Below are 57,671 nucleotides of genomic sequence, written 5' to 3'. Positions count from 1 at the left end.
TGGGCGTCAACTTCCAGCTCGTCGTAGACAGCCTCGATCTCGGCCACAAGCGCCTCGAGGTCCTCGTCGGAGTAGCCCTCGCCGGCCAGAATAGTGCAGGTGTCGGCGTCCTCGGCGTCCATCTTGCCGAGCAGCGTCAGCACCGCGCCGTCGATGGAGTCGTCCACCGCCTCGATGGAGCCGTCGGCGATGCCGATGACGTCGCCCTCGGCGATGGGATTGCCCTCGGCGTCTTTGGAATCGCGCGTGGCCCAGGTGACCTCGCCGGTCTTCACGGCAGCGGCGGCCTCGGTCATCTCCTCGACGTTCGTTTCCAGAGACGCGTTCACATCCACCGCGAACAGAGCCGAGAAGGCCTGGGGCACCGACTTGGTGGGCACCACGGCGCACGGCGACTCGGAAAGCTCGGCGGCGGAGTTGGCGGCCATGACGATGTTGGAGTTGTTCGGCAGGATGATGACCGCGTCAGCTCTCACCGAGGCGGCGGCATCGAGCAAATCCTTCGTAGAGGGATTCATGGTCTGGCCGCCGGAAACGACCACGTCCACGCCCAGGCTCTTCAAGATATCGGCCTGGCCGGAGCCGGCCGCGACGGCCACGAAGCCCAGAGGCTTGCGCTCGGCCTCCTCCTCGGCGGCGAGCTTCTCGTTGCGCTCGGCGGACTGGATCTGCATGTTATGGATGAACACCTCGGAGACCTGACCCTGGTCGAGGAAGTACTTCAGCACCTGGTCGGGATGGTCGGAGTGCACGTGCACCTTGAACTTCGGCACCTCGCCCACGCACAGCTCGCAGTCGCCCATGGTGGAGAGGAACTCCAGCGCCGCGTCCTTGTCGAGGGTGTCGGAATCGACCAGAAACTCGTTGCAGTAGCGGTACTGAGAGCCCTCCCAGTCGTTCACCTGCTCGATTTCCACCTTCGGATGGCTGCCGCGCACAAACGACATCTCGTCGACCATGGTGCCGGAACGTCCCAGCAAGGCCGCCGTGAAGGCGTCGAACAGAATCGCCAGGCCGAAACCGCCGGCGTCCACCACGCCGTGCTCCTTGAGCACCGGCAGAAGATCGGGAGTGCGCTGCACCGAAGCGTAGGCCTCGGCCACGATGGCATCCAGGGCCGCCGGCGTGTCGAGCCCCTCGTCCGCCGCGGTCTTGGCAGCGGCAGCCGCATCGCGCAGCACTGTGAGGATCGTGCCCTCCACGGGCTTGCGCACCGCCTGGAAGGCCACTTCGCGGGCGCGGTCGAAGGCGGTGGCCACCGATTCGGTGTCGAACTCCTCGAAATGATGGCTGCCCTCGCAGAGCCCTCGCAGGATCTGGGAGGTGATCACGCCGGAGTTGCCGCGGGCGCCCATGAGCGCGCCGGTGGTAACGGCCTTGCGAATCTCGGCCCCCGAGGCGCCGATAGGAAGATTCGCCACATTGCTCACCACCGACTGGATGGTCAGCGACATGTTCGTACCTGTGTCGCCATCCGGCACGGGGAACACGTTCAGGCGGTTCACTTCCTCTTTGCGCTCGTCGAGGACCTTGGCGGCGGCGGCCACGGCGTTCAGGATGTTGCTGGAAGAAAAGGTCGTAGTAGACATATGGGATAAATTCTCCTTCAGGGGCGATGCAGCCGCATACTGCGGCCTGCGCCTATCGCTCGATGGGCCTTAGCGGCGCACCTTGACATCCATGACGTGCACATCCACACCGGCCAGGGGCACGCGAGCGTACTCTTTCAACGCGAAGCTGACCTGGTCGATGAGGTTGCGGGAGACCGTGGCGATATTGGTGCCGTACTCCACGACGATGTAGAGGTCGACGTGCACGCCCTCCTCCAGGGAGTTGACCACCACGCCGCGGCGCAGGCGGGAGGCGGGCAGAATCTTGGCGATGCCGTCAGCGGCGTTAGGGGCGCACACCCCGACCACGCCGTAGCATTCCATGGCGGCGTTGCCGACCAAGTCGGCTAGCACGTCGTTGGCAACGTGAAGGTTGCCGGGTATCGTTGAACTCATGGGAGATTCCTTTCCGCTGAGCTTTGCAAACACAATCGAGAGAAGTATAGCGCAAGCGCGCACGCGGAGCCCTTACCCCGAGTTGACAGTCTGGCATATTCCATAAACGCCTGGGGCGGATGGCGGAGTGCGGCGGGACGACCCGTGCTCAAGCAATGGCTCGCTCGGCGGAACAGTCCAGTGGACTGTTCCGTTCGCTGCGCAACCTGCGCGCGGGCACGCCCCGTCGCCATCCGCGACATCTTGTTTAGAAGCCTAATGCGAAAAAGCCCGCTTTGCGGGCTTTCAAATTACCTGGTTGGTAAAGTCAGCGAGAAGCCCTCTCGTCGTTCAGATGCCGTGAAAAGTTTTTGTAGCGTACTTCGGTACGTGAAAAAACTTTGGAACGAGCAGCTGGGCGACGAGAGGGCTTCGCAGCGTCGGCAGATTCGCTTGTCCGTCAGGACGAGCGAAACACTAAGCGCGCTCGACCTTGCCGGCCTTCATGCAGGAGGTGCACACGTTGGCGCGACGGACATGGCCCTTCGCGTCGCGGATGGTGATCTTCTGGATGTTGGGACGGAACACGCGGTTGGACACGCGGTGGGAGTGGCTGATGCTACGACCGGCAACCGGGTGCTTACCGCAAACTTCGCAAACCTTCGACATTGATATCAACTCCGTAGTGCTTGTTGTTTCGTTTTGGACACAGCTCGCCAACTATAGCACAGCGCGCGCCGGCGGGGCAACAAAAATTATGCGATCACCAGCAAACGCTTGCACGAGGGGCACATTCCCAGCGGCGCCTGGCTGCGCAGGTCGATGAGGCGGCCGCCGTCGATGGCCGTGCGGCACGCACCGCAACGGTTGCCGTCGAGCACGGCGATGGCCACGCCGGAGCGAGCGGCCGTGCGGCCGTAAATCTTCGCAAGCTCGGGGCTCACCTTCGCCTCTACCTGGCCGCGGCCCGCCTCCAGCTTCGCGATGGCGAGCTTCAAGTCGCCCCCTTGCTTCTGGAACGAGTCGATGGCCTGCTGCTCTTTGGCCTCGACTTCCTCCAGAGCGAGCCCGATCTGGGCCTCCATGGCACCGATCTTGTCCAGCTCGGCGGCCACGGCGGCGCGGTCCTCGGCAATGGTGGCGCGGCGGCGCACGATGCCGGCGAGCTCCTTGGTGCGGGCCTCCACGTTGCGGAAGTCGCCGTGAGCGGCATCGATGGCGGCCTGGACGCCGGCCTCCTTCTTGGCAAGCGAGGCGTCCTCGTCATCGATGCGGGTGATTTTCTTGGAGGTGGCGCGCTTGAGCTCGGCGACCTTCTCGGCCTTGGCCTCGATGGCAGCCTTCTTCTCGCGGGCGGCCACGATGATGCCGCGCTGGGGCAGCTCATCGAGCTCCTTGGTCAGACGCTTGACCTCGAGATCGATGCGCTGCAGCTCGAACAGGCCTTCGATGTCTTCGCGCGTAGCTTCCATGAAACCTCACTTTCGATCTCTGTTTTCTCCCTGACAATAATAGGCGAAAACGCAGACCATGTGGGGGACATTGGGAAAAAACTACGGGGCTAGACGCGGACGGCCTCCGGCGTCCACCAGTTGTCGGACTGGTCGATCAGCGTGACAGCCTCGGCGGGAACGCCGACGCGGGCAAGGGCCTCGGCGAGAACGGCGGTCAGCGGCAGCTCGCTCACGTCATGGCCCAGCTCGATGACGGCGACGCCGGCCGCAGCAAGCTCGAGGGCGATGTGGTACTTCATCTCGCCGCAAATTACGGCGTCGGCGCCGGCGGCCACGAGCGCCGGGGCGAGGCTCGACGCGGAGCCGGTGGCGCACACCACGCGGCGCACAGGCGCATCGGGGGCGCCCCACACGCGCGGCGCGCGACCGAACACGGCCAGGCAGCGGGCGGCCAGACGCGCGAGGGTCTCGGGCTCGCCGTCGTTGTCGGGCACGTCGCAAATTTGGCCATAGCCCTTGCGACGCGATCCCGCGAGCGGCTCGGCGAAGCGCAAGGCGAACTTGAGGCCGAGCATGCCGGGAAGCACGCGAGCCGCCGCCGGGCTCACATCGAGGGCCGTGTGGAAATCCATGAGCGCCACCTGGTGGCGGACGGCCGCCCACACGACGGCCCCGGAGCTTTGGAGGGCGCTCGCCTCGGGGGCGAAGGCGTCGGGGGCATCGAGGAAGGCGGGATGGTGCGTGAGCAGCACGTTGGCGCCGGCCTCAGCGGCACGGGCCACGGCTTCCGGCGTGGCATCCAGCGCCACAGCCACCCGCTTCACCGGCAGCGAGCGCTCCCCCACCGTTATGCCGGTGCGGTCCCAGGCTTCGGCATCTTCAGCCGGAAATTCCTTGAACAGCGCCTTTTCCAAAGCGCCGATGGTCATATTGAACGCACGCGGCGCGAGATGCGACTCGCCCCGCTTGGAAAGGGCCTCCGTCTTGGCCTTGTCGCCCTTGTTGAAAAGTCCCATGAGATCAGCTTCTTTCTTCGAACGAATCGGCGCGTCCGGCGCGGGCGCGCCCTACTCGATGGTAATGCTTCGACGGTCGCCCGAGGCTGTCGGTACGGTAACGCTTCTGTAGCCCGCCTCGTACATGAGCCGGTAGGCGCGCTCGATATCGCGGGCGACGTTGGCCGGGTCGTGGGAATCGCAGCCCACCGTGCAGGGGACGCCGGCGCGGCAGAACGCGGAAAGCAGGGCCGGGGCCGGGAACATCTCGGCGCAGGCGTAGTAGCCCCCCGACGTGTTCACCTCCACCATGCGGCCGCCGGCGCGCGCCGCCTCGGCCATCTCGTCGTAGAGCCTCTGCACCTTGAAACTCGGGTAGTAGCCGAACTTCTTCGCGAGGTCGGGGTGGCTCATGGCGTCGTAGGGCGCGTGCGCATTCGAGGCCGCCTCGCACCACAGCTCGCCGTAGCGCCGCCAGATGGCGTCAGGAGCGCCGGGCTCCTCCCACCGGTCGCGCTGGGCCGGGTCGTCGAAGGCCCAGCCGTCGATGAAGTGCACCGAGAGCAGCCGGAAGCGGAAGGGAGCCAACGCCTCGTCGGTGATGGCGCGGTCTTCCAAAGAGCCGAGATAATCCATCTCCGTTCCCGTGACGAACTCGATCTGTGGGTGCCTGGCGCGCGCCGCCTCGATCTCGGCCAGATAGGCGTCCACATTCGCCGGCGTCATGGAAAGGTACTCGTCCGGGTCGAAGACCGGCGAGAGCGGGAAGTGCTCGGTGAAGGCGAGGGTGGAAAGGCCGGCGGCCGCAGCGGCGTCGGCATACTCGGCGATCGTACCGATGCCGTGGCCGGAATAGACGCAGTGGCAGTGGGTGTTGACAAGCTCCATAGCTTCCTACCAATTCAGTACGTTGTTAAGGGCCTCTTTGAAGGCCTCGATGTCGGCCTCGGTCGTGTAGCGGCCCATGGAGACGCGCAGGGCGTTATAGGCTTCATCCCCCGAGATGCCCATGGCCCTTAGCACATGGCTCGGCTCCAGGGAGTGGCTCGAGCAGGCGCTGCCGCCGGCGACGCAGACGCCCAGCTTGTCGAAGCGCAAAACCATGGTCTCGCTTTCCCACTCATCGGCCAGGACGTGGACGATGTTGGGGAGGAAGTCCTCGCTGCCGGGCTCCACCGCAACCGTAGCGCTCACGCCGTCGGCCGCGGCCAGGGCCGCATAGAGCCCATCGCGCAGGGCGCGCAGGCGGGCGGACTCGTCGGGCTCGGCGGCCACGGCGGCCTCGCAGGCGGCGGCGAAGCCCATGATGCCGGCGACGTTCTGGGTGCCGCTGCGGCGCCCCGACTCCTGGCCGCCGCCGAGCAGATAGGGCTCGAAGGTCGTGCGGGCGCGCAGGTACAGGGCGCCCACGCCCTTGGGGCCGCCGACCTTGTGGGCCGAGAACGAGGCGGCGTCCACATCAAGATCTGCCAGGTTTACGGGCATCTTTCCCAAAGCCTGCACGGCGTCGGTGTGGAACAGGGCGCCAACACCGTGGGCTGCGGCGACCAGCTCGCGAATGGGCTGGATGGATCCCACCTCGGAGTTGGCCATCTGCACGGAGACGAGCACCGTGTCCTCGGTAAGCGCCGCTTTCAAGGCATCCACTTCGATGAAGCCCTGGCGATTGGGGCGCAGGTAGGTGACGCGCACGCCCTCGGCCTCGAGGCGCTTGCAGGGGGCGAGCACTGCATCGTGCTCGATGGCGGAGGTGACCACGTGCAAAGGCCGGCTCCCCTGCCCTGCCAGGCGGCGGGCCTGGGCGGCGCCGTGCACAAGGCCGATGAGGGCCGCATCGTCGGCCTCGGTGGCGCCGGACGTGAAGATGATCTCGTCGGGGCGACGGGCGCCGAGGGCCCGGGCCACCCGACGGCGAGCGCCCTCCATGAAGTCGAAGGCGGCCCGCCCCAGCCCGTACAGCGCGTTGGCGTTGGCGTTGCAGGCGAGGCTCTCGGGCCCAGGCACCTGGAAGGGCTCCATGGCTAGAGCCGCCTCCTCGCACAGCGGGGCCGTGGCGGCGTAGTCGAGGTAGATAAACGCCGGCACGGGTTTCGGCAGGCGCGCCTCTTCGGCATTGGGCGCGCCTTCGGCCATGGCGACATCGGCGGCAAGCTCGCGCTCGATCGCCTTCAGATTATCGGAAGAACTAGTCATCGCATTCCTTCTTGAAGCTCGCGCGGCAATCTCGCGCCGCGCCGTTTCGAAACCAATCGCGGCGCCGGCCGCGAACCTTTAGCCTTACGCCCGCTCGCCGGCGGCCAGAGCGGCCAGACGCGCCTCGTCGGCCGCGCCGCGCACGGCCGTGATGGCCGAGGCCGGGTCCTCTGCCTTGAACACCGCGTTGCCGCACACGAGCACATCGGCCCCGGCAGCGGCCACGAGCGGGGCGGTGGCCACGCCGATGCCGCCGTCTACCTGGATGAGCATCTCATCGTTTCCCGCCGCACGGGCGCGGGCCGCCACCTCGGCCACCTTCAAGTCCGATCCGACGATGTAGCTCTGGCCGGAAAATCCCGGCTCCACGGACATGACGAGCGCCATATCCAAATCGGCGATGACCGGTGCCAAGGCGCTTGCCGGCGTCTTCGGCTTCAAGGCCACGGCCGCAAGGCAGCCCGCCTCGTGGATCATGGCCACGGCGCGCACAAGCTCCTCGTCGGTGAGCGCTTCGGCGTGCACGTTCAAAAGGTCGGCGCCGGCATCGATGAACCAGGGCAGCTCGATAAGCGGGTTGTCGATCATGAGATGCACGTCGCACACCATGTCCGTCGCAGGCGCCAGCTGCTTCAAGAGCGGCACGCCCATAGTGAGGTTCGGCACGAAATGGCCGTCCATGACATCGATGTGCACGAAGTTCGCGCCGCCTTCCTCAATCAGCGCGATGCTGTCGGAGAGGTGCATGAAATCGGCGGACAGGATGGAGGGGGCGATCTTAACCGGTTGGTACATGGTGCTTCCTCATCTCGCGAGTTTCCTTTTGCCCCTATTCTACCGCGCCAGCGCGCCCGCAACCCCCTATAATGGTCATCAGCGGCAAACCTGCACGTGAGACCGAGAGCGAGGCCCCGCATGCCCACCGATGCCCGCACGTTCTACACTTATCCGACGAAATTCGGCCCCATCACGGTGGCCGCAGACGGCGACGCGGTCACCGCCGTCGTTTTGGGAGAGGCGCCCCTTGCGGGCCGCCGCCAGCCCGCCGCCGTCACCACCGATGCCGCCAATCAGATCATGGAGTATTTGGCCGGGCGTCGCACCGTTTTCACCGTGCCGCTCAAGCCCGACGGCAGCGCGTTTCAGATAAGCGTATGGAGGGCCGTGGCGAACATCCCCTATGGGCACACCGCCACCGCCCGGGCCGTAGCCGAGACCCTGGGATCTCCCGCGTCGTTTCGCGCCGTGGGGGCCGCCGTGCGCCGCTGCCCCGCGCCTCTGCTCGTGCCCACCCATCGCATCGTCACCGCCACCGGAGCCCCCCTCGGCACCGGACGAGCGGGCGACATCGCCCGGGCCCTGCTCGCTCTGGAACAGAAAGGGGGCGCCTGAGCGCCCCCTCAACCCGCGACGGCGTCCCGCGTGCGACGCGGGGCTGCGCAAGCCGCTATTGTGCCGAGAGCGCGTCCTCCTGAAGCTTGTCCAGCGCCTCCATGCATGCCTCCACGCTGGCGCCGCCGAGCAAATCGCGCACGATAAGGCACACGTTGCCCCACTGCTCCACGTCCATCCCTGCGTTCGAGGCAAGCACGAACTTGCCCTCTTCCACCAGCGCGTTAAGCGGCTTGAGGGCGTCGATGCACTCCACCTTGACGTTCTCCGAGGGCGAGATAACGCGGTTTATCTCGGAATAAAGCTCGAGCGCCTCATCGGAGACGATGACGTTCAGCACCTCCAGGGCCTCGTCGCGGTGACGCGCCTGCTCGAGGACACCGTAGCCCGTCACGGAGAGCACCGGCATCTGGCCCAAGTCGGACGGGAAGCCGACGACCTCCATGGCAAAGGGCGGCTTGCCGTAGGCGGTCTCGGTGTTGGCGGCGCCCCAGTAGGCCATGACGATGGGGCACTCGCCGTCCAGGAAGGCCTGGCCCTCGCCCGGCCCCTCGAACGCCTCGCTCGTAGAGGCGCCCTCGGCATCCACATAGCCCTCGTCGATGAGCTCCTTGAGAAACTCGAAGCCGGGGCGCAGGTAGTCGCTGTAGCGGGTCTGGCCGGCGTTCAAGGCGGCCACCTCGGCCTCCACGTCTCCCCCGTTGTACATCTCGGCGTAGGCCTGGGCGAACACGAAGGTCTCGAGCCACCAGCGGTTCGCTCCCACCGGCGCCTCGTAGCCGGCCTCGCGCAGGGCCTTGCAGCAGGCGATGAACTCCTCGGGGGTGTTCGGCACCGCAAGCTGGCATTCCTTGAAGATGTCCATATTCAGGAACAGTCCGTAGGCCACTACCTCCTGGGGAATGGCGACGAGCCGGCCATCGATGGTGTTCGCGGCGCGCACCACCTCGCGCAGATTCGCCGCCGCGGGCAAACCGGACAGGTCGGCTAGAAGTCCCTCGCGGCCCAAGGCCACCGTCACGTCCGGGTTCAGCAGGTACAAGTCGTCCTGACTGGCGCGAGCGCGCTCGAGGCAGACGTCATCGTAGGTCTTGTCCTGGTAGTTCTCGGCGGTATAGGTGTTGTAGACCACCGAGATGCCCGTCTGCTCCTCGGCCATGTCGATGGTCATGCCGCCGGCCTCGCGGGCGGTGTTCAAAGCATCGGGGTCGATCTTCTCCATGGGACTGAAAAAATCGATGCTCGGCGCTTCCTGGCTGTTCTGCTCGGCGAGGTTCACCGGCTCCCGGGACCCTCCGCAGGCGGACAGGGTCGCGGGGACGGCAAAGGCCAGGGCGGCCAGGGTCGTGCAGGCGGACCTGCGGGTGTAGAGTCTCATGATTGTCCTTTCTCGACGAAGCGGTCGACGGCGCACCGCAGGTCGCCAATCTCCAAGGGCTTCGCCACATGGGCGTTCATGCCCGCGGCAAGAGCCGCCTTCTCGTCCTCCACGAAAGCGTCGGCGGTCATGGCGAAAATGGGGATGGTGGCCGCGTCGGCGCGGGCGAGGGCGCGAATGGCCCGCGTGGCGTCATGGCCGTTCATGACCGGCATCTGCACGTCCATGAGGATGGCGTCGAACTCGCCGGGCGCACAGCGCTCGAAGCGCTCCACGGCCAGCTGCCCGTTCTCCACGATCTCCACCGTGGCCCCCTCCATCTCCAGAAGGTCGGTGAGGATGCCGGCGTTCAAGAAGTTGTCCTCGGCGGCGAGGAAGTGCTTGCCGACGAGCACCTGCTCCAGCGCGTCGGCCGCCTCCTCGTCGCTGCCGCGCAAATCTTCGATGCGCTGCTTGACCATGGACGGGAAGAACGGCTTGGTGAGCGTGCCTGCGCCAGCCGGAAGATTCAGGCCATCCTCCAAATCGAAGGCGTGGTCGAGCATGAACAGCAGCGGTACCTCGGGATTGCCCCCTCGCAGCGACTCGCCGGCGGCAACGGTGGCGCCGTCGAGCTTCTTGCAGCCGTACAGCACCAGATCGGGCGCGCCGGCAGGACCGGCCGCGGCAAGGCGCTCCCGGGCTTCGTCCACCGTGGCCGCTGCCGCAACGGCAACGCCCGTGCCCTCCATAAAGCCCTCGATGGTGGCGCGGGCGGCAGGATGGGCGTCCACCACGAGCATGCGCTCAATGCCGGCCCGCTGCCAGAAGTAGGTCGCCGCCTGCTCTTCGGGAATGCGCAGCTCCAGATCGACCCGGAACAGCGAGCCTTTCCCCACTTCGCTTTCCACCTCGATGGTGCCGCCCATCAGCTCAACGAGGCTTTTCGTGATGGACATGCCCAGACCAGTTCCCTGCACCTTATTGGTCGTGGAATTCTCGGCGCGGGTGAACGAGTCGAAGATGGTCTCGAGGAACTCGGGCGTCATGCCGAAGCCCGTGTCCTCCACCTCGATGCGCAAACGCTCGAACGGGCCCGAGTGCTGCGGCAGCCCGATGAAGCGCAGCCAAATGTCGCCGCCCTCGGGGGTGTACTTCACGGCGTTGGACAGCAGGTTGATGAGAATCTGGTTGAGGTGCGTCTCGTCGCCGATGAGCCGCTCGTGGCGCACGGCGGAGATTTCCGTGCGGAAGGTTTGCCCCTTGTCCCGGGCCATGGGGGCGATGATGGACTCGGCGGCCGCCAGAGAATCGCCCAAATCGAATTCCGCAAGATTCAGCGTGGCCTTGCCCGACTCGATCTTGGAGATATCGAGCACGTCGTTGATCAGATCGAGCAGATGGCGCCCCGAGGCCATGATCTTCGCCGCGCAGTCGCGCACCTTGGCGGGGTTGTCGGCCTCCTTGGCGATGATGGTGGTGAACCCGAGCACCGCGTTCATGGGCGTGCGGATATCGTGGGACATGTTGGCAAGGAACGCCGACTTCGACTCGTTGGCCACCTGGGCCGCCTGCAGCGCCTGGGCGAGCTGCTCGGCATGAAGGGCGCGCTCGGCCTCCTGGGCGCGCTGGGCCACTGCCTGGCGGCGACGGTTGAAGGCGTAGAGCACCACGCACAGGCAGAAGGCCGCAATCGTGATGGCCGCCACTAAAACGAGGGCGGCGTTCACGGCCCCGGCCTCGCGCTGGATGGCGGTCATGGGAACATAGCCCACCAGATAGGCGGAGCCGCCGTTGAGGGCCCACAGGTAGCACAGCGACTCTTTGCCCTTCACCTCGTGGATGAACATGACGTTCTCACGGGAGGCGATGCCCGCATCTACCATGGCGAGCGTGGCCTCATCGTCGATGTTGTTGGCGTGGTAGAAATCCTCGAGGTTCATGTGCCCCGCGTTCAAATCCTCCATGCCCTCGGGCTTCAGCACGAAGCGCTCGGTCGCAGTGTCCATGACGTAGAGCACGGCCTGCTTGTCGTAGAAGCCCGCGGGCAGGTAGCGGTCGATGACGTCGAAGGGGTACTCCGCATAGAGCGCGGCCACTTCCTCGCCGTCGCGCTCGATGGGGCACTTGATGACGTAGGCCCAGATGCCCGCGTCGTTCACGTAGGCCTGGGACACCGCAAGGCCGGCAACGGTGCCGCCCCCGGCGAAATTGAGCTCCTCAGTGCTGAACGGCGCGCCCTGATTCGTGACGCCCTCGCTCTTTCCCGCGGGGACGACGGCGAGAAGCGAGGTCATCTCGCTGACCGGCAGGCGGGTCACGGCCGCCTCGGGATTATCGGCCTCCGCGAGCTCGGCCGCCGTGGACTTCTGGAACTCGGCCTCGCTTTCCATGACCGCCTCGACGGTGCTGCGCATAAGGCCGAGGTTCTCATTGAGGTTCTGGATGGCCGCCTGGGACATGTCGTCGTAGGTTCTCTGGGAGATGCCCCCGATGCCGATGCCCATGAGCACGAAGATGGCGACGATAATTACCGTGAGGCGCGCATAGCTCCCCTTGCGTTGGGTCTCGTGTTTCGTCGTGGCCATAAGCGTCGACGCCCTCCGTATCCATCGCCAGCATTGCCTGTTGGTTCCACCTTACGTGACCAGCGGCGAAACTGCAATCAAAAAGCGGCGATGACCCGCTTCTTCCCGTCCTTTGGCGCGTGAATTCCCCACGAAAAAGGCCCCTTCGGCAGGGGAACCGAAGGGGCCTTCGCTCAGTACGCACGGAGGAGAAGGGGAAACGTGCGCATGGAGGTCGTTTCCGCCGCGAGGGTTTTGAGAGAGGAGAGAGGAGGGTTCACGCAGGAGACGGTGCGACGGAAAACTCGAGTTGGTTGTCAAGGACCGATCGGCCGGGCGCCTCGCGCTTTCGCTTGCGCTTGCCGCCTTCCGTTCGGCTGATGACCACAATACCCCTTCCCCCTCGAAAGAAAAGAGGGGCCCGCCGTTGGTTTAACGGGCGTATGCGCTTCGTTGACCTGGCGAAACCTTATCGAATAAGTGAGCGATAGCGATAAGCTTAGTAGAACTCGCTCTTCAGGGGCCGTTCGATGAGGGTTGAGGCGGCCTCTTTGGGAGCCACGCCGCCCCACACGACGGCGCGCACCGTGTCGGTGAGGGGAAGGTCGACCCCGTAGCGCTCCTCCAACGTGGCGAGGGTCTTGCAGGCGATGGCGCCCTCCACCACCATGTGGGTCTGGGCCGTGAAGTCGGCCAGCGTGAGCCCGCGGGCCACGTACTGCTCGCCGAAGCGGCGGTTGCGCGAGTGCTGCGACATGCAGGTGACCACCATGTCACCGGCGCCGCCCAGGCCCATGCAGGTAATGGCCTCGCCCCCAGCAGCCACCACCATGCGGCTCATCTCGGCCAGACCGCGGGTGATGAGCATGGCCGCGGTGTTGTCGCCGAATCCCATGCCGTAGGAGATGCCCACGGCGATGGCAATGACGTTCTTGAAGGCGGCGCACAGCTCCACGCCCACCGGGTCGTCGGAAGTGTAGGTGCGGAAGAAGCGCGTGGCGAACAGGTCGCGGAAGAGCAGCGCCGTAGCCGGGTCGGACGAGGCCACCACGGCGGCCGAGGGCTTGCGGCAGATGACCTCCTCGGCGTGGGTGGGACCCGACAGCACGGCGAAGCGCGCCGGGTTGCCCAACTCGTCGGCGAAGGTGTCGATGGGAAGCAGGCCCGTGGCCTCTTCCACGCCCTTCGAGCAGATGACGACGGGCGTGTCAGCTCCGATGAGGGCGGACAGGTCGCGGGCCACGCTGCGCAGGGCCGCCGAAGGCGTCACGATGACCACGGCCTCGGCGCCCTCGCACGCCTCGGCATAGGAGTCGGTGGCGCGGATGGCAGAGGGCAGCAGGTAGTCGGCCAGGTAGCGGGGGTTGCGGTGCTCGGCGTTGATAGCGCGCGCCACTTCCGCCGTGCGGGCCCAGAGCATCACCTCGTGTCCCGCTTCCGCCAGCACGAGCGCCAGCGCCGTCCCCCAGCTGCCGGCTCCAATCACTGCTACTCTCATGGTTGTCCTCCCACTATCTCCTTGAAACTCTCTCGGGGCGAAACCACGCGGTATTCCGATTCGCTCAGACAGTCCTCGCTTTGGAGAGCAGGACATTTAGTCCTGTTCTCGTCGCTGCGGAACTCGCTCGGTCAGAACACCCCGTGTTTTCGCTTCGCTCAACCTTGGCTGAGCACTAGGCGGCTTCCCTCTTCTTGCTTCCGATCTTGTTCTCGGTGCCGGCGCGCAGACGGGCGATGTTGGCGCGGTGGGCCCAGATGACGACGCCGGCCGTGATGGCGATGATGAGCCAGGGCACCCATTCGCCCCAGTAGAAGTACAGGCCGAGCACGGGGCAAACGGCAGCGGCAGCGATGGAGCCTACCGACACGCAGCGCGTCACGACGATACCGATAACGAAGCAAGACACCTCGATGATGAAGCCCAGCGGCCCGAAGACGAAGACAAGGCACGCGGCGGCTACGGCGATGCCCTTGCCGCCCTTCCAGCCGAGCCAGGGACTGAAGATGTGGCCCAAGGTGCAGCCGGCAAAGGATACCGCCAGGGCGAGCCCCGTTAAGGACAGCGCGCCGTTCCAGTACAGCGGATCTATAGCTGCGCCCGTCTCAGAGGCGGCGGCCATCATCGTCGTGGCCAGATGGGCCGCAACCAGCGTACCAATCCAGCCGGCAACAAGGCCCTTGCCGAAATCGAGCACGAACACCGCCGCTCCCCCGGCCTTGCCCAGGGTGCGCATGGCGTTCGTGGTGCCGATGTTGCCGCTTCCCTCGTCACGCAGGTCCTTCTTGAAGGCCAGCTTCGAGATGATTACGCCCCAGGGGATGGAGCCGAGCAGGAAGGTGGCTAAAAACAACGCGACGTACAGGCCGACGATGGCGAGCATGGGCTAGTCCTTCTTCTTGAACTTGAGGCGGATGGGGGTTCCCGTGAGCGGGAAGTTCTGGCGCATGCGGTTTTCCAGATAGCGCTCGTAGTTGTCGTCCACCACATCCGGACGGTTCACGAAGAAGGTGAAGTGCGGCGGGCAGGTACCCGTTTGCGTGAGGTACTTCATGCGCAGGATGGCCTTGCCCTTCGACACGGTGTGTCCCGTCTCGCGAATGCCGGCGAGCCACGTGTTCAGCTGGTTGGTGGGAATGGTGCGGCTGTAGTTCTCGTACGCCTCGTCGATGGCGCCCCAGATGCGGTCGACGCGCTTGCCGGTGAGCGCCGAGATGGCCACCACCGGCGCGTAGCCCACGAACGTCATGCGGTCCTCGATGCGCTCGCGGATCTTCTCCTTGGCCTCGGGGCCCTCCACGATGTCCCACTTGTTCAGCACGATTACCATGGCACACCCACGCTCGGCGGCGTATCCCGCCACGCGCTGGTCCTCGTTGGTAAGGCCCAGGGTGCCGTCGATGACGAGCAGAGCCACATCGGCTCGGTCGATGGCACGCATGGCCCGCACGAAGCCGTAGTACTCCACGTCCTCGTCGATCTGGCTTTTGCGGCGCAGGCCCGCCGTGTCCACGATGCGGTACATCTGGCCCTCGTGCTCCACGAGCGTGTCGATGGCGTCGCGGGTAGTACCGGCCACGTCGCTCACGATGGAGCGGTCGTTGTTGGTGAGCTTGTTGGTAAGCGAGCTTTTCCCCGCGTTCGGGCGGCCGATGATGGCCACGTTGATGGCCTCGACCTCCTCCTCGGGCTCGCATTCCACCTTGCGCAGCTCGTTTACCACCTCGTCGAGCAAGTCGCCCGTGCCGTTGCCGTGCTGGGCGCTCACCGGCCACGGGTCGCCCAGGCCCAGCGCGTAGAACTCCCACACCTCGTCCATGCGGGCGGGATTGTCCATCTTGTTCACGGCAAGGAATACCGGCTTGCCCGCCTTCTGCAGAATGCGGGCCACCTCCTCGTCGTCGGTGTTGATGCCGGTCTTGCCATCCACGAGGAAGATGATGACGTCCGCCTCCCGGGCGCCTTCGAAGGCCTGGGAGCGGATGGAGCCCTGGAAGGCGTCGTCGCCGCCCATCTCGATGCCGCCGGTGTCGATGAGCATGAACTCCACGCCGTTCCAGTCGGCCTTGTGGTAGCTGCGGTCGCGGGTGACGCCGCGCATCTCGTGGACGATGGCATCGCCGGTCTGCGCGATGCGGTTGACCAAGGTGGACTTGCCCACGTTGGGGCGGCCCACGATGGCGACGATGGGTTGGGCCATGGTGTGTTCCTCGCGTTTCTAGAACGAATCTTTCGCAAGCTCGATAATTTCGGGCAGGTAATCTAGGGGATTACAGGATACCACGTGAACGGGCACATCCGCCGCCTTTTCGATATCCTGCACGGTCATGTCATCAAGCGTTACGCCGTCATCATTGAAGATGACTTTGGGGAGGAGGAAAAGTTGGCGGCTCCCCGCGTCGCGAGGGCGGGGCGGGGGCACGTGCTCAAGCAATGGCTCGCTCGGCGAAACAGTCCACTGGACTGTTTCGTTCGCTGCGCAACCTGCGCGCGAGCCCCCGCCCCGCCCTCGCGTAAGCACGTCATCTGCCGTTTCAGTCGCTGCGGAACTCACTCGGTCGAGGCACCCTGCATCTTCGCCCTGCACTTCCTTTGCTTCAACGCCTGCAATTGCGGGGACGATATCGCAGGCGCAGAGAAGGCCAGTGACGTTTACGTTGCCGCCGAAGTAGCTGTTCCTCACGGTGAGGGGAACGAGACGGCCGACCAGGGGGCTGCTCGCAATCATGGCGTCGAGGAAGGGCTGCATGGCTTCGCCGACGACGTAGCGGGCGACGAGATTGTGCTGCGCGAGGGCGTCGGCGGTTCGGGCGGCGAGACCCGAGGCAACGGCCTCGCCGAACTCGTCCACGTAGGAGCGAACGATGCCGATGCCGTCTTCGAACATGTCGTAGTCGCCGTAATCGCTCGCCGGCGGAATGTGGGCGGGGGTGTCCGCGCCGTAGGCGTTCACGTAGAACTCGTCGGCGGCGAAGACCCACGGGGTACCACGCTCGGCGCGGGCGCGTTCCTGGAAGGGGCGGATGACCTCGATGACGCTCTTGGCCGCCTCCGGCGTGGTGAAGCTCTCCTGCAGGGCGGTTTGGTGCTTGGTGAAACCCAGAGGCACGATGCCGACGCCGCCCAAGCCGGGGCGCTTCCATGCCCACTCCAGGGTCTCGCGCAGGGCGTCGCCGTCGTTCACGCCGGGCATGAGCACGATTTGGGCGTGGGCCTCGATGCCGGCATCGAGCAGGCGGCCGAGGGCCGCCAGGCCGTGATCGGCGTGGCGGCCGATCATGCGGCGGCGCAGCTCGGGGTTGCTCGCGTGCAGGCTCACGCGCAATGGGCTGATGTGCTGCTCGACGATACGGGCCTCGTCTTCGGGCGTAAGGTTCGTGAGCGTGACGAAGGTGCCGGACAGAAAGCTCAGGCGGAAGTCGTCGTCGCGCAGCACAAGCGAGGGGCGCACGTCGCCGGGCAGCTGGCGCATGAAGCAGAACACGCAGGCGTTGCGGCAGAGCTTCACCGGATCGAACAGCACGCCGTCGAACGCGAAGCCCCAGTCCTCCCCCGGCTCGCGCTCCAGCTCCACCTCCCCGACCTCTCCGTCCAGGTCGATGTAGCCCACGGAGATAACGTCGTCGGAGGCGAGCCAGCGCCAGTCGATGATGTCGCGCAGGGGCCGCCCGTCCACGCTGGTGAGGTAGCAGCCGGCTTCAAACCCGGCATCATCGGCCGGCGTCTCGGGCTCCACCGCCACAATGCGCGCCGCTGGCCCATCCCAAGCCGCAGCCGTAGCGTCGGCGGGCGTCAGAGGACAGGCGATGCCGTTCGCCTCGCGTTCGATATCTTTTCCTGGATAGGTTGCCATAGCGCCATTATAACCACCGGACGTGGAGACCTCTTGCCGCAGCCCCCTAAAGCGTCTTCAGGAACGCCTCCACGGCGGCGATTTGGTTCTCGGGGGTGCTCGCGCCCGCCGTCACGCCCACGCGGGCGCACCCCTTGAAGGCGGCAGGGTCCAGCTCGTCGGCCGATTCAATATGGAAGGTGCGCGGGCAGGTGAGCGCGCACACCTCGGCCAAACGCGTGGTGTTCGAGGAGTTACGCCCGCCGATGACCACCATGGCGCCCACATTGGCGGCCAGTTCCGCGGCGGCCTCCTGACGCTGGCGCGTGGCCGAGCAGATGGTGTCGCGCACAAGTGGATCGAGCCCCGCCTCGCGCAGAGCGGCCACGACGGCCTGCAGGTTCTCGCGGCGCTGGGTGGTTTGGGCGACGACGCCGATGGGGTCGTAGAGCCCCTCGGGGATGTCGGCGGGATCGGCTACCACATCCACCTTGCCGCCGGCCTGGCGCGCCCAGGCGGTGAGGCCCTCCACCTCGGGGTGGCCCTCCTCCCCCACCACGAGCACGCGGCAGCCCTCGGCTGCCAGCTCGGCGGCGGCATGCTGGGCGCGAGACACATGCGGGCACGTGGCATCCACCACGGCAAAGCCGCGCTCTTCCACATCGGAGAGCACCTCGGGCGTCACCCCGTGGCTGCGAATAACCACCGAGGGAGCCTCGCCCTCGCCGTTCCACGCAATGGCCTCCACGTCCTTCACGGCCGCCGCCCCCCGCTCGGCCAAATCGGCCACGACCTGCGGGTTGTGGATGAGCGGCCCCAGCGTGAAGGCGCGGCTTCCGCCGGCAATGACCTCGTCGGCCATATCCAGCGCACGCTGCACGCCATAGCAGGCCCCAGCCCTCTTCGCGCGAATCACTTCCATGGCCGACCTCCAAACTTACACCGGGCAAGTTCGCCAAACTCACCTGTACGACTTTCCAAAATCAAATTCAAAAGCAAAAACTGGCTTGAAAAACACGATTCTCTGACCTCGCAACTGCATTTTCGCTCACGCTGTAATACGCGACCTGGGAAAACGCTAAGCCAGAGCCAGACAATATCCTTATCACGGGGGTGGCAGGTCAAAGAATCGTCGTTTTCAAGCCACAAAACTGCTTCGCGGACTTATTTACCGTCTTCTTTACCATCTTCTCTGGCTTCCGTTGCGCTCTTCGCAGCCTTCTCGACCTTGGCGGCAGCTTTCGCGCGAGCGGCCTCGGCCAGCTCCTCGCTCGTGTGATGCGGAATAGGGTGCTCGGCGAAGACGGCGGCGTAGTCCTTGGCGTCGGGGAACAGCGCCACCATGTCCACCTCTTCGACCGGCTTCTGATAGAACAGCGCGAAGCACTCGCGCAGGGCGTACCAGGTGCAACCCTCCAGACGCTCTTCTTTAGGCAGGAAATTGAAGTCGGTCACAAGGATGGGGTCGCCGTAATCCACCGTCACCTTTGGAAAATGCACGCGCTCGCCCTTGTTCTTGATCTTCTCCACGCCGCGCACGGTCATGGGGAGGATAGGCACGTGGGCCATCTTCGCGATCATAGCCACCCCCGCGTGAATCTCCGGCGTGCGGTTCGACTTGCCACGGCGCGTGCCCTCGGGCAGAATGCCCACGAGCTCGTCGTTTTTCAGCATGCGCACGGCGCGCTTGATAGAGGTCATATCAGCCGTGTCGCGCTTCACCGGGAAGGCGCCGGCCCGCGAGAGGGCCTGGCCGAGCAGACCGCCGGCGTTGTCGAACAGCGAGTCGCGACCCATGAGGCGCACCCACTGCGAGGGGCGCGCCGCCAGGTACATGAATACCACGTCGAAAAACGATGTGTGATTGCAGATGACGATGGCGCCCTCGGCCCCCTTGAAGGCGCGTAGGCGATCGCGGTTATCCACGCGATAGCGAAACAGCAGCTTGCACAGGCCGCCGATGACGATCCACGCCAGGTTGCCGAACCAATGGGGAATCTCATGGGAGCGGTCGCGGCCGCCCAGGTCCATGTCCCACATGTCGGAGTATTTCAGAAAGAGGCTCATGGGTCTCCCTTTCCTTGCTTATCTTCGGCCGCGGCTCCTCGGGACGGAACCGCCGGATACCTTGATTCGCTCAGACAGTCCTCGCTTTGTGAAACAGGACGTTGAGTCCTGTTTCAGTCGCTGCGGAACTCGCTCGGTCAAGGCACCCGCCGCTTCCGCTTCGCTCTGCCTCGATTGAACAGAGAGCGGCCCTTCCTCGAAGATCCTTCGACTCGCTTCGCTCGCTCAGGATGACAATCGAGTCGCTACTGCATCTTCTCGCGGGCCAACTCGCAGATCTGGTCGATGACTTCTTCGATGTAGTGGCTCGTGGAATCGATGCGCACGGCGTCCTCGGCGGCACGCAAAGGCGCGGTGGCGCGGGAGGAGTCGGCCGCATCGCGACGGCGCAGATCGGCGAGCACCTCCTCGTAGTCGATGGACCCGATGCCGCGGTCCACGTTCTGGCGCACGCGGCGATGGGCACGCTCCTCGTCCGATGCCGTGAGGAACACCTTCACAGCGGCATCGGGGAACACCACCGTGCCGATGTCGCGGCCCTCCACCACGTAGTTGCCGGCGCCTCCGATTCGCCGCTGCTGATCGAGCAGGGCGGCACGCACCGAGGGCGCAGCCGACACCGGGCTCACGGCGCGATCGATCTCGGCGGTGCGGATGGCGTCGGTCACTTCCACATCGCCGATGAACACGCGGCGGGGCACCGGGTCGCCTTCCACATGGCCGAAGGAGATGTCGTAGCGGCGGGACACCTGGCCGAGCGCCTCGTCATCGTCGAGCGCCACACCGTCTTGCAGCGCGCGCCAGGCGATGGCGCGATACATGGCGCCGGTATCCAGGCAGGAGAAACCGAGCTCTTTGGCCACGGCCTTGGCCACGGTGGACTTGCCGGCCCCGGAGGGCCCGTCGATGGCGACGATCACTATTTCACCAGTCCCTTCAAGTCGGTGAGAAAATCGGGGTAGCTTACGGCCACGGAGCCGAAGCGGGTCACCGATACGGGCACGTGCCCGCAGGCACCCACAAGCGCCCAGGTCATAGCCAGGCGGTGGTCGCCGTGGGATTCGAAGGTCAGCCCCGCGGGAACCTGCAGCGCGGGATCGCCCTCGACGAACAAATCGTCGCCCTCTACCCAGGCGTCCACGCCGATGAGCCCGAGACCGTCGATGATGGCCTGCAGGCGGTCGGACTCCTTCACGCGCAGCTCCCCGACCTCGTGGAACACCGTGATGCCCCGGGCGTGGGCCGCCACGAGCGCGAGCACGGGAATCTCGTCGATGACCGAGGCGATGTGCTGGGAGGGAATCTCGCAGCCGCGAAGAGTCGGCGTGAAGTTCACCGCGATGGTGCCGCGGGGCTCTTTGCCCTCGTGTCCGCCGTAGGACTCGCGGATGTCGGCGCCCATGCGCTCCAGCGTGCGCACGAACCCGATGCGGGCCGGGTTCAGCGACACGTTCCGAATGGCCACGGAGCTGCCGGGCTTGAGCAGTGCGGCGGCAGCCACGAACGCGGCCGAGGAGGGGTCGCCCGGCACGACGACGTCGGAGGCGAGCATCTCGGCGGGGCCGGTGACGGTGGCCACGCGAGTGCCGGCCGTGGTGGGCACGTTGAACTCCGGCAGCATGAGCTCGGTGTGATTGCGCGAGGGCGCCGGCTCGTTGAGGGTAGTGGTGCCCTCGGCGAAGACGCCCGCCAAAAGCACGGCGGTCTTCAGCTGGGCCGAGGCCATGGGAGAGTCGTAGTCGATGGCGCGCAGGGAGCGGTTGCCGCACACGGTGATGGGCAGCGTCTCGGGCGTCTCGGGCAAAAAATCGACGCCCATCTTCGCCAGGGGCGCCACGATGCGGCGCATGGGGCGTTTCCGCAGCGACTCGTCTCCGGTAATGGTGACCTTGATATCCCAGGGGGCCACAACCCCCATGAGCAGGCGCGCCGTGGTGCCGGAGTTGCCGCAGTCGATGGGGGCATCGGGCTGGCTCGGGCCCTCGGCACCCCAGCCGGTAACGGTGCCGGCAAGCGAGCCGTCGGGCTGGGCCTTCAAGCTCACCTGGGCGCCCAAGGCCTCCACCGCGCGGATGGAGGCGCGCACGTCTTCGGAATCCAGCACGCCGGTAAGCTGTGAGGTGCCCTCGGCCATGGCGGCGAACAGCACCGCGCGGTGCGAGATGGACTTATCGCCCGGCACTTCGATATCGCCCTGAAGCGGGCCTCCGAGCGGCTCGATGACGGAGATGGGTTCCGTGGCTTCGCTATTCGACATGAGCGTACTCCTTCGGCATGAGCGGACTGAACGATACGGAGAAACCGGCAGTGATCAGCTGGATGGACAGCTGGCCGATATCGCCCTCGTCGGTGAGGATGAGGGAGAGCACGGCGTTGCCCTCGCTGATGTGGTCGATGTCAATGGATTGTATATTGCAACCCACCGATGACGCAATGGTGCAGACCTCGGCGACCACGCCGGTGCGGTTCACCATGGGGATGCGCACCTCCAGCAGCTTCTCGGTGGAGGGCACCCAGGCAGCGGGAAGGGCGCGTCGGGCATCGGCGGCCTCGGCGAGCAGACGCGTGAACGTCTCTCGGTCGCCGGCGGCGAGCGCCTCGGAGAACGAGCCCAGGATGCCGGCCATCTCGTCGAGGCCGTCGCGCAGGGCCTCGGCGTTATCGAAGGCGATGCCGCACCACAGCTTCGGCGAACCAGCGGCGATGCGGGTGGTGTCCTTGAAGCCGCCCGCCGCGAGGCGCATGATGGAGCGGGAGTCATCAGCGTGAGCGCTCGCCAGCTGCATGAGCGAGGAGGCCACCATGTGCGGCACGTGGCTCACGATGGCCACGGCGCGGTCGTGCTCTTCGCGGTGCAGCGACACCACGCGGGCCTCAAGACCGGTGACAAGCTCGTGCAGATGCTGGAAGTCTTCGGGCACCGTGGCCTCATCGGGACACAAGATCCAGTTCGCGCCCTCGAACAAGTCGGAACGGGCGCCGGCTATGCCGCTTTGCTCGGAGCCGGCCATGGGGTGTCCCGGCACGTAGCGCTCGGGCGCGGGCAGCATCTCGGCCGCAGCAGCGAGAATGTGGCCCTTGGTCGAGATGGTGTCGGTCACGACTCCCGTGTAGCCCCAATCGCGCAGGCGGGCAAGGTAGTCGTCCACCGCGGCCACGGGCGTGGCGATGACCACCAGATCGCAGGGCCCCTCGATGAATTCGCGAAACGCGGGGTGATCGGGGCCGGCGGCGGCGGACACCCAGCCGCGCTCGAGGGCCGCGTTGCAGGCGGCATCGTCGGTATCCACGCCGAACACCACGGCGTCGGGCATCTTCTCGCAGAGCGCGCCGGCCAGCGATGCCCCGATGAGCCCCAAGCCCACCACGGCGATGGCCTGAAACGGCGCCCCTGTCTGTGTTGCTTCGTCAGTCATAGAAGTGCAGGTTCCTTCAATCTATCAGGTACAAACCGCCCTCCATTGTATACGAACGCGCCGCCGTCAGGCCCAAAACCCGACAGCGGCGCATTTTCCGCACGTCTTGCGAAAGAGGCCTCGGCCTTTCTTCTGCAACGAACAGCCACGATATGGCGCTCATAGCCTCGGTCTCATAGCCTCGACACGTTCGCAAAGTCCCTGGTCGCGTCGGGCGACACTCACTCGTGCAGGCGGCTTTCGGCGATGCCCTCGTCGATGGCTGCGTTGCAGCGCTCATCGAGGAAGGCGGCGCACTCCTCGGGGGTCATGTTGCCCATGAGCAGGTCGTGGATGCCCGTGTAGAAGATGTCGCGGACGGCGCGGGTATCCGGGTTGTTGCCGGTGAAGTCCACGACGTTGTCGCCGTTTTCGCGGAACAGCTCGTAGGCGAGAATGGCGTCGCCATAGCGCTCTGCTACCTGCTTGCTCGCCGGCAGCGTGCCGGCCGCGTAATCGAGCCAGCGCTCGCTTCCGTACACGAACGAGATGAAGTCCCTCGCCACTTCCAGCTTGTCCGCATCCCCGTTGTCGAAGACCTCGAAGCCCGAGGCAAAGGTGGTGCAGCAGCCATCGGCGTCGGGCCCCGGAAAGTTCACGAGCCCGATCGTGTCGCCATAGCGGCCCAGAGAGGCGTTGTTCACCATGTAGATGGCCAGCTGCCCCTCGCGGAACAAGCTGGAGCAGTCCTCGATTTCCAGATTCTCCGCATGGGGCGGGAACCACCCGCGGCCCACGCCGTCCTGAATCCAGCGCAGGGCCGCCACGCCCTCGGGCGCAGAGAGGCTGAAGTGCCCGTCGCTATCGAAGAAGCTCGAGCCCGCCGAGCGCAAAAGCGTCATGATATGGGTGTCGCCCTGAGAGCTGCCCGCGTACATCATCATGGGAAACGACCCCTCGGGCAGCGATTCGGCCAGCGCATCCAGAATACGGGTCCATTCCTCCAGCGACCACGCGGTGATCTTTCCCTCGGCAATGAACGCGTCGAGCCCCGCATTGCGGAACATCTCCAGGTTGTAGGCCAGCACATTCTGCCGCGCCAGATAGGGCATCATATACGTGCGGCCGTCGATGGCGCTCATCTCCCACAGCTGGTCGAAGATGTCGTCGCGAATGGCCGGCGTCACAATGTCGTCGAGCGGCACCACCCGCCCGGTGTGAATGTACGTGGAGATGTTGAAGTAGTCGCCGTAGAGCACATCCGGCGCCTTGTCGGTGTCGAAGGAGCCCACGATGGCATTGTCGTACTGGTTCTGCTCGAAGACGATGACCTCTACCTCCACGGGGCGCTCGTAGGTGGCCGCGAAGTCGTCGGCCATGGCCTGGACGACCGTCTCCACCTGGCTGATGGACTCGTCGAAGACCACGTCGTGGCCCGTGCGCGGCACTTTGATGACCAGATGAGTGAGCCCGCCGGTGGCGGACAGGCCGCTGCAGCCCGATAGCGGCAGAGCCGCCGCAGCAGCAGCAAGGGCGGCCGCCCCTGCGCAGAAGCTGCGCCGGGTCAGCGTCCGAGGCGACAAAGTGTTCGCGAGGCTCATGAGGCACTGCCTTTCCGGACGGCCTCGAGCTTTTGCAGCATGACCGTCACGTTCAAAGGTTTCGTAAGGAAATCGTCCATGCCGGCGTCCAGGGCGCGATTGCGGTCCTCGGTAAAGGTGGACGCGGTGCAGGCGAAGATGCGCACCGTCTTGGCATCGGCGCGCCTCAAGTGCCGAATCTCGCGAGCCGCCTCGTAGCCGTCCATAACCGGCATCTGGGCATCCATGAGGATGGCGTCGAAATGGCCCTCGGCCGATTCCCGAAACAGGCGCACGGCCTCCTCGCCGTTGACGGCCACGGTGATGGAGAAGCCCTCCTCGGTGAGTATGGACGAGATGATGTCGGCGTTAAGCTCGTTGTCCTCGGCCACGAGGATCTCGGTGGGGGCGGCCGCAGAAGCGGCTTCGGCCAGCGCCTCGGCCTCTTCGGCCCACTCCGCCTCAATCTCGGCGACCACGTCCGAGAGCATCTCGGCCGTACGGGTCTGCCCGGCATCCTCCGCGGCCGCCGAGGGAACGTCGCCCCAATGCGCCGGATCGATAGGCAGCGTCACCACAATGGTGAAGCAGGAGCCCTTCCCCAGCTCGCTTTCCACAGAAATAAGGCCGTCCATCTGCTCCATGAGCAAATGGCTGATGGACATGCCGAGTCCCGTGCCCTTCTGGGAATCGCTGTTGCGGTTGCGCTCCTGGGTGAAGGCGTCGAAGATGTGATCGGCGAACTCCTTGGTCATGCCGCAGCCGCTGTCGGCGACAGACACCGTCGTGGTGGCCTCGCGTCCGGTAGTGGCGACCACCTGGCTCACCGCCATGACAATGGCGCCGTCTTCGGGCGTGAACTTCACGGCATTCGACAGGATGTTCATGAGCACCTGGGACAGGCGCACCTCGTCGCCCACCAGATGCGGGCGCGCAATATCTCGGGACAGCTCGAAGCGAATGCGGCGGGCCGCCATGGGCTCGCGCTGCATCTCGCAGACGTTGTCGACGAGCGCATTCAGGTCGAAAGGCTCGGCGAGCAGGTCCACCTTGCCGGCCTGCAGCTTCGACACGTCCAAGATATCGTTCACCAGCGACAGCAGGTATTGGGCCGCCTTGCCGAGCTTGCCCACGTAATCGCGCATGGAGGCGGTGTCTTCGATATGACGTTCCATGAGATGGTTCAGTCCGATGATGCCGTTGAGCGGCGTGCGGATCTCATGGCTCATGTTCGAGAGGAACTCGGTACGGGCAGCGGCCTCGGCTCGAGCCTGCACGGATTGTTTCATGAACCGGTAGATGACCGCGAGCATGATGGTGATGACCACCACCATGGCGCCGAGCATGCCCGCCGTCATGGCGATGAATGGAGCGAAGCGCTCGGAGAACACCTCGGTGGGCACAGCCATGATGAACGACCACTCGGTGCCGGCCACAGGCGCAAACGACATGACGAGGTGCTCGTTTTCGTTCGTGACGCAGTTGACGACGAAGCTCTTGCCCTCGGCGATGTTGCGGCGGATGTCGTCGATGGTGACCCCATCTTCAATATGACCAGCTTCCAGCATGTCGTAGAAGTTGTTGCGCCCGGCCAGGTCGGTGGCGGGGCTTGCGCTGACGATGTAGTAGCCGCGGGAGTTCACCACCGAGGAGACGCCCTGGCCATCGAAGCTCTCGATGACGAGCTGGTTGGAGATGGCGGACAGGTCGCTGCGGCCGAGCAGGCCGATGAAGGTGTGGCCGCCGATTTCCACATCAGGCAGGCGAATGCCGAAGATAAGGGACTCTTTCGTGGTTTCCAAGCGGCCGTTGGCATCGTCGTAGAGCATCGCGAACTGGTCGCGCCCGTCGGCCATGATTTCGTCATAGGCATGGTCGTCGGGCGCAAGGCGCACATAGGAGCTGCTATAGAGCGTGCCGTCAGTCTCCATGAGGTACACGGCGTTGAACAGGGCCGACGAGGCCGCTTCCAAGTTCAGCTGCTCTTGAGCCTCGTGGATGTCGCGGACATCGTAGACCTCCAGGCGATCGGCCACCGAGCCCAGACGCGCATAGGAGTTGTCCAGGGCGCCCTCAATGGATTCCACGTCGTGGCGGGAGATCTCATCTACCGAGGTCATGAGGTTGCCGGCCACCGCCGAGGAGAGCTGGACCAGATAGACGATGACCGCAACGATGATGACGGCCACGGCCGCCGATACGATGGCGATGTACTTGCTGCGCTCCACGACCGTCCCCATATCCGGTTGCCTCTAGTATGCCAATGCCAGTGTAACACTGAAACGAAGCGGTCATGAGAACGTTATCTGCTGGTGAACTACGACATCGCTGGTCATGATGCGCTTTTCAAGGCGCCGACCTCCTGCTCGGTCAAGATGCGGAACGCGCCGCGGTCCAGCTCGCCCAGGTCGAGCGGGCCGAGAGATTGGCGGTGCAGAGCGATGATTGGATGCCCCACTGCTTCCAGCATGCGACGCACCTGGCGCTTGCGGCCCTCGCGAAGGCCCACCTCCACATAGGTGCCCGCCCCCTCCAGCGCAGTGCGACTGCGCTTGCCGCCGTGGCGCTGGCGCGTGCCGCTGGCCTGGGCATCATCGCCGATGAGAGCGGCAGCGCGGCGGGCATCCGCCCCGCGCAGGATGCTCACATCGGCAGGCAATGTGGGGCCGTCTTCCAGCTCAATGCCCGCACGCAGGCGCGCGGCATCGGCCTCCTCCAACGCCCCTTCGACGAGCGCGAGGTAGGTTTTGGTCACATGATGGCGGGGGTGCAAAAGCAGCTGGCCCAGCTCCCCGTCAGTGGTGAACAGCAGCAGCCCCGTGGTGTCGGCATCGAGGCGCCCCACGGGGAAAAGCCCGGGGCAAGCCGCCCCGTCCACGAGCTCGGCCACCGTCGGTCGCCCCTGGGGGTCGCTCATGGTGGTCACGTACCCGGCGGGCTTGTGCAGCATGAGGGTGACGGTTTCCGCAGGCAGCACGACCAGCTCGCCATCGACGGCCACCGCATCGACTCCCGGCGTCACCTTCGCGCCCATCTCGGACATCACCGCCCCGTTCACCGTCACGCGGCCTTCGGCGATGAGCGCCTCGGCATGGCGCCGCGAGGCTACACCGGCGCGAGCCAGGAATTTCTGCAGCCGCATCTCGTCCACTGCAAATCGCCCTTCCTTTCACCGTTTCGGAAAACTTTTGCCCCCTATTTTGCAAAAATAGGGGATTTGTTTGCACTTGAACCGACGGTGCCGACCGCCCCCGTCTCTCAAAACGGATTAAAAAAACGTTTCTCGTATATTTTGGCGCCTTCGAAAGTAATCCGAGCCATCCGCACTGCAAACAAACCCTTCTTTTCTGCAAAATTGAGCGAAAAGTTTGCCCCGGCCTTCGCAAGCTGCCTTCCGCTACTCATCATCGGTTTCGAAGACAAGGGAGTCGAAGTCGATCTTGTCGACAACGCCAAGGGTTGAGGCGATGGCCCGGGCGAACATGGCGTCGGTGTCGGCGGTGCGCCCAGAAGCGTCCCCCAGCTCTTCGGTCGCCGCGTCAAGCGAGGCGGCGGCGGCATCGGCACCCTCGGCCATCTCCTCGTCGAAGAGCATAGCCTCGCCATCGCCCTCGGCATAATCCTCGCCCATGAGAGAGCGGGCCATGGTGCGGGCCTGCTCGTCGGACACGGCGGCATCCTCGCGAGTAGCGCTCAGCCGCTCGGTAATGAGGCGGCGCGTCTCTTCATCGGGAGCGAAGTCGGCCAAATCGGGCAAATCGGCGGGGCTGCGAAGGCCGAACTTCTCCAAAAAGCCTCGAGTGGTACCGTAGAGCACCGGGTTGCCCGGCGCGTCGGCCGTACCCACCTCGCGCACAAGGCCCTTCTCCACCAGCGAGTTGAGGGGGCTATCGGAGTTCACTCCGCGCACCGAGGCCACTCCGGCACGGGTCACCGGCTGGGTGTAGGCCACAATGGCCAGCGTCTCCATGGCCGCTGCCGACAAGCGGCGCGTGTCCCAAGACAGCACGTACTTCTCGATGAGCTCGTGGTAGGCCGGGTGTGTGAACAGGCGCCACCCACCGGCCACCTCGCGCAGCTGGATGCCGGCGCCGCGGGTCTCCAAATCCTCGCGCAGCCTCACGAGGGCCGCCTCTACCGCGCCCACCTCGCATTCCAGCATCTCCGCAAGGGTGATGGTGCCCACAGGCTCGTCGGTTACGAAAAGCATAGCCTCGACGGCGCCCTCCAACTGGTTTTCCTGCAATCCTTGAAACATAGCTCTACTCCTCCCCCACCGATGTGAGGGCGTCCTCGCCTTCCAAATTCAGTTCGCCGGAGCCCTCGATGTAGTCGATGGCGATGTCGCCAAAGGGCTCGTCCTGCACGAGGCGCACCATCACGCGCTTGTACAGCTCCAAAATGGCCAGAAACGTCACCACGGCCACATCCTTGGGCGTGCTCGGTCCCACCAGCTCCGAGAAACGCAGATGCTTTCGATTGCGAATGCGCCGGTGGATGGCGCGCACGTGCACCTCCACGGGTATGGGCTTGGCGGCGATGTGCTCGCTCTCCAAAAGGAACACCTCGCGCCGCGCGAGGGCCGCGGCCGCCTGATAGGCCAGCGCGTCCAGCGACACGCCTTCCAGGAAGTCGGGCATAAGGCCCAGAAAGCTCGCATCGGGACCGAAGGGGCGCGTGTGCATCCGCCCCTCGGCCATGAAGCGGTTGTGCAGCACGGCGGCGGCGTTCTTGAACTTCTTGTACTCCATGAGGCGCTCGACCAGAATATCGCGGGCCTCCGACGGCGCCAGCTCCGCCAAGTCGTCGTCAAGCTCATCGCGCTCGCGCGGAATGAGGCTTTGGGCCTTGATCTCGAGCAGCGTGGAAGCCACGAGCAGAAAGTCGCTGGCCACGTCCAGATCGAGGTTGTCCATACGGGACACCTCGTCCAGGTACTGGTCGGCGATCTCGGTAATGGAAATGGCGCCGATATCCACCTTCTGGCGGCTCACCAGGTAGAGCAGCAGGTCGAAGGGGCCCTCGAAGCTATCGATGCGAACCTTGTAGGACACGGGGGCCGCCTAGGAGAAAAACGGCGGGAACATGAGGTCGAACAGATTGCCGGCCGTCACGCCCAGATACCACGAGAACGGGTTGAAGTTGAACACGTAGGGCAGCACCACTACTGCAATCATGAAGACCGGGAAGGCATACTGCTGAATCTGGTAGTACTTCGGCAGGTACTTCGGCGGCAGCAGGATGGCGAAGATGGACGAGCCGTCGAGCGGCGGGATGGGCAGCAAGTTGAAGAACATGAGGTACAAGTTGATGAGCGCGAACGTGGGCAGAAACATCACGTAGAAGTAGGCGAACAGCTCGTTGTTGGCAAAGGCCGGGTTGGTCACGAGCCCCGAGCAGCCCCAGGCCACCGCCGCGGCCAGCGCCGCCATGGCGAGGTTGGCCGACGGTCCGGCCAAACCCACGATGACGTCGTCGCGGCGCGGGTCCTTGAAGTAGCGCGGGTTGTAAGGCACGGGCTTGGCATAGCCGAATACCGGCCAGCCCATGAGCATGAGCAAGGCGGGCAGGATAACCGTACCGAAGGGGTCGATGTGCTTGAGCGGATTCAGCGACAGCCGCCCGCTGCGCTTGGCCGTGGGGTCGCCCAGCTTGTAGGCCGCAAAGCCGTGGGCCACCTCGTGCAGCACGAGGGCCGGCACGAAGCTTAGAACCGAGCAGATGATGTAAGGGATGCTAACCATAGTTTCCGTAGTGTAGCGCACCGTCCAGGCCGCAGAAGGCCAGCGCCCGCGAACCCACAGAAACCGCCGACGAACGCGCGGAGAAAGGCCCCGCGACGGAGGGAGGGGGAAGCGTCGCGGGGCCGAGGGGAGGGTATGGTTCAAGTGCCTAGGCGTTGGCGGCGGCGGAGGCTCCGGCAATGCGGCCGAACACGATAAGGTCGGTGTAGGAGTTGCCGCCCAGGCGATTGGCTCCCTGGACGCCACCGGTCACCTCGCCGGCGGCGAACAGGCCGGGAATGGGCTCGCCCGCTGCGGAGAGAACCTGCGCCTCGGGGCTGATGCACACGCCGCCCATGGTGTAATGGATGGTCGGGATGCGCTTGGAGGCGTAGAAGGTGGGATCGGACACCGCATCGCCCAAAAGCTCCTTGCCCGGCGTAATCTGGGTGTCGGCACCGGCGGCCACGCAGGCGTTGTAGCCCTCGATGGTCTTCGCCAGCTGCGCCGGGTCAACGCCGATCTGAGTCGCGAGGTCCTCGATGGTGTCGGCCTGGAAGCTGTGGCCCTTGGCCACAAGGTCGGCAATCTCCTCCAAGCGATCGTCCTTGATGTTGGTGGAGTCGACGAGAAGCCACATCTCGTCGTTGGGCTGCTCCAGAATGGCGTCGGCGATGGTGTCGCGGCGCTCGTCCTCGCGAACGAAGCGGAGAGCATCGTCGTTGACCATGACGTAGTCTTCGACGCCGAGCCAATTGCCCACAAAGGTGGCCACGCCGCCATTCTGCGGGTCTCCCAGCGGGTGGATCTGAACAAGCTCCATGTTGCGAAGGCCGGCGCCCACTCCCTCGGCCAGCGCCAGGCCGTCGCCGGTAGAGGAGCAGACATTGGAGGAGGGCATGGTCTCGGTCACGCGCTTGTCGTACTCCATGGCAAGCTCAGCGTTGCGAGAATAACCGCCCGTGGCGAGCACCACGGATTTCGCCCGCACCTCCACAGGCTCGCCGGAGGACGGACGGGTGCCGCGCACGCCGACCACCGCGCCGCCTTCCTCGATGAGCTCCTCGGCCTTCGCATCGGTGTAGAGGGTGAAGTTGCCCGTCGCCTCGGCGCTTTCCATCAGGCAGGAGACGTAGTAGCTGCCGCCCTGCTCGCCCTTCACTTCCACTTCCACCGCATGTCCGCGCTGCCACAGGCCGCCGATGGCCGTGAAGACCTCCTTCTCGTACACAAGCCCGTGGTCTTCCATCCAGTGCACGGCGTCCAGGGCGTTGTCAGCGAGGATGCGCACGAGCTCGGGGTCGCCGGCAGAGTCGCCGCCCTCGAAGGTCTGGGTGTAGTAGAAGTCCGGGGAATCCTCGATGCCCATGGGCTCCTGGCGCTCCGGGTCGGGGGCGTTCAACGTGCCCTCGCCGGCATTCGTGTTGCCGCCGTAGATGTCCATCTTCTCGAGCATGATGACCGACTTGCCCGCTTCGGCGGCCGTCACGGCAGCGGCCAGGGCCGCGCCACCGGAGCCGATGACCACAACATCGGCCGTATCGTCGATGGGCTCGGCGGCGTTAACGGACTCGTCGCCCTTCATGATGGCGCGCATGTCGGCACCGGCCGCCTCGGCGCACTCGGCCACGGCCGTGGCGAAGGCCATCGAAGTGAGCGTGGCGCCCGTGACCGTGTCGACAGACAGGCTCTGGGTTTCCAGATAATTGTCGGTGAGCAGGCGCACGGCGGCGTCGCCGATGTTGCGGCTCTCCATATGGTCGGCCTCGATGGAGGCGATGCGATCGGCTTCGAAAGTGACCGACACCTTGATCTCGCCGTTGCGACCCTGGGCCACCGCCTCGTAAGTGCCGGGGGTGAAGGAGGCCGCGCCCTCCCCCGTCGTCGCCGCGGGAGTCTTCGGCGAGCAGCCGGAAAGACCGAGGGCGGCCAGAGCCATAGTGGCAAGGCTGCCGCTGATGAATTGGCGGCGGTTCAGCTGAAGCTTCTGCGCGATATTCCGATTGATGTGGGCCAGGGCGCGCTGGCGACGGTTGGCGGCTTCGATCTCGTTGGGATTGGCGATCATGGCGGGTCCTCCTTCGACCTCTTCGTTTTCCTCCACCGCAAGGCTGCTTGCGATGAGGCCATCATGGGCTGCGAAGGCGGGTCCGCCTAGTACACGAACGGTGTGTTTCTGCGCATACTCCCTATGACACGAACGGGGTGATTAGACCGTATCGCCTGGTGAGGATGGAGTTTAAGGCGTTATCTCTTTAGTTGTGCAGACCGAGCAAATCGAGTATCTCTTGCTTGGAGTGCACATCGAGCTTCTGATAGATGTGCTTGGAATGGGAGCGCACCGTGTTCTCGGAGATGAACAGCGTCTCGGCAATGTAGGACTTCGAGCGCCCCTTCACGAGCATTTGAAGCACCTCGATCTCGCGCGCCGTGAGGCCGTGCTCCCTGCCCAGGCGGTCGCAGCCGTCATCGAGGCTCTCGAAAGCCGTCGGTGCGGGCAACGGCACATCGAGATCGGCGAAGATGCGGCGCTGGGAAAACGCCGTGTCGTTCAGAGCAAGCACCACCGTCACCGTAACGAGGTAGGCCAGGGCCGCCACGGCCACCGTCGGGGAGTCCATATGCCCGACGAGAAGGCCCGCAACCTCGCCGAGGGCCAAGGGCAGGGAGTAGGCGATCCAGCCAGAGGCGAAGATGACGGCGGGCGAGGCCGTAGAATGGTGGGCCACGTCGGCGAGCATGGCCCACAGCAGCATGACCACCAGCGTCTGGGCGATATTCGCGCCGAGAAGCAGCCAAGGCGTTGCCGCCGGACCAGCCACGGGCAGGAAGAACAGCGTAGCCGCCGTGAACAGCAGCACCGCGCGCCACAGGCCGGAGAAATTAAGCATTCGGCCGCAAACGAGCACCCACCAGAGCATAGCGAGGGCAAGCAGTATCTCCACCCCATGGTGCACGGCAGTAAGCGCGGCGAAGGGTACGGGGTCGGCTTCGACGGGCACGCCCTTGACGACGCCGATGGCAAAGCTGTAGACGGCCACGCCAAACAGGATCTTCCAAGGCACAGCTGTGGGGTTCACCTCATGGAACATGCGCGGAGGGCGCTCGCAGGGCACGGGACGGGCGTCGGCGCGGCGTACGAGGGCCACGGAGAGAAGCGGCATCAGCGCCAGCAGCACGGCAGCAAAAGGGGCGGGCAGCATGTCCAGGGGCACCTTCAGCGCCGAGCCGACGGCCATGGCGATGAACACGCAGGCGATAACGTCTTTGGCCCCGAGAGTCGCGAAGAAGGGCGCCCACTGCAGGTACAGCCATGCGACGCCGATGCCCGCTGCGGCAGCGGAGGCGACGTAGAGAGAGGAGCCGGCGAGCAGTTCGAAGGTCCCGGGAGGCATCACCAGAACGGCGGTGGCGATTCCCTGAACGACGGCCAGCACCCAGTCGATCGGGCGCCTCCTCGCGGGCAGCGCCCCCCTGAGCGCCAGCGCCAGGGCAACGGCCATGGCAGCAGAGAGCGCCAGGTAAAGCGGGACGCCCAGAGCCACTTCCCCGAGCACGCCGTCGGCGCGGTGGGCGATGCAGTAGATCCAAATCTGGGGCACGCATACGCCGATATAGGAAACATCGAAATCGCGCAGGACCGCGGGCGGCCGACCTTCTCGGCGGCTCATTTCGTCTTTTCCCATAATCCCTCCTTGCCGATCGATCTAGCCATTATACCGACTGACCTGCGCCAGCGGCACGCAAGAGTTAGTCGAGGACGAGCTGCTGGATGTAGACGTCGTTGCGCAGGGCCTTGGCGTGAGCGGTGTCGATGACGCCGGCTTCGCGGGCGGCCTTGATGAGCTGCAGCTCGCGAGCGAGGGCCTGGGACTGGACATCCTCCACGGCATCGTAGACTGCGCGCAGGGCCTGGAAGTGGTCGACGGGCGCGCGCAAAGCGCTGTCGGGCTCGCCATCCCAGGTCGCGGCCTCGCGGGCGATGTCGTCGATGCGGGCATAGAGACCTTCCACGCGCTTCACCTCGGCTTTGGCCCGGGCCGCGGCCTCGGGCGATGCCGCGGGGGTCAGCTCCTCCAAGATGTCAGCGTAGCGGCGCATGACGATGACCGTGGCCGGCTCGTCGATAGCCTGCGCCCCGTCCGCTTCTCCCCCGCCTTTCCCAGTAGCGGCCGTCCCGTGAGGCGCCGCGGCCGCCGGCACATCTTTGCACGACGAACGCGACTCTTTCCCCGCCACCGGAGCCCCCTTCACGGCTCCCGTGAGAGGGGCGTCGGCCTCGATGGAGGCGATAACGCCCAGGGTGATACCGATCTCCGCGTCGATGCGGTCACGGCTGCGCGCCGCCGATCGCTTCGAGGGCACCAGCGCTGGCACCGCAAAGTCGGCCAAAAGCAACGTCAGCACGATCATGCCCGAGGCAATGGAGATGAGCGCGAGCCGATCGGAGCCCGACAGGGCAGCGCCCGCCGTCAATGTCAGCATGAGCGAGAGCGTGATGCCGCCCTTCGCGCCGGCAAAGGCCATGGCCAGCGTGCCGCGCAGGCTCTCGGGGCTCAGGCACGCCCGCGCACCGGCCCCCGATTGCGCCGCCGCGCGGGCGTCCATGGCGAGCAGCCACAAAAAGCGCACGGCCTCAAGCACGCAGGTGAGCGCGACGATGATGCCAAGGATGGACAGCGGGTCGCCCAGGCTGCCCTCCGTGGCCGGCTCGAGCAGACGCGGCAGCTGCATGCCGAGAATGACGAAGATGATGCCGTTCAGCACGAACTCGATGGTTTCCCAAACGCTTTTGGCCTGCAGCTTCGTGCGCGCCGTGGCCGCCGTGTGCCGCTGGGGCAGAAGCGACATGGCAAGACCCGCCGACACCACCGCGATGACCGCGCCGATATGCAGGGACTTCGCCGCCAGGTAGATGACAAAGGGCAAAAGCAGCTCAAGCATCACGTGCAGCGTGGGGCTATCCAGGCCAAGGCGGCGGATGAGCTCCAGCAGCGCCCAGGCCGCAACGCCCATGGCAAGGCCCCCGAGCATGCCGCCGAACAAATCGAGGGCGAACTCCTCGCCGGCATGGAGGAGGGAAAACGCGCCCGTGGCCAAAAGCGTGACGCAGCACTGGAAGATGACCGTGCCCGTCACGTCGTTGAACAGGGCCTCTCCCTTCAGCAGCGCCTCGTGACGGAGTCCGAAGCGACGGTCGTGGGTAAGGGCGGTCACGGCCACCGCGTCGGTGGACCCGAAGGCGCCGCCCAAGGCGATGGCCGCTGCCAGGGGCACCGCCGGCGCGAGCGCGTGCAGGGTTGCCCCGCAGGCGAGGGCGATGGCGAACACAAGGCCCACCGAGAGCGACGCGATACCCCAGCGGTTCTTCCACAGCGCGCCGGAATCCACATGGCGCGACTCGTTGAAGTGCAAAGGCGCGATGAACAAGATGAGCAAGAGCTCCGGGTCGATTCCCCACTCGAGCGGCGTCTGCACGGCCACGGCGATGACGGCGCCGAGGGCCACCTGCACCAGCGGCAGGGACACCCGCGGCAGGAACTTGTCCAGGATGCTGGAGGCAATGACGGCGATCAGCAGAAAGAGGATCAGTTCGAAGGTTTCCAAGACGCCCTCACTCCTCACGGGTTTCGAAAGGTTTCGAAGTACCTTAGCGGAAATCGGCCGCCGCCGGTTCGGCGATCGGAGATAACTGTACTTTTGCACGGTTTGCGACCGCGAAAACGGAGTTGAGGCCAGTTTTGCATGGTTTGCCCGGAGAAAACTGCACTTTTGTACAGTTTGATTCCGCGCGGTCGGAAAAGAGCACGGAGAACTGGTGCGGCTGGAGGCGCGCCGAAGAGAGGCTCGTGCGGCTGGAGGCGCGCCGAAGAGGGGCCGGGGCTAGACGAGCCCGGAAGCCCCTGCCGACAGAGAAGGGAAATGGGCTTGGGGTCGAAGCCGTCAGCTAGACGAGTCCGGGGAACCCCTGCTGGCGGAGGGCTTCGAAGGCAGCGATGGCGACGGCGTTGGAGAGGTTGAGGGAACGGGCACCCTCGCGCATGGGGATGCGCAGGCAGCGCTCGGCGTGAGCATCGATGATGGCCTGGTCGAGCCCGCGGCTCTCGCGGCCGAACAACAAATAGGCCTCCGCGCTGTAAGCAACGTCGGTGCAGCACCGCGCAGCCTGGCCTGTGAACAGGTGCAGCTCGTCATTTCCGTGGGCTTCGAGAAATGCCTCAATGCACGGCCAGCGAACGATTTCCACATCGTTCCAGTAATCGCAGCCGGCGCGCTTCAGGTTCTTCTCCGTCGGCCGAAACCCCATGGGCTCCACCAGATGCAGCCGCGCTGCCACGCACGCGCACGTGCGCGCGATGTTCCCCGTATTCTGGGGAATTTCAGGTTCCACAAGAACGATATTCAACATCGCATTCCTTCAATCGAGTAAACGTGCAGAGGAGATGCCGAGCGCCTTGACCGGGCGAGTTCCGCAGCGACGGGAAACGTCCAGCGGACATTTCCGCAAAACGAGAACCGTCTGAACGAATCAAGGTACCCGGCGTCTCTGACAGGCGAGGGGTCGCTACCCCTGCTCTTGCTGACGGGCCATTTCGGCCTCAAGCTCCTCGGTGAGCGTGAACCACTCCTCTTCGGCGGCGGCGAGGCGCTGCTTCAGTTTAGCGTGCTCGGCGATGGCATCGGAAGAGGCGTCCTCGTTCACGTAGAAGTCGGGGTCGGCCATAAGGGCCAGCAACTCTTCCATGCGGGCATTATCGCGCTCCATCTGCTCGTCGAGCTGGGCGATGCGCTTGCGGTGATTTTTGAGCGCAGCATAGGCGCGGTTGCGGGCCTCGGCCTCGCGGCGCTTCTGCTCCTTGGTCTTCGGCGCGCTGCCCTTGGGGGCCGTGAGTTGCACCTCGCAGCGGCCGGAAGAGGCCTTGGCGGCCGAGGAGGCCTGGCCGGTACCGGCGTCTGCAGATGAGCCGGAAGCGCCCGTTGCCCTCGCGGAGGCGGCCGCACCCGAGGCACCCAAGCGAGAGCCGCCCGCGGCGCCGTCCTCGCGGTCGCGGCGGCGGTTCACGGTGATCTTCGTCGGAGCCGCGCCGCCGGCCTTGCGCTTCTCCGGCGCCTTGCCGCTCCCCTTCCCGTGAATGCCGCTATCGGCCACCAGCTCCTCGGCCAGCGAGCGGTCGGCGTCCACGTCGCCGTCCAACTGGCCCGACTTGTACAGGTAGTAGTCGTAGTCGCCGTCGTAGTTAGTGATCTGCCCGTCCTTCACTTCCACAATACGATTGGCCACCCCGCGGATGAGGTGGCGGTCGTGGGTGATGAACAAAATGGTGCCGTCGAAGTGCCGCAGAGCCTGCTCCAGCACATCGGCGCTGGAGATGTCCAGGTGGTTGGTCGGCTCGTCCAGGCACAGCAGGGGCTTGGGCGCCACGAGCATCTTCGCCAACGCAAGGCGGCCCTTCTCGCCGCCGGAGAGCACCGCGACCTTCTTATCCACGGCATCGCCGGTGAACAGAAACGCGCCCAAAAGGCTGCGCACCTGGGAGATGGACCAGCCCGGCGCCGCATGATCGAGCTCTTCGAACACGGTGTTGCCGCCGTGCAGCTCTTCCAGCTGGTGCTGGGCGTAGTAGGTCAGGTCGACGTTCACACCGTAATCGATGGTGCCCGCATCGGGCGCGGACACGTCTGCGATCATCTTCAACAGCGTGGACTTGCCCGCGCCATTGGGGCCCACAAGCGCCACCTTGTCGCCGCGATACAGGGTGAAGTCGACGCCGTCGTAGACGGTGTGGTCGCCGTAGCGCTTCACGAGCCCGCGTGCGCGCACCACCTCGTCGCCGGTGCGCGGCGGCTGAACGAAGTTGAAGTGCACGGTCTTCTTCTCCTCGGGGATGACCGGCAGCGTCTCTTTGATCTTTTCGATGCGGCGCTCGCGCTCCTGGGCCTGCTTGGCCTTGGTGGCCTTGTAACGGAAGCGGTCGACGAAGGCCTGCAGGTGCGCGATCTCCTCGAGCGATTTGGCGCGCTCGGCCCTGATGCGCTCCAGGCGCTCCTCCCGGGCGACCAGGTATTTCGAGTAGTTGCCCTTGTACAGGTTCACTTCCCCATTGTCGATTTCGGCCACGCGATCCACCATGTTGTCCATGAACGCGCGATCGTGGGAGACGACGATGACGGTGCCGGCATAGCCGCGCAGAAAGCCCTCGAGCCACTTCACCGATTCCAAATCCAGATGGTTCGTCGGCTCGTCGAGCAGCAGCACCTCAGGGTTGCGGATGAGCAGCTTCGCCAGCGCGATGCGCATCTGCCAGCCGCCGGAGAACTCCGTGGTTGATCGGGCCATGTCCTTCTCGGTGAAGCCGAGGCCGAACAGCACGCTGCGCACCTTCGACTCCAGGGAATAGCCGCCGAGCATCTCGTAGGCGTCCCGCGCCCGGCCCACGGCCGCCAGCTGCGCCTCGGTGGGGTTCGCCCCCAGCTCGGCCTCCAACTTGTGCAGGCGCTGCTCGGCTTCCAGGACCTCGATCTGCGAGGAGATGACCTCTTCGAAGACGGGCAAGTCGCCCATCTCGATGGCCTCCTGCTCGAGATACCCCACGCGCGCGCCTTTGGCGAACAGCACGCGCCCCTCATCCGGGTCGTCCTCGCCCGAGATGATGTTCAGAAGCGTGGTTTTGCCCGCCCCATTCGGGCCCACCAATGCCAGTCGGTCGTACTCTTCCAGCCGAAACGTCACGTCATGAAACAGCGTGCGCCCGCCATAAGATTTGGAAAGATGTTCAGTTTGCAGGATCATGAAACGAATGCCTTCTTGTCTTCAATCTATGCCAACCGCATAGTTTAGCGCATAGCGCGCTTGCCCTCACAGGGGAACGCAAAAGTGCCGCCAGGAACCTGGCGGCACTTTCGAGGGAGGGCTCATGCAGATGTTAGAGAGCGGCAGCTCCGCGACCCGCAATCTGACCCGTATAGACCGACCACTGGTTCATTGTTCCGCTCATAATATATGCGGGACCCGGCAGGTACACGTCACACACCTCGCCAGCCGCGAATAGGTTAGCGATCGGCTGATCGTGCTCATCGAGGACATGGGCATCGGCATCGATGACAAGCCCGCCCTGAGTTGCGTAGGGGCCGCCATACCCGCCAGGCGTGTCAACGAACACCGTCTTGGCGCCACAATTCTCCGCATAGGTGATGCAGGCACCATCGTTGGACGGAGCACCGAAATAGGTGCTCTGCCCCCATTCGGCAGGATCAACCTCGCCCCAGTATTTTTCTGTCCATTCGGCGTTAGCGCCATAACCGCCGCTGGCCACAACGACAGCCTTACCTCGGATGGTGTAAGTCACATTCTGGTTGCTCTTCGCCGTCACACCGACAATCACATCTGCTTCTTTATCGATGGAGACAACCGCCGTTCCCGTAAGCAGGACACCGCCTTCAGACACAAACTCCTCTTCCAGCGGCTTCGTAAAGCGCCACCCGATTCCTTCGGGCATGGGAACGGCATCCTGAAAATGATCGCTGACTTCATTGTAATAGCTCTCGGGCGGTTGCCAGTCTGCAGGCCACAGATGAACCATGAAGGGATTCTGGCTTTCGGGGTCAGACGGATCGAATGGAGCGTAGCAGGGATCGATATGACGTCCGGACTCGTAGCAGTGTTCCAATACATAAGCATCGAGAATAGTCATCTGATCGATGAGCTCATCTACCATCGGCTTATTGAAGTAGCCGTTGTTCCCATTGTTTGCAAAAAACTGCTGGGCTCCCGCAACATCAAGCGCCCCCTCAGCTTGCTCCGCTTCATCTGCCGTCGTAAGGAACATGCACCCGTTGAGGCGCGTCGATCCCCCCGTGTCATCCTGCTTCTCGACAAGCACGACTCTTTTGCCCGCCTCCAGTGCCGTCAAGGCAGCCACAAGGCCCGCTCCACCGGCGCCAATGACGATGACGTCGGCGTCTACAGATTCCTCCGTTGGATCGGGTTTCGCAACAGGCTCCTCGAGAGAGGACATGTCGCCGTCAGCCTGTTTCGCGCACTCTTTAACCGCTGTCAGAATTCCCATACTGGTCAGCGTTGCGCCCGTTACCACGTCGACGCCCAGCGACTGAGCGTCGAGAATGCGCTGGGGAATCTGCTCGAGCGCGCTATCGGAAATGCCCACTGTCTCGTCATTTTCGAGAATCCTGATTGCCTCAATGGCGTCATCGGAAAATGTTGTCTCAACCACAATGACGCCATTCTTCCCGACACCCTCTGCGGTGTAGTTGCCCGCCGAAAACGCCTTAGCGCTTTCGGTTTTCGTAGCTTGGACATCTTTGGCAGCTGGAGAGCATCCGAGCAATGCGGCAGATCCGGCAACAGCAGCTCCCGCTGCAACAAATGCCCTGCGTGTCAAAAATGCTTCGTTCAGCATCTTTTCCCCTCTATCGAACCTGGTCATGAGAACTCCCTTTCCTTGACGACCATTCGGACGCGAGCTACCATAAACCCTGTAGTGATTACAGGGTCAATACATAGTTCGGAGTTTTTTTGAACAGCTCATTTACGCGTCAGCAAATCGCGGACCTTTTGGGGATAAACAAGGAAACCCTGCGATTCTACGAGCAGGAAGGCATTGTGTTCCCGCGACGCAGGGAAAACGGCTACCGAGAATACGATCTCGACGACATGCGCATGCTCATCGAGATTATCTCCTATCGCGAGGCCGGCTTCTCTCTTGCCGACGCGAAGACGCTGGCCGGATCGCTCACCTTTGACGAAGCCATGGAGTCTATCACGCGATTGATCAAAGAAAGAGAGCGCATTATCCTTCGAGAGAAAGAGATGCTTGATTTTTACAAGAGCATTCTTGCGCCCCTCGAAAAAGTCAACAGCTTCAAGGGCACAATCACTCTGCAAAACCTCGGACCTTGGTACCGTATTGGCAATTCAGGAACAATCGACCGGAGCACCCTCATCGAGGAATGCTACGTCATTGAAACCTGGGCCGAAGACGAGGGCGGCAACTGGAGCATCTCTTCTACAGATATGTACCGCAACAGTAGCGCACCTTCCAGCTCGACCGCACAAAACAAATCCGACGAGACCAGCGATTTTATACCCAAAACTCCTTGCGTGTACACCATCGTAGAATGCGAGAGCTGGACGATGGAGAGCGAGTCGCTGAGCAAGGCGGCAGCCGCAGCGAGAAATGCCGGCTACACCCTTAGCGGCATCGCCTACTGTCTTTCGATTTCTCGTCACCAAGACAAAGGGCACGCTGAAATCTATTTCCCCTTCGAGTAGCCCGAGCCCGCCCTATCGAGCAGCGCGCTCAAAACACGCGAGCGGCCGCCCAGAAAGAGCGGCCGCTCGCTTCCCGTCGCGCAGAGAACCTCCCCCTTATGCTTCAGCTTCGCCAGTCTCTTCGTACATCACTAGCCCATAGCCCATCGCTACATCTGCCGCTTTAAACGCCCCGTAGTAGCCCGGGCCCACCGCCCCGCCGGCTCCACCGTAGCAGCTGCCCAAAGGGCCCCCGCAGCTCGAACCCGACGCATACAGCCCCTCGATAACTTCACCGAATGCATCCAGCACCTGGAAGTTCTTGTTAACGCGCAGGCCTCCACAAGTATTCACCGCCCCAGGAGCCTCGACCACGACATAGTATGGTGCCGTGATGGGGCCGAGAGCCTTGTTCGGCAAGTTGCTGACAAGAGGCCAGGTGTCAGAAGTAAAGCCATAGCTCGTTTCATCGTATTCATCAAATGGTCCGGAGCCCCTCTGAAAGTCCTCGTCGACTCCCGAGCTGCAGAAGCCGTTGAACTTCTCGACTTCGGCCGCAAGATTGACGGCATTGATTCCCATCTCCTCCGCAAGCTCCTCAAGAGTCTCGAAGCGTCTGACATAGCTGGGCATCTCGCTTGCCGCGTCAGCCGTCGCAGCTACATCGTAGCTCGCCCCATTCGAGGGCCACCCAATCACCTCAACATAGGTTTCGCTGAAAATCATGAACGCAGGCACATGGGCCAGGCGATTCGCTCCGGAATCGTATCCGTCGTACACATTAGAAGACGCGGCATAAGAGCAGCTTTCATTGAAGAATCGTCTGCCGCTGCGGTCTACCGTGATGCAGAATGGTAGGCCACGATAAGTCCCATAGTCGAAGATGTTATCAACGGACAGATTGATCTCACCGCCTAGATCCGTTATCAAGGCACATCCACCCCAGGTTGCCGCCATATTCTCAAGATCGGCTCCAACAGCTTGGCCCATCTTGATGCCGTCTCCTGTGTTATCGGGCGCCGCTTGCGTCGCGCCCAAGGGAACGTTCAGATAGCGCCTCACCATGTCTTCGTCGTAATCGAATCCCCCGCAAGCGACAAGCACCCCTTTGCTTGCAGCGAAAGCTTTCTTGCCCGCTCTCACACCTAAGATTCGTCCGCCATCAGCGCGCACAAGCGCCGTAGCAGGAGTGCCTGTCATTATCTCGACATCCCGTCCATCAAGCAGGGGCTCGATATAGGCTGCGTACACATCACTTCCTGCCGCGTATACCTCCCCCGTCGCCTGGTTGAGAAAATCAATCGAATGCCCTAGCTTCTGCGCATATTCATGATGGTAATAGTCTGAAATATTCGTCAGCGCATGGCGGAATCCCCAATGGTCTTGGCACCACTCGTTAACTTTTCGGGCATTTAGAACATAGTCTAGCTTACGCTCCCTGCTAGACCCTTTACCCGCATCGCAGTCCACCAAGTACTGCAACGTCTTCTCGTCCCCTTGGTAGGGAAAACCCGCTTCACCCTGCACATTGTTGCCAGGAACCCACTGCGAATTGCCAGAGATAGTAAACGTCACGCCTCCTATCGTGTTGGCCTTTTCAAGAACCAGTACGCGACCTCCTTCTTCTGCGGCCGCCAGAGCTCCGATTAGACCCGTTCCGCTGCCAATCACAATGAAATCGAACTCGTCATCCCAGTCGACATCGCCTCCAGCGGTTAGGGCGAGTTCGCTGCTCTGCGACTTCGGGGCGCAACCAGTCAGTCCGGCGCCTGCCAGCCCCAAAGCACCGAAAGCCATGCCCTTCGCAAAATCGCGGCGCGATACCTTGAAATCCTCCATTGCTTCCTCCTATCAAATTTCGACAACGGAGAAAGAATGCAGCTTGTAGAGGCTACAGAGTCAAGAGCTCTTCTCAAATTCTGAAGTGAATTCGTATCGTTTCGGATTGACGGCTAGCTCTGCACATTGACCAGACGAACTGGCCTCAGTCATCGGCTCATGCCGAGCAGTCGGTCACCACGGCTCGCGCTTTTTTCAGAAACGATCCATCGTCCATTGCGCTTGCCGTTCACTCTTTCCAATAGCCCCTTTTCCTGCAGTTTCACTGTGCGCGTTTTCACGGTTCGCTCGGAAACTCCCAGTTTAGAGGCAACTTCTTTTTGTGTCGTAGAGGGTTTAACGGCAAGCAACTTCAACACTGCAAGCTCACCCAAAGTGCAATCAAAAGTGCAAATCTGATCTTTAGAATTGCACTTTGAAATATCATCCGATGGGCCATGTGCAACAGAGCCAGCCACCTTCCCATACTCGACATGCAGGAAACGGTTCTTTAGTTCGTGGTTTGTTCCCACAATCGCATTTTCGAAAAACTGTTCAAGGTATCGAGTCGTCTCGAAAACACCCGCATCGATATTTGTGTAGCTGGCCCTCACGAGCGCATTGCGGAGATACCAGGAATTCTCAGTGAAGGGCTCGTTGCCAACCCCAATTCCCAGGGAGTTTAGATACTTGATAGCGAAAACCGCCGTCGCTCGCGTATTGCCCTCGTAGAACGGATGATCTGCCAGATACCCGAGGCGAACGCTGCCACATGATGAGCGATCTCCGTCTTCGTCAGACCCTTATAGGAGAATCGCGCCTCCCGTTCGAAATCGTAGGCGACGGTTTCGGGAATCGTGTTCCAGGAGGCATAGCGCACCGTATCGCCCTTAAGCACCCACTCCTTTTTCGTCATGCTGCCTTTGCGGTAAGCGCCCGCATCCTTTACAAGACCCCTGAAAAGGCATCCATGGATGGATTTCCATTCCGCGGGCGAAAACGTAAACGAGCGCTCCCCTAAAATCATAGCGATACGGGAGGAGACGATGTCCGCCTCCTCGTTCTCAAGCTCCGCCTGCGTCCGCTCGCTCCGGCGGTCGTAGTAGGAAGTGATGCGTTCCTGCACCTGTTCGATAGTCAGGTCGCCCTCGATATGCTCGCGCGCAGTGTCCAGGAGATATCGAGAGGGGGCAAGCCCGTCCACCGCCTGCAAGCCAATGGCCACAGACCAATCCCGACTTTTCTTAGCTTGGTCGGGTTCACCTTCAAGAATGTACTCTTCCAGTTCGAAGGCCCAAGGTCTCATGTCGCTCATATTCCTTGGACCTCCTTCGCCGTTTCCGCATGCAGATACAAAAAAGGCCCCTTGAGAAAGGAGCCGGAAATGATGGTGGTCGCTACAGGATTTGAACCTGTGACCCCCGCCGTGTGAAGGCGATGCTCTCCCGCTGAGCCAAGCGACCGAAGGGTTCGCGCAAGCCGCCTTACGACTTGCGACGGCTAAATATAATACACGGGTTCCAAAGCGTGCGCAAGAGGTAATCTTGTATACTATCCCAAGATATTCACAACTTTCCGGCGAGCGTTCGGCCCTGCGCCAGCGTCCCACCCGAAGAACCATACAAGAAAGAAAGGCTGAGACCCCATGGCAAGCGATATGACCAGCGACACCTTCCTCGCCTCAAAGAAGGTCAGCGACGAGATCAATGCCGATCTGCCCCTGCACCCCGAGAAGTACACCATGCTCTCGGGCGACCGCCCCACAGGCCGTTTGCACATGGGCCATTACTTCGGCACCATCAAAGAGCGCGTGGCGCATCAGGACCTCGGCATCGCCACGCGCATCGTCATCGCCGACTACCAGGTCATCACCGACCGCGACACCACGGCCAACATCGCCGACAACGTGCACAACATGGTCATCGACTACCTGGCCTGCGGCGTCGATCCGGAAAAGACCATCATCTTCACCCACTCCGCCGTGCCCGCGCTCAATCAGCTGATGCTGCCGTTCCTCTCGCTTGTCACCGAGGCCGAGCTTATGCGCAACCCCACGGTGAAGGCCGAGCAAGAGGCCTCCGGCCACGCGCTCACCGGCCTGCTCTTAAGCTACCCGGTGCACCAGGCCTGCGACATCCTGTTCTGCAAGGGCAACATCGTGCCCGTGGGCAAAGACCAGCTGCCCCACATCGAGCAGACCCGCCAGATCGCCCGCCGTTTCAACGAGCGCTACGGCCACGTCTTCCCCGAGCCCCACGGCCTGCTCACCGAGGCCGTGGAAATCCCGGGTCTCGATGGCCGCAAGATGTCGAAGAGCTACGGCAACGCCATCGCCCTTTCGGCCACCGAGGAGGAGACGGCCAAGCTCATCAAGAAGTCTCAGACCGATTCCGAGCGCTTCATCACCTTCGATAAGGAGAACCGCCCCGGCGTGTCCGCACTGCTGACCACCGCCGCGCTCACCACAGGCCGCACCGAGGAGGAAATTGCCGCCGAGATCGGCAACGACGGCTCCGGAGCACTCAAGCGCTACGTCACCGAGTCAGTGAACGCCTATCTCGCCCCCATCCGCGAGCGCCGCCGCGAGCTGGAGGGCAAGCCGGAGATGGTGCGCGAGATCCTGCACGAGGGCAACCGCCGCGCCAACGAGATCGCCAACGCGACGCTTAACGAGGTGCGCGAGGCCATGGGCATGGTGTACTAGATACCGACCGCCCCAAAGCATAAGAACGACGAAGCCCCTCCAGCGGAGGGGCTTCTTGCTTGTTGGGGCGACGCGGCGATAGTGGAGCGCGCTATACCGTATCTTCCAAATCCATCTGCATGAGCTGAACGGACTCGCGCATGCGCTGGGCGTGGGAGCGCGAGAGGCGCTCGCCCTCGTAGGCGTCCTGAATCTGCTCCAGCTCGAAGGCGTAGGCCTTGCGCTTGATGTCCTCGGCCCGGTCGTCCACCTTGATGACCGAGGTCACCGTGGGCCGCACGCTGTGCAGCGCCGCCACCGAGCGTTGGTATTCCACGAGCACCGTGGCCGCGTCCTCGGTGGGCACCTGGCTAGAGGCGACGGCGGCCTCTAAGTGCTCGATGGCATAGGTTCGCGTGGCCGTCTGCAGCCAGCGCATCTCCTCGGTCTGCTCGGCGAAGGCGCCGCTGCCGGGAAGCTCGCGCAGAATAGCGCGCACGCCGCGGTGCAGCAGCGCGCGGAAGCGACTGTTCCAACGCCGCAGGTGCCCGCGACCGCGGCCATGCTGGAGAAGCTGCATGGCCTGCTCGAGGCGGCCCATGTAGCGATAGGCCACCACGCCGGACACCACGCCGCGCTCCGTCAGCTCCATGGCGCGCTCGTATTCCCAGGTAAGCGCCTGCACGCGCAGTTCGACGTTCAACTCGTCCTCGATGCCGTTGTTCTCCTTGATGCGGGCGAGCCGCTCGTTGTAGGAGTGGATGACCGCCTGGGTCTCGGCGCGATTCTGGCGGGTCTGCTGAGCCGTGAGCATCTCGATGACGTTGCGCATGATGTCCATGGTGGTGGCGGCATCCTGGTTGATGCGGCGCAGCTCCTCCTCCCCTCCGTCGCGCGCCGGAGCAAGCAGCGGCACCACGAAAGTCGCCAGCAAAAGCGTGCACACGATGACCCCGCAGGCAAGGAAGATGAGCAGCTCGCGCTGGGGGAAGGGCACGTTGGGCGGCCCGATAATCGCGTAGGTGGGAATGGAGAACATGATGGAGAGCGTGATGGTGCCCTTGGCGCCCGAAAACGTCGTGATGAGAGCGCTGCGCAGATCGCTCTTGCGAAACGCGCGGCGCTCGCCGGCGCGCACGTGGATGAGGTCCATGGCGAGCACCCACACAAACCGCGTGGCCAGCAAGATGAAGGTGAGACCGAAGACGAGCAGGATGAGCGTGGAATTCGTGATGCGCACGTTTTCCCAGGTGTCCTGCATAGCCAGGGGAAGCTGGGTGCCCAAAAGCACGAACACGATGCCGTTGAGCGCGTAGGTGAGCACATGCCACACGCTACCCGAGACGATGTTCATGCGCGACACCGACGGCCCGATGACACCCTTGGGAGACGTGACGTTGATGAGCCCGGCAACCACGACGGCGATGACACCGGAGACGTGGCAGACGTTGGCCACCAGATAGATCAGGAAGGGAATGAGCACTTCGAAAAGCACGTGGAAGTTCGTGTTCTCCACGCCAATGGAGCGGGCGCGCTTCACAACCCCGTTGCCCACAAGTCCCAGCACAATGCCGAGCAGCAGGCCGCCGACGAACTCCACGAGGAAGTCGACGCTGGCATGGGCGAGGGAGAACGAGCCAGTGACCACCGCAGCGATGGCGAACTGGAAGGACACGATGCCCGAAGCGTCGTTCAGAAGCAGCTCGCCTTTGAGCATGCTCGCCTGGCGCTGGGGGATATTGACCTGCTTGGAGAGCGACGAGACGGCCACGGCGTCGGTGGGGCCCAAAGCCGCGCCCAGGGCGAAGGCCGCTGCCAAGGGGATGGAGGGCACGAACGCATGCAGCAGAAAGCCGATGACGAGGGTGGTGGCCACCACAAGGCCGATGGCCAGCGAGAGCACGGGCTTGCGCTCGCGCCACAGGGCCTGCTTGTCGGCATGTTTCGCCTCGTCGTAGAGCAAGGGGGCGATGAACATGACGAGGAAGAGGTCCGGATCGAGAGTCACCTCCACCTCGCCGCCGGCAACGACGGCGATGACGAGACCGATGGCGATTTGGATGAGCGGCAGCGACACGCGGGGGATGATCTGGTCGATGAGCGAGGACGCCAGCACGGCGGCGAGCAAGAGCAGGCCGAGGGTCAGGGCTTCCACAGACGCATCTCCTTTGCGGGGTCGGATTCAAGCGAATGCCCTATTTTAAAACATGATGGGCGCACTCCGCATTGGAGGCGCCCATCATCAGAGAAAACCCAAGCTGGGACGGCGCACAAGGCCGTCGATGCGGCGCGCGGCGCCCCTTCCCTACTTCGAGAGGCGAACGCGGAAGTTGCGGCCGCTCTTCTCCAGATCGTAGTCTCCCACCGACGCCATGTACTGGCGCATCTGGGAATAACCGAGGTCGCGCACTTTGAAGTCCTTGAACTTCGCACGCACCGCGTCGGTGATGGTGGAAAGCATGATGCCCTCCCCGCCCGCCTCGACCACGAGCTCCCGGATATAGCCAGCCGGCGTGTCGCTCGCGGGCTTCTTTTTGCGCGCCGACGCCTTCTTGGATGCGGCGGCCTTCTTCGCAGCAGACGGCTTCTTTTCCGCAGAAGCCTTATCGGCTGCCTTCTCAGCTGTCTTCTTAGCCGACGCTTTCTTGGCAGTCGTTCGGGCCGGCGCCTTCTCAGACTTCGGCTCTTCCTCAGCCGCTTGGCTCGGCGTAGCGTTCTTGCGGACGCGACGCTTCGGAGCGGCCTTCTCCTCAGAAGCCGACCCAGTCCTCTCTTCCTTTGCCTCTTGCTTGGCCTTGCGGTCGGCGCGAACGCGACGGCCGGGCTTCACATCCCGAGCGGGCGTCTCCGCGGCAGGCTCGGGCTCCTCGACGACAACTTCCACCACCTCGGCCACCACATCGGAGACCGCTTCGGGCGCGGCCTCGAAGGCAGGCTCGGGCAGGGCACCGGCGGGCTGCTGGCCCTCGGCGAGCTGGGGTGCGGCCTTGGTCGCCACGCGGCGCGTTCCCCGGTGGCTGCGAGAGCGACGGCCCGACTTCTCGACCCTCTCTTCGGTCGGCTCCTCCGCGGCGGTCTCCTCGCTCTCCGCCTCCTCGACTTTCTCAGACCTCTCCGCCTTAGCCGCCTTGTCGGTCTTCTCCGTCTTCGCAACCCTATCGACCTTCGCAGCCTTCTCGGACTTCTCGGCCTTTTCGGCTTTCACGGCGCCGGGCTTCTCCTCGCCCTCGGCCAGCTCGACAGTCACCGAGCTGTGGTCCTTGGTGATGCGCACACGGGTGAACTCCTCCAGAAGCTTCGAGAGCAAATTCGTACCGTAGCTGCGCACGTCGAAATCGGGGTAGCGCTTCTGCAGGCGGCTGCCGATCTCGCCGAGGCCGGTGGACTTGCCGTTGTTCTGGTTGTCCGTGATGATGTCCACCACGGCCTGCTCCACGGAGTCCTTGGGCACCGCGTTGCCGCTGCCGCCTTTCTCGTTGCGCTTGTTCTGCACGAGCAGCTCGAGGGTGGTGAACACGTCGCAGGCGCGGCGAAAGGGCGTCGGGGTCTTCTTCTCCCCCATGCCGATGACCATGCGGCCGCTTTCACGCAGGCGGCTCGCGAGGCGTGTGAAGTCCGAATCGCTCGATACCAGGCAGAAGCCGTCGACGTTGTCGGTGTAGAGGATGTCCATGGCGTCGATGATCATGGCCGAGTCGGTGGCGTTCTTGCCCTGGGTGTAGCCGAATTGCTGGATGGGCGTGATGGAGTTCTCCAGCAGCGCGTCCTTCCATTTCGCATGCAGGGTCAGCGTCCAGTCGCCATAGATGCGCTTGATGGTGACGGTGCCGTACTTCGAAAGCTCGTTCAAAATCGGCTTCAAATAGCGCGCCGACACGTTATCCGCATCGATAAGCAGCGCAAAGCGGCGGTCAGATGACTCGGAAGTTGTCTTTGGTTCCATAAAAGATAGGTTTCCTTGCTGAAATAAGGGGCTCATGGGCTTAAGTATGGCACACTTTGCTGCAAAATGGCACCGGCGCCTTCGAGTTGGGACAAGCCGTAACGTAGCCTCACTTGAACGTTATGCGTGCGCCGAGGAGCGGCAAGGGGCAAAACCTTGCTGATGAAATAAAAAGGTCAGTCCGCAGAGGACTGACCTGGTGTTTCGGTGGTGCACCATGAAGGACTCGAACCTTCGACCTTGGGATTAAGAGTCCCCTGCTCTACCAACTAAGCTAATGGTGCACTTGGTCCTGCGCAAAAGCGCTTGAATATTCTAGGCTAAGCAGCCAGCAAATGCAAGCCCTATTTTTTCAAGCGCGCTGGGGTGGATGATGGGACTCGAACCCACGATCTCCAGAGCCACAATCTGGCGCCTTAGCCAACTAGGCCACACCCACCATTTCGCGCAAGGCAGAATTATAGGGAAGCAGGGGCGCGGGCGCAAGGATTATTTTTCCTGTGCCGCTCCCCGCGCGCGCTGCGCCGTTCCCGCCAGGTCCTTCACCACTTCCCCACCGAGAATAAGCCCGGCCACTGAGGGGACGAACGCGATCGAGCCCGGCGCGAGACGCGTGCCGTCTTTCACGGCCAAATCGTCGCCCTCGGGCGTCAGGGGCGGCTCGGTGGAGTAGACCACCTTGAGCGCTGGAATGCCGCGGCGGCGCAGTTCGCGACGCATGACGCGAGCCAGCGGGTCCACCGAGGTTTCGTAGATATCGGCCACGCGAAAGGCCGTGGGGTCCAGCTTGTTGCCAGCGCCCATGCTGGACACGATGGGCGCGACTGCCGCCCGGGCCGCCTCCACGAGCGCAATCTTCGCGCTGACCGTGTCCACAGCATCGATGACGTAGTCGTAGGCGGCGAAATCGAACTGCGACGCCGTCTCCGGCAGGAAGAAGCATTGATGCGGGCGCACCTCGCAGGCGGGGTTGATAGAGCGCACGCGCTCGGCAGCCGCCTCCACCTTGGGGCGGCCCACCGTGGCGGTCGTGGCGACGATCTGGCGATTGAGGTTGGTGGGGTCCACGTTATCGCTATCTACCAGATCCAGGGCACCCACGCCGCTGCGCGCGAGGGCCTCGACCGCATAGCCGCCCACGCCGCCCACGCCGAACACCGCCACCCGAGCGGCCGCCAGCCGCTCAAGAGCCTCGTCGCCCAAGAGCAGGCGCGTGCGTGCGTAGATATCGTCCATGGTCCTCCCTTGCAAATCGCCGAAAGCGCAACTTCGGTGAGCTCATTTTGTCTTTGTGGCCCCAAAACGTTTCGAGTGAACCCCGCAATCGCGGCGCCGGGGGCCATTATGCCAAAATTGACGGTTTTGGACGCACCTGGAACCGATCTCCAAGCCAAATAACCTCGAGATTCGACGAAGAGGAGTTCATTCGACCCGGTTTGGGGCCATTTTCTCGCAACAAGGTTGCGACCGTCGCGGTATGGTGGACATGAGACGTTTTCAGAGCGGATGAAGCACGAAGGAGCATCTCATGAATTTCCCGTTCTCTATCGGTCGCCGCGCGAGCGCCCTTGCCGCGATCGCGGCCCTCGCCTGCGTCCTGGCTGGCTGCAGCCCCGCTGCCGGGGAGACAACCACCGCACTCCCCGATACCGGCGCCTTTGAGCAGCAAATCAGCGCCGAAGAGGCCGTCGCCTCTGAAGCCTCCGAGACGACCGCGGGCGAAGAACCGTCAGAAGCGGTTGCGGAGGCGCCGGCAGTCAGCCCGGCCGACATCCCCGCCTACGACGGCAGCCCCTACGTCTACGTGAACGGCGGCGAGCCCTCCTTCGGAGACGAGGAGCGCGCGGCGGCGCCAGGCACCGAGTCCTACGGGGAGCTGGACGCACTCGGGCGCTGCACCACCGCCTTCGCGGTGGTGGGGACCGAGACGATGCCCGACGAGGAGCGCGGCAGCATCGGCGAGGTGAAGCCCACGGGCTGGCAGATGGCGAAGTACGAGTTCGTGGACGGCAAGTACCTCTACAACCGCTGCCATTTGCTCGGCTTCCAGCTGACCGGCGAGAACGCAAACGAGCGCAACCTCATCACCGGCACACGATACCTCAACGTCGAGGGAATGCTGCCCTTCGAGAATGCCGTGGCCGACTACGTACGCTCGACGGGCAACCATGTGCTCATGGCCGCTACGCCGCTGTTCGAGGGCGATGAGCTGGTGGCCCGCGGCGTAGCCATGATGGCCGAATCGGTGGAGGACGGCGGGGACGGCGTGAGCTTCAACGTGTTCTGCTACAACGTGCAGCCCGGCGTCGCCATCGACTACGCCACCGGTGACAACCGCCTCGACGGCACCATCGAGGGCACCCCCCTCCCCGACGTTTCGGGCCCCAAAGACGACACGGCCTCCGGCACGAGCGGGGCGGCGCCGAGTGCGGAAGCGGCTTCCGATAGCGGCAAGAGCACCGAGGAGCCCGACGAGAGCGCCGCCAAGGGCGTCGCCGAGTACGTGCTGAACACCAACTCGAAGAAGTTCCACATGCCCAGCTGCTCGTCGGTAGATCAGATGAGCGCCAAGAACCGCCAGGACGTGCAAGATACCCGCGAGAGCATCGTCGAACAAGGCTACGATCCCTGCAAGCGCTGCAACCCCTAGGGGTGGACCGCTCGCGAACGCAAAAAGACCCCGCTGCAACCGCGGGGTCTTCTCTTTTCATGGTAGGCCCGCCCGGATTCGAACCGAGAACCAAGGGATTATGAGTCCCCTGCTCCACCGTTGAGCTACAGGCCCATAAAGTGCGCCAGCTATTCTAGCGCAAGTGCGCCGTACTCGCCAAACCTACATCTTCACCGGCGCGGAGACGCCCAGCAGGTTCAGGCTCAACGCCAGCACGATGCGCGTGGCATCGCACAGGGCCAGGCGCGCCGTCTGAACGTCGGCATCCTCGGTGAGCACATGGCAGTTGGTGTAGAACTGGTGGAACAGCGCGGCCAGGTCCTGGGCGTAGTGCGTCAGGCGGAAGGGCGCACGATCGCGGGCCGCCAGCGCGATGAGATTGCCGAAGTCGGCCATCTTGCGCATGAGGGCGAGCTCGGAGGGGTGCGTCAGCGACGAGAGGTCGCAGTTCTCGGGAATGATCTTCTTCGCCAGCACGTCCATGGCCACTCCGCCGGCCTCGGCAGCGGCGGCGTCGGCCGGATCGGCCGCCTTGCGCAGGATGGAGCAGATGCGCGCATGGGCGTACTGCACGTAGTACACCGGGTTCGAGGCGTCCTTCTTCTTGGCCGCCTCGATGTCGAAATCGATGGGCTGGTCGGCCGAGCGCGACAGCATCAGGTAGCGCGTGGCGTCCACACCCACCTCGTCGATGAGCTCCTCGAAGGTGACCATTTCGCCGGTACGCTTGGACATGCGCACGGCCTTGCCGTCGCGGAACAGGTTCACGAGCTGCCCCAGCTGCACCTCGAGCGCACCCGGCCAGCCCCAGGCCTCCAGCATGCACTCGCAGCGCTTGATGTAGCCGTGGTGGTCGGCGCCCCACAAATCGATCAGGTGGTCGAAGCCGCGCATCATCTTGTCGTAGTGGTAGGCCACGTCCGACATGAAGTAGGTGGCCTCGCCGTCGCCCTTGATGAGCACGCGGTCCTTGTCGTCGCCCAGGTCGGTGGAACGGAACCACAGGGCGCCGTCCTTCTCGTACAGGTAGCCCTTCTCGCGCATGGCGTCCAGCGAGCGGGACACGGCGCTTTCGCCGTTCTCGTCCTCAACGTAGAGCGAGCGCTCGGAGAACCACTTGTCGAAGGTGGTGCCGAAGCCGGCGAGCACGGCCTTCTGGTTCGCGAGGGTCTGCTCGTAGGCCATCTCGCGGAAGGCCTCGAGGCGCTCCTCGTCGGACACGTCGAGCCACTTGTCGCCGTCGCGGTCGATGATCTCCTGGGCGATGTCCTTCACGTAGGCGCCGCCGTAGCAGGCCTCGGGCATCTCCACGTCGCGACCGAGCAGCTGCTGGTAGCGCACGCTCACGGAGTTGCCGAACACGTCCATCTGATTGCCGTGGTCGTTGATGTAGTACTCCTCGTACACGTCGTAGCCGCCGTGGCGCATGACGCGCGCCATGGCATCGCCCAGCGACGCCCAGCGACCGTGGCCCACATGGAAGGGGCCCGTGGGGTTGGCCGACACGTACTCCAAATTCACGTAGCGCTCGCCCTCGGGGATGGTGCCGCGGCCGAAGTTCTCGGCCTCCTCGCGCACCTCGCGCACCACGTCCTGCAGCACGGCATCGGACAGGCGGATGTTGATGAAGCCGGGACCGGCGATCTCCACGGCGGCGATCATATCGTTTTCCGGAATGTGGTCCACGATGATCTGGGCCACCTCGCGGGGGTTCTTGTGGGCGAGCTTGGCCGAGCGCAGGGCGACGGTGCTCGCCCAATCGCCGTTGGCCTCGTCGCGGGGTCGCTCGAGGGCCGCCTCGGGAGCCTCCGCCAGCTCGAGTGAGCCGTCGGCACGGGCCGCTTCAAGAGCGGCATCGATGATCGCTTCAAGGGATTCGCGAATTTCCATGAATGCTTCTTCCTTCTCGGTAAACCTGCTGTCCTGCGCTTGCGGGCTGTGCCGTACCCCTCGCGCCTATAAGGCGTCATCATAGCACGAAAAATCCCGCAAAGACAGAAGTACCCGGGCAAGACCCAGGTACTTCTGCATACGGTCGCGCGGCGAGGGTGGCCGCGCAACCGAGTTCGTTCAATTCCCTACCGCTGCAGGCGGCGGGCTCCGCAGCAGACGGCGCTACGACAGTACCACCATGGCGACGGTCAGAATGACCACGAGCACGACGCCCAAGACAACGAACAGCTTGGCGCCCCACTTCAGCCACGTGGAGTACTCGATCTTGGCCAGGGCCAGGCCGCCCATGATGGCGCCGGAGGTCGGCGTGAACAGGTTCACGAGGCCGTTGCCGGCAGAGTAGATCATGACCATGGTCTCGACTGAGAAGCCGAGCTGATTGGCCAGGCCGCCCATAATCGGGATGGACACCGTGGCCATGCCCGAGGAGGACGGGATGAGGAAGGACAAAACAATGTAGAGCAGGAAGGACAGCGGCGCGAAGACAATGGCCGACATACCGGTCAGAGCTGCCGCGGCGTTGTTCAGGATCCACATATCGAGGCCGGTCTTGGCCATGAGCACGGTGATGGAACGGGCGAGCGCGATGATCAGCACGACGGACATCATGTCCGCAGCGCCGTTGATGAACGCCTTCACGAAGCGGCTCTCGGAAACGCCGCCGATGATACCGATGATGATGGCCATAAGCAAGAACCACGTAGAAGCCTCATCGAAGTACCAGCCGCCCATAGGCACGCCGGTCAGGAAGGACGACCATGCGGGCTGGACGATTTCCTCGGCAGTGGCCGTAGCCTCAACGGCGCCATCGAGGGTCAGGGCCGTTTCGGTAGCATCGTCGTAGGTGGCGACGATTTCATCGCCGGACACCGGAGCCGTGATCTCCTCGGTCACCTGTCCGGCCTCGAACACGTTCACGCCCAAGTCGGTCCAGGGAATGAAGGACACAATCATAATGACGAACGTCAGGCCGAAGACGATGAGCGACCACTTCTGGCGACCGGTCATCTTCTCGACGGGAGCGTTGTCGTTATCCCGGGCCTCAACCTCGGACTCGCTCATGCCCCACTCGTCCATCATGGCCTGCTGCTCCTGCAGCGACAGGAAGGTTGAGCCCTTGTCGGCCTTCACCTTCTTGGCGTAGCGCATGACGTACACGATGGAGATGGCCAGCGTGACGAGCCACAGAATAACGCCGAGCACGATGATAATGGCCTGATTGGCCTGGATGCCGATGCCGGAAAGCGCGTCAACGGCCACGCCGACGGCGAACGGGTTCACCGTAGAGCCGATGACGCCGGTGCCGGCACCGAGCAGAACCACGGCCGCGCCGGTCAGGCTATCAAAGCCCGCAGCGACCATGGTGGCGGCAAGCAGCAGGTAGAACGGCACGGTTTCCTCGCACATGCCGTAGGTGGTACCGCCGATGGAGAAGATGAACATCAGCACCGGAATGAGCACGAGCTCGTTGCCGTGCAGCTTGCGCACCAGCGCGGCAATGCCGGCATCGAGCGCGCCGGTCTCAGTGATAATGCCCAGAAATCCGCCCAGAATCATCACAAACAGGCACACGCCAATGGCGTCCTGGAAGCCGAAGACCGGAGCGGTGAGAACTTGCGAAAGTGTGGCGCCCTGAACGCCCTCCACTCCGCAGGCGGACATGATGACAGTCACGATGGCCAAAACAACCAAGATAATCAGCAAAATGGTGAACGAGGACAGGCTCGCCCGCTTCTTCTTGCCTTTTTCGGCAGCTGCCATGGTAATCCCTCCTTAATTTGAATGCCGAATACATCCGAAAACGGCCGTTTTCCGGAAAACCCTCGGGCGGCTGAGCGGGCCGCGTTCCCGAAATCCTCGCGCTTTCGCCCGGGCGGTGCGCCCGGCGCTTTACTGGTGGCAGCAAAACTCGGCGATAGAGCCGGTGAAACCGCAACGGGCCGTGCGAGGCATTTCCTCCCGTCTCGCACGGCCCGAAAGCACACCGAAGGGGCCGCCCCCTTGAGGCGGCCCTCAATTAGTTACTGCAGGGTGGCGTACATGACGGCCTTGATGGTGTGCATGCGGTTCTCGGCCTCGTCGAAGACCTTCGACTGCTTCGACTCGAACACCGCGTCCTCCACTTCCATCTCGGTCACGCCGAAGCGCTTCGCGATGTCGGCGCCGGTGGTGGTGTTGGTGTCGTGGAAGGCCGGCAGGCAGTGCAGGAAGATGGCGGTCGGCTTGGCCATGGCCATGACCTCGGTGGTCACGCGGTAGGGTGACAGCTGCTTGATGCGCTGCTCCCACACCTCGTCGGGCTCGCCCATGGACACCCACACGTCGGTGTAGATGACGTCGGCGTCGGTGGCGGCCTCCTTCACGTCCTCGGTGCACTTCACGGTGCAGCCGTTCTCAGCGGCGATCTGCTCGCAGGTCTTGATGAGCTCTTCGTCCATCCAGCAGTCCTTCGGGCCGCAGCCAACGAAGTTCATGCCCAGCTTGGCGCACATCACCATGAGCGAGCGGCCCATGTTGTTCTTCAGGTCGCCGAAGAAGACGAACTTCAGGCCCTTGATGTCGTAGTTGAAGTTCTCCTGAATGGTCAGGGCGTCGGCGAGCATCTGGGTGGGGTGCCACATGTCGGTCAGGCCGTTCCACACCGGCACGCCGGCCTTCTCAGCGAGCTCTTCCACATCGGACTGGTCGAAGCCGCGGAACTCGATGCCGTCGTAGAAGCGGCCGAGCACGCGGGCGGTGTCCTCGATGGACTCCTTCTTGCCCATCTGGGAGCTGCCGGGATCGAGGTAGGTCACGCCCATGCCGAGGTCCATGGCGCCGACCTCGAAGGCGCAGCGGGTGCGCGTGGAGGTCTTCTGGAACAAGAGCACGATGTTCTTGCCCTCGAGGTAGCGGTGCGGGGTGCCCGTGCGCTTGAGGTCCTTGAAGTTCTTGGAGAGCTTCAGCAGGTAGTCGATCTGATCGGTAGTGAAATCGAGAAGACGCAGATACGACTTGCCGGAAAGATTTACAGGCATGGTATTTCCTTTCGATAGAAATATTTTCGAAGCGGGCGGCCGGCACACTGTCGGCCGCCCATGGGAAGGTGCAATCGGCAGTTATGCCGCCAAGGGCAAGAGGCTAGATAGCCTCGCGCCAGGCCGGCATGGACATGCAGCGCGGGCCGCCGCGGCCGCGGGACAGCTCCGCGGACGGCATGACCAGGCAGTTGATGCCCTCCCTGTACAGCACGTCGTTGGTGACGTTGTTGCGCTGGTACACGACGACCGTGCCGGGGCGCACGCACAGCGTGTTGG

General features: G+C 63.9%; 45 protein-coding genes and 4 tRNA genes (1 of these 49 running past the window's edge). 4 read left to right on the top strand and 45 right to left on the bottom strand.

The genetic code is table 11. The features are described from left to right. The 8 genes from VJ923_RS05035 to rpe form a co-directional block, all read right to left on the bottom strand. Window positions 1–1,589, bottom strand: partial view of a DAK2 domain-containing protein gene (locus tag VJ923_RS05035; protein WP_326439194.1) — the 5' portion only. Its footprint begins 46 nt before the window's first position; 1,589 of the gene's 1,635 nt are visible here — the first part of the coding sequence; the start codon lies at window positions 1,587–1,589; the stop codon falls past the left edge of the window. 69 nt (window positions 1,590–1,658) lie between these two features. After that, on the bottom strand, window positions 1,659–2,006 hold the full coding sequence (locus VJ923_RS05030) for an Asp23/Gls24 family envelope stress response protein (RefSeq protein WP_326439192.1): 348 nt from the start codon (window positions 2,004–2,006) through the stop codon (window positions 1,659–1,661). Between the two features lie 456 nt (window positions 2,007–2,462). Then, a complete protein-coding gene (rpmB, locus tag VJ923_RS05025) occupies window positions 2,463–2,654 on the bottom strand; it encodes a 50S ribosomal protein L28 (RefSeq protein ID WP_157012836.1) in 192 nt (63 codons plus the stop codon). 86 nt (window positions 2,655–2,740) lie between these two features. Continuing rightward, window positions 2,741–3,457, bottom strand: a complete 717-nt coding sequence (locus VJ923_RS05020; protein WP_326439187.1) for a zinc ribbon domain-containing protein — start codon at window positions 3,455–3,457, stop codon at window positions 2,741–2,743. A gap of 89 nt (window positions 3,458–3,546) precedes the next feature. Then, window positions 3,547–4,455: a Nif3-like dinuclear metal center hexameric protein gene (locus tag VJ923_RS05015; RefSeq protein ID WP_326439185.1), complete on the bottom strand. Its 909-nt coding sequence runs from the start codon at window positions 4,453–4,455 to the stop codon at window positions 3,547–3,549. A gap of 51 nt (window positions 4,456–4,506) precedes the next feature. After that, on the bottom strand, window positions 4,507–5,322 hold the full coding sequence (locus tag VJ923_RS05010; RefSeq protein ID WP_326439183.1) for a histidinol-phosphatase HisJ family protein: 816 nt from the start codon (window positions 5,320–5,322) through the stop codon (window positions 4,507–4,509). Window positions 5,323–5,328: 6 nt separating this feature from the next. Next, the gene (locus VJ923_RS05005) at window positions 5,329–6,567 is read right to left on the bottom strand and encodes a cysteine desulfurase family protein (RefSeq protein ID WP_326439648.1); all 1,239 of its coding nucleotides are present in this window, start codon (window positions 6,565–6,567) and stop codon (window positions 5,329–5,331) included. A 144-nt stretch (window positions 6,568–6,711) separates the two neighbouring features. After that, the gene (gene rpe / locus VJ923_RS05000) at window positions 6,712–7,422 is read right to left on the bottom strand and encodes a ribulose-phosphate 3-epimerase (protein WP_326439181.1); all 711 of its coding nucleotides are present in this window, start codon (window positions 7,420–7,422) and stop codon (window positions 6,712–6,714) included. Between the two features lie 120 nt (window positions 7,423–7,542). Here rpe and VJ923_RS04995 point away from each other — a divergent pair, with 120 nt between their 5' ends. Next, a complete protein-coding gene (locus tag VJ923_RS04995; protein ID WP_326439179.1) occupies window positions 7,543–8,019 on the top strand; it encodes a methylated-DNA--[protein]-cysteine S-methyltransferase in 477 nt (158 codons plus the stop codon). Between the two features lie 55 nt (window positions 8,020–8,074). Here VJ923_RS04995 and VJ923_RS04990 read toward each other — a convergent pair whose 3' ends face one another. From VJ923_RS04990 to VJ923_RS04880, 23 genes are all read right to left on the bottom strand, one after another. Beyond that, complete coding sequence (locus VJ923_RS04990; RefSeq protein ID WP_326439177.1) at window positions 8,075–9,397, bottom strand: ABC transporter substrate-binding protein; 1,323 nt, start codon at window positions 9,395–9,397, stop codon at window positions 8,075–8,077. Continuing rightward, complete coding sequence (locus VJ923_RS04985) at window positions 9,394–11,964, bottom strand: hybrid sensor histidine kinase/response regulator (RefSeq protein WP_326439175.1); 2,571 nt, start codon at window positions 11,962–11,964, stop codon at window positions 9,394–9,396. The genes VJ923_RS04990 and VJ923_RS04985 overlap by 4 nt, the downstream gene beginning before the upstream one ends. Window positions 11,965–12,442: 478 nt before the next feature. Further along, window positions 12,443–13,441 carry an NAD(P)H-dependent glycerol-3-phosphate dehydrogenase gene (locus tag VJ923_RS04980; RefSeq protein ID WP_326439173.1) on the bottom strand — a complete coding sequence of 333 codons (999 nt, stop codon included), beginning with the start codon at window positions 13,439–13,441 and terminating at the stop codon, window positions 12,443–12,445. A gap of 175 nt (window positions 13,442–13,616) precedes the next feature. Next, window positions 13,617–14,324 (bottom strand): glycerol-3-phosphate 1-O-acyltransferase PlsY, encoded by a 708-nt coding sequence (plsY, locus tag VJ923_RS04975; protein WP_326439171.1) that lies wholly within the window; start codon window positions 14,322–14,324, stop codon window positions 13,617–13,619. 3 nt (window positions 14,325–14,327) lie between these two features. Then, window positions 14,328–15,641, bottom strand: coding sequence for a ribosome biogenesis GTPase Der (gene der, locus VJ923_RS04970; RefSeq protein WP_326439169.1), 1,314 nt, complete (start codon window positions 15,639–15,641; stop codon window positions 14,328–14,330). A gap of 18 nt (window positions 15,642–15,659) precedes the next feature. Further along, the gene (locus VJ923_RS04965) at window positions 15,660–17,294 is read right to left on the bottom strand and encodes a DUF512 domain-containing protein (protein ID WP_326439167.1); all 1,635 of its coding nucleotides are present in this window, start codon (window positions 17,292–17,294) and stop codon (window positions 15,660–15,662) included. 46 nt (window positions 17,295–17,340) lie between these two features. Then, entirely contained in the window at window positions 17,341–18,195 is an 855-nt protein-coding gene (gene ispH, locus VJ923_RS04960) for a 4-hydroxy-3-methylbut-2-enyl diphosphate reductase (RefSeq protein WP_326439165.1), read from the bottom strand. 242 nt (window positions 18,196–18,437) lie between these two features. Next, window positions 18,438–19,340 carry a lysophospholipid acyltransferase family protein gene (locus tag VJ923_RS04955; protein WP_326439163.1) on the bottom strand — a complete coding sequence of 301 codons (903 nt, stop codon included), beginning with the start codon at window positions 19,338–19,340 and terminating at the stop codon, window positions 18,438–18,440. A gap of 245 nt (window positions 19,341–19,585) precedes the next feature. Further along, window positions 19,586–20,260, bottom strand: a complete 675-nt coding sequence (gene cmk, locus VJ923_RS04950; protein ID WP_326439161.1) for a (d)CMP kinase — start codon at window positions 20,258–20,260, stop codon at window positions 19,586–19,588. After that, a complete protein-coding gene (aroA, locus tag VJ923_RS04945; protein WP_326439159.1) occupies window positions 20,260–21,597 on the bottom strand; it encodes a 3-phosphoshikimate 1-carboxyvinyltransferase in 1,338 nt (445 codons plus the stop codon). The genes cmk and aroA overlap by 1 nt, the downstream gene beginning before the upstream one ends. Beyond that, window positions 21,587–22,756, bottom strand: coding sequence for a prephenate dehydrogenase (locus tag VJ923_RS04940; protein WP_326439157.1), 1,170 nt, complete (start codon window positions 22,754–22,756; stop codon window positions 21,587–21,589). The genes aroA and VJ923_RS04940 overlap by 11 nt, the downstream gene beginning before the upstream one ends. A 221-nt stretch (window positions 22,757–22,977) precedes the next feature. Then, window positions 22,978–24,336: an ABC transporter substrate-binding protein gene (locus tag VJ923_RS04935; protein WP_326439155.1), complete on the bottom strand. Its 1,359-nt coding sequence runs from the start codon at window positions 24,334–24,336 to the stop codon at window positions 22,978–22,980. Then, complete coding sequence (locus tag VJ923_RS04930; protein ID WP_326439153.1) at window positions 24,333–26,555, bottom strand: ATP-binding protein; 2,223 nt, start codon at window positions 26,553–26,555, stop codon at window positions 24,333–24,335. Before VJ923_RS04930 ends, VJ923_RS04935 begins: the two co-directional genes overlap by 4 nt. 92 nt (window positions 26,556–26,647) lie before the next feature. Next, complete coding sequence (locus VJ923_RS04925) at window positions 26,648–27,457, bottom strand: pseudouridine synthase (protein WP_326439645.1); 810 nt, start codon at window positions 27,455–27,457, stop codon at window positions 26,648–26,650. Between the two features lie 255 nt (window positions 27,458–27,712). Next, window positions 27,713–28,573 carry an SMC-Scp complex subunit ScpB gene (gene scpB / locus VJ923_RS04920; RefSeq protein ID WP_326439151.1) on the bottom strand — a complete coding sequence of 287 codons (861 nt, stop codon included), beginning with the start codon at window positions 28,571–28,573 and terminating at the stop codon, window positions 27,713–27,715. Window positions 28,574–28,577: 4 nt separating this feature from the next. Further along, complete coding sequence (locus VJ923_RS04915; RefSeq protein ID WP_326439149.1) at window positions 28,578–29,369, bottom strand: segregation and condensation protein A; 792 nt, start codon at window positions 29,367–29,369, stop codon at window positions 28,578–28,580. Between the two features lie 9 nt (window positions 29,370–29,378). Then, window positions 29,379–30,059: a site-2 protease family protein gene (locus tag VJ923_RS04910; protein WP_326439147.1), complete on the bottom strand. Its 681-nt coding sequence runs from the start codon at window positions 30,057–30,059 to the stop codon at window positions 29,379–29,381. A gap of 148 nt (window positions 30,060–30,207) precedes the next feature. After that, complete coding sequence (locus VJ923_RS04905; RefSeq protein ID WP_326439145.1) at window positions 30,208–32,106, bottom strand: flavocytochrome c; 1,899 nt, start codon at window positions 32,104–32,106, stop codon at window positions 30,208–30,210. Between the two features lie 187 nt (window positions 32,107–32,293). Next, entirely contained in the window at window positions 32,294–33,724 is a 1,431-nt protein-coding gene (locus tag VJ923_RS04900; RefSeq protein ID WP_326439142.1) for a LuxR C-terminal-related transcriptional regulator, read from the bottom strand. A gap of 64 nt (window positions 33,725–33,788) precedes the next feature. After that, window positions 33,789–35,645 carry a cation:proton antiporter gene (locus VJ923_RS04895; protein WP_326439140.1) on the bottom strand — a complete coding sequence of 619 codons (1,857 nt, stop codon included), beginning with the start codon at window positions 35,643–35,645 and terminating at the stop codon, window positions 33,789–33,791. Between the two features lie 340 nt (window positions 35,646–35,985). Further along, window positions 35,986–36,447 (bottom strand): tRNA (cytidine(34)-2'-O)-methyltransferase, encoded by a 462-nt coding sequence (locus VJ923_RS04890; RefSeq protein WP_326439138.1) that lies wholly within the window; start codon window positions 36,445–36,447, stop codon window positions 35,986–35,988. Window positions 36,448–36,603: 156 nt separating this feature from the next. Next, window positions 36,604–38,829 carry an ABC-F family ATP-binding cassette domain-containing protein gene (locus tag VJ923_RS04885; RefSeq protein WP_326439136.1) on the bottom strand — a complete coding sequence of 742 codons (2,226 nt, stop codon included), beginning with the start codon at window positions 38,827–38,829 and terminating at the stop codon, window positions 36,604–36,606. 133 nt (window positions 38,830–38,962) lie between these two features. Further along, window positions 38,963–40,483, bottom strand: coding sequence for an FAD-dependent oxidoreductase (locus tag VJ923_RS04880; RefSeq protein WP_326439134.1), 1,521 nt, complete (start codon window positions 40,481–40,483; stop codon window positions 38,963–38,965). A gap of 89 nt (window positions 40,484–40,572) precedes the next feature. Between VJ923_RS04880 and VJ923_RS04875 the strand changes: the two genes are divergently transcribed. After that, window positions 40,573–41,328, top strand: a complete 756-nt coding sequence (locus VJ923_RS04875) for a MerR family transcriptional regulator (RefSeq protein ID WP_326439132.1) — start codon at window positions 40,573–40,575, stop codon at window positions 41,326–41,328. 96 nt (window positions 41,329–41,424) lie between these two features. Here VJ923_RS04875 and VJ923_RS04870 read toward each other — a convergent pair whose 3' ends face one another. The 4 genes from VJ923_RS04870 to VJ923_RS04855 form a co-directional block, all read right to left on the bottom strand. Continuing rightward, entirely contained in the window at window positions 41,425–43,146 is a 1,722-nt protein-coding gene (locus VJ923_RS04870; RefSeq protein ID WP_326439130.1) for an FAD-binding protein, read from the bottom strand. 149 nt (window positions 43,147–43,295) lie between these two features. Then, complete coding sequence (locus tag VJ923_RS04865) at window positions 43,296–43,739, bottom strand: MarR family winged helix-turn-helix transcriptional regulator (protein WP_326439128.1); 444 nt, start codon at window positions 43,737–43,739, stop codon at window positions 43,296–43,298. 68 nt (window positions 43,740–43,807) lie between these two features. Further along, window positions 43,808–44,440, bottom strand: coding sequence for an antitoxin VbhA family protein (locus VJ923_RS04860; protein WP_326439126.1), 633 nt, complete (start codon window positions 44,438–44,440; stop codon window positions 43,808–43,810). 73 nt (window positions 44,441–44,513) lie between these two features. After that, window positions 44,514–44,588 (bottom strand) — tRNA-Val (locus tag VJ923_RS04855). A 194-nt stretch (window positions 44,589–44,782) separates the two neighbouring features. Here VJ923_RS04855 and trpS point away from each other — a divergent pair. Next, window positions 44,783–45,829, top strand: coding sequence for a tryptophan--tRNA ligase (trpS, locus tag VJ923_RS04850; RefSeq protein WP_326439643.1), 1,047 nt, complete (start codon window positions 44,783–44,785; stop codon window positions 45,827–45,829). Between the two features lie 91 nt (window positions 45,830–45,920). Here the strand turns inward: trpS and VJ923_RS04845 are convergent, their stop codons facing one another. From VJ923_RS04845 to VJ923_RS04825, 5 genes are all read right to left on the bottom strand, one after another. After that, entirely contained in the window at window positions 45,921–47,963 is a 2,043-nt protein-coding gene (locus VJ923_RS04845) for a cation:proton antiporter (protein ID WP_326439124.1), read from the bottom strand. Window positions 47,964–48,113: 150 nt separating this feature from the next. Next, the gene (locus VJ923_RS04840; RefSeq protein ID WP_326439122.1) at window positions 48,114–49,751 is read right to left on the bottom strand and encodes an NYN domain-containing protein; all 1,638 of its coding nucleotides are present in this window, start codon (window positions 49,749–49,751) and stop codon (window positions 48,114–48,116) included. Window positions 49,752–49,959: 208 nt separating this feature from the next. After that, window positions 49,960–50,035, bottom strand: a tRNA-Lys gene (locus VJ923_RS04835). Between the two features lie 78 nt (window positions 50,036–50,113). Next, window positions 50,114–50,190: transfer RNA gene (locus VJ923_RS04830), tRNA-His, on the bottom strand. Between the two features lie 50 nt (window positions 50,191–50,240). Beyond that, entirely contained in the window at window positions 50,241–50,987 is a 747-nt protein-coding gene (locus VJ923_RS04825) for a tRNA threonylcarbamoyladenosine dehydratase (RefSeq protein WP_326439120.1), read from the bottom strand. 292 nt (window positions 50,988–51,279) lie between these two features. Between VJ923_RS04825 and VJ923_RS04820 the strand changes: the two genes are divergently transcribed. After that, the gene (locus VJ923_RS04820; protein WP_326439118.1) at window positions 51,280–52,401 is read left to right on the top strand and encodes a DNA/RNA non-specific endonuclease; all 1,122 of its coding nucleotides are present in this window, start codon (window positions 51,280–51,282) and stop codon (window positions 52,399–52,401) included. 60 nt (window positions 52,402–52,461) lie between these two features. Here the strand turns inward: VJ923_RS04820 and VJ923_RS04815 are convergent. The 5 genes from VJ923_RS04815 to VJ923_RS04795 form a co-directional block, all read right to left on the bottom strand. After that, window positions 52,462–52,536 (bottom strand) — tRNA-Ile (locus VJ923_RS04815). A 48-nt stretch (window positions 52,537–52,584) separates the two neighbouring features. Further along, window positions 52,585–54,312 (bottom strand): arginine--tRNA ligase, encoded by a 1,728-nt coding sequence (gene argS, locus VJ923_RS04810; protein ID WP_326439116.1) that lies wholly within the window; start codon window positions 54,310–54,312, stop codon window positions 52,585–52,587. 225 nt (window positions 54,313–54,537) lie between these two features. Next, window positions 54,538–56,136 carry a YfcC family protein gene (locus VJ923_RS04805; RefSeq protein WP_326439114.1) on the bottom strand — a complete coding sequence of 533 codons (1,599 nt, stop codon included), beginning with the start codon at window positions 56,134–56,136 and terminating at the stop codon, window positions 54,538–54,540. 260 nt (window positions 56,137–56,396) lie between these two features. Further along, window positions 56,397–57,392, bottom strand: coding sequence for an ornithine carbamoyltransferase (argF, locus tag VJ923_RS04800; protein WP_326439112.1), 996 nt, complete (start codon window positions 57,390–57,392; stop codon window positions 56,397–56,399). 103 nt (window positions 57,393–57,495) lie between these two features. Further along, window positions 57,496–57,671: arginine deiminase family protein (locus VJ923_RS04795; RefSeq protein WP_326439641.1), on the bottom strand; the 176-nt coding region annotated here is incomplete at its 5' end.

The organism is Adlercreutzia shanghongiae (assembly GCF_035830635.1).
Lineage (GTDB): Bacteria > Actinomycetota > Coriobacteriia > Coriobacteriales > Eggerthellaceae > Adlercreutzia > Adlercreutzia shanghongiae.
Note: the sequence above shows the minus strand (reverse complement) of the source record. Positions and strands in the feature narration are given on the sequence as shown.

Coding starts and splice junctions, on each gene's coding strand:
- VJ923_RS05030 (WP_326439192.1), bottom strand. CDS start 2,006: ATGAGTTCAACGATACCCGGCAACCTTCACGTTGCCAACGACGTGCTA.
- rpmB (WP_157012836.1), bottom strand. CDS start 2,654: ATGTCGAAGGTTTGCGAAGTTTGCGGTAAGCACCCGGTTGCCGGTCGT.
- VJ923_RS05020 (WP_326439187.1), bottom strand. CDS start 3,457: ATGGAAGCTACGCGCGAAGACATCGAAGGCCTGTTCGAGCTGCAGCGC.
- VJ923_RS05015 (WP_326439185.1), bottom strand. CDS start 4,455: ATGGGACTTTTCAACAAGGGCGACAAGGCCAAGACGGAGGCCCTTTCC.
- VJ923_RS05010 (WP_326439183.1), bottom strand. CDS start 5,322: ATGGAGCTTGTCAACACCCACTGCCACTGCGTCTATTCCGGCCACGGC.
- VJ923_RS05005 (WP_326439648.1), bottom strand. CDS start 6,567: ATGGCCGAAGGCGCGCCCAATGCCGAAGAGGCGCGCCTGCCGAAACCC.
- rpe (WP_326439181.1), bottom strand. CDS start 7,422: ATGTACCAACCGGTTAAGATCGCCCCCTCCATCCTGTCCGCCGATTTC.
- VJ923_RS04995 (WP_326439179.1), top strand. CDS start 7,543: ATGCCCACCGATGCCCGCACGTTCTACACTTATCCGACGAAATTCGGC.
- VJ923_RS04990 (WP_326439177.1), bottom strand. CDS start 9,397: ATGAGACTCTACACCCGCAGGTCCGCCTGCACGACCCTGGCCGCCCTG.
- VJ923_RS04985 (WP_326439175.1), bottom strand. CDS start 11,964: ATGGCCACGACGAAACACGAGACCCAACGCAAGGGGAGCTATGCGCGC.
- VJ923_RS04980 (WP_326439173.1), bottom strand. CDS start 13,441: ATGAGAGTAGCAGTGATTGGAGCCGGCAGCTGGGGGACGGCGCTGGCG.
- plsY (WP_326439171.1), bottom strand. CDS start 14,324: ATGCTCGCCATCGTCGGCCTGTACGTCGCGTTGTTTTTAGCCACCTTC.
- der (WP_326439169.1), bottom strand. CDS start 15,641: ATGGCCCAACCCATCGTCGCCATCGTGGGCCGCCCCAACGTGGGCAAG.
- VJ923_RS04965 (WP_326439167.1), bottom strand. CDS start 17,294: ATGGCAACCTATCCAGGAAAAGATATCGAACGCGAGGCGAACGGCATC.
- ispH (WP_326439165.1), bottom strand. CDS start 18,195: ATGGAAGTGATTCGCGCGAAGAGGGCTGGGGCCTGCTATGGCGTGCAG.
- VJ923_RS04955 (WP_326439163.1), bottom strand. CDS start 19,340: ATGAGCCTCTTTCTGAAATACTCCGACATGTGGGACATGGACCTGGGC.
- aroA (WP_326439159.1), bottom strand. CDS start 21,597: ATGTCGAATAGCGAAGCCACGGAACCCATCTCCGTCATCGAGCCGCTC.
- VJ923_RS04940 (WP_326439157.1), bottom strand. CDS start 22,756: ATGACTGACGAAGCAACACAGACAGGGGCGCCGTTTCAGGCCATCGCC.
- VJ923_RS04935 (WP_326439155.1), bottom strand. CDS start 24,336: ATGAGCCTCGCGAACACTTTGTCGCCTCGGACGCTGACCCGGCGCAGC.
- VJ923_RS04930 (WP_326439153.1), bottom strand. CDS start 26,555: ATGGGGACGGTCGTGGAGCGCAGCAAGTACATCGCCATCGTATCGGCG.
- VJ923_RS04925 (WP_326439645.1), bottom strand. CDS start 27,457: ATGCGGCTGCAGAAATTCCTGGCTCGCGCCGGTGTAGCCTCGCGGCGC.
- scpB (WP_326439151.1), bottom strand. CDS start 28,573: ATGTTTCAAGGATTGCAGGAAAACCAGTTGGAGGGCGCCGTCGAGGCT.
- VJ923_RS04910 (WP_326439147.1), bottom strand. CDS start 30,059: ATGGTTAGCATCCCTTACATCATCTGCTCGGTTCTAAGCTTCGTGCCG.
- VJ923_RS04905 (WP_326439145.1), bottom strand. CDS start 32,106: ATGATCGCCAATCCCAACGAGATCGAAGCCGCCAACCGTCGCCAGCGC.
- VJ923_RS04900 (WP_326439142.1), bottom strand. CDS start 33,724: ATGGGAAAAGACGAAATGAGCCGCCGAGAAGGTCGGCCGCCCGCGGTC.
- VJ923_RS04890 (WP_326439138.1), bottom strand. CDS start 36,447: ATGTTGAATATCGTTCTTGTGGAACCTGAAATTCCCCAGAATACGGGG.
- VJ923_RS04885 (WP_326439136.1), bottom strand. CDS start 38,829: ATGATCCTGCAAACTGAACATCTTTCCAAATCTTATGGCGGGCGCACG.
- VJ923_RS04880 (WP_326439134.1), bottom strand. CDS start 40,483: ATGACCAGGTTCGATAGAGGGGAAAAGATGCTGAACGAAGCATTTTTG.
- VJ923_RS04870 (WP_326439130.1), bottom strand. CDS start 43,146: ATGGAGGATTTCAAGGTATCGCGCCGCGATTTTGCGAAGGGCATGGCT.
- VJ923_RS04860 (WP_326439126.1), bottom strand. CDS start 44,440: ATGAGCGACATGAGACCTTGGGCCTTCGAACTGGAAGAGTACATTCTT.
- trpS (WP_326439643.1), top strand. CDS start 44,783: ATGACCAGCGACACCTTCCTCGCCTCAAAGAAGGTCAGCGACGAGATC.
- VJ923_RS04840 (WP_326439122.1), bottom strand. CDS start 49,751: ATGGAACCAAAGACAACTTCCGAGTCATCTGACCGCCGCTTTGCGCTG.
- VJ923_RS04825 (WP_326439120.1), bottom strand. CDS start 50,987: ATGGACGATATCTACGCACGCACGCGCCTGCTCTTGGGCGACGAGGCT.
- VJ923_RS04820 (WP_326439118.1), top strand. CDS start 51,280: ATGAATTTCCCGTTCTCTATCGGTCGCCGCGCGAGCGCCCTTGCCGCG.
- argS (WP_326439116.1), bottom strand. CDS start 54,312: ATGGAAATTCGCGAATCCCTTGAAGCGATCATCGATGCCGCTCTTGAA.
- VJ923_RS04805 (WP_326439114.1), bottom strand. CDS start 56,136: ATGGCAGCTGCCGAAAAAGGCAAGAAGAAGCGGGCGAGCCTGTCCTCG.
- argF (WP_326439112.1), bottom strand. CDS start 57,392: ATGCCTGTAAATCTTTCCGGCAAGTCGTATCTGCGTCTTCTCGATTTC.